Annotated in this window: 38 protein-coding genes, 3 rRNA genes and 5 pseudogenes (1 of these 46 running past the window's edge); 29 read left to right on the forward strand and 17 right to left on the reverse strand. The window is 69.4% G+C overall.

The window, feature by feature from the left end; all coding sequences use genetic code 11:
* The 3 genes in view from D1369_RS24675 to D1369_RS24685 are tightly spaced (at most 34 nt apart) and all read right to left on the reverse strand, a layout consistent with a single transcriptional unit that may run on beyond the window.
* A protein-coding gene (locus D1369_RS24675; RefSeq protein ID WP_007382480.1) for a coenzyme F420-0:L-glutamate ligase crosses the window boundary here: on the reverse strand, positions 1 to 91 show its start. 1226 nt of this gene lie to the left of the window's left edge; only the first 91 of its 1317 coding nucleotides appear in the window; the start codon lies at positions 89 to 91; the stop codon falls past the left edge of the window.
* A complete protein-coding gene (gene cofD, locus D1369_RS24680; protein WP_007382479.1) occupies positions 88 to 1047 on the reverse strand; it encodes a 2-phospho-L-lactate transferase in 960 nt (319 codons plus the stop codon). The genes D1369_RS24675 and cofD overlap by 4 nt, the downstream gene beginning before the upstream one ends.
* Before the next feature lie 34 nt (positions 1048 to 1081).
* A complete protein-coding gene (locus D1369_RS24685; protein WP_007382478.1) occupies positions 1082 to 1591 on the reverse strand; it encodes a cysteine dioxygenase family protein in 510 nt (169 codons plus the stop codon).
* Positions 1592 to 2292: 701 nt separating this feature from the next.
* Here D1369_RS24685 and D1369_RS24690 point away from each other — a divergent pair.
* The 3 genes from D1369_RS24690 (at position 2293) to D1369_RS24700 (ending at position 7910) form a co-directional block, all read left to right on the forward strand.
* The gene (locus D1369_RS24690) at positions 2293 to 2556 is read left to right on the forward strand and encodes a WhiB family transcriptional regulator (RefSeq protein ID WP_003990679.1); all 264 of its coding nucleotides are present in this window, start codon (positions 2293 to 2295) and stop codon (positions 2554 to 2556) included.
* A gap of 183 nt (positions 2557 to 2739) precedes the next feature.
* Positions 2740 to 6399, forward strand: coding sequence for a glycosyltransferase family 2 protein (locus D1369_RS24695; RefSeq protein ID WP_118082608.1), 3660 nt, complete (start codon positions 2740 to 2742; stop codon positions 6397 to 6399).
* The gene (locus tag D1369_RS24700) at positions 6396 to 7910 is read left to right on the forward strand and encodes a DUF5719 family protein (RefSeq protein WP_007382476.1); all 1515 of its coding nucleotides are present in this window, start codon (positions 6396 to 6398) and stop codon (positions 7908 to 7910) included. Before D1369_RS24695 ends, D1369_RS24700 begins: the two co-directional genes overlap by 4 nt.
* Before the next feature lie 22 nt (positions 7911 to 7932).
* Here the strand turns inward: D1369_RS24700 and D1369_RS24705 are convergent, their stop codons facing one another.
* The gene (locus D1369_RS24705; protein ID WP_086023204.1) at positions 7933 to 8376 is read right to left on the reverse strand and encodes a metallopeptidase family protein; all 444 of its coding nucleotides are present in this window, start codon (positions 8374 to 8376) and stop codon (positions 7933 to 7935) included.
* 356 nt (positions 8377 to 8732) lie between these two features.
* Here D1369_RS24705 and D1369_RS24710 point away from each other — a divergent pair, with 356 nt between their 5' ends.
* From D1369_RS24710 to D1369_RS24740, 7 genes and pseudogenes are all read left to right on the forward strand, one after another.
* On the forward strand, positions 8733 to 9104 hold the full coding sequence (locus tag D1369_RS24710) for a DUF3499 domain-containing protein (RefSeq protein ID WP_020120748.1): 372 nt from the start codon (positions 8733 to 8735) through the stop codon (positions 9102 to 9104).
* Between the two features lie 73 nt (positions 9105 to 9177).
* A pseudogene (locus D1369_RS24715) lies at positions 9178 to 10521 on the forward strand (L-lactate permease); the annotation flags it as partial.
* Between the two features lie 125 nt (positions 10522 to 10646).
* Entirely contained in the window at positions 10647 to 12014 is a 1368-nt protein-coding gene (locus D1369_RS24720; RefSeq protein ID WP_007382473.1) for a phosphomannomutase/phosphoglucomutase, read from the forward strand.
* A gap of 233 nt (positions 12015 to 12247) precedes the next feature.
* Entirely contained in the window at positions 12248 to 12418 is a 171-nt protein-coding gene (locus D1369_RS24725; RefSeq protein ID WP_007382472.1) for a Trm112 family protein, read from the forward strand.
* 191 nt (positions 12419 to 12609) lie between these two features.
* Entirely contained in the window at positions 12610 to 13737 is a 1128-nt protein-coding gene (locus D1369_RS24730) for an SIS domain-containing protein (RefSeq protein WP_118082609.1), read from the forward strand.
* A gap of 44 nt (positions 13738 to 13781) precedes the next feature.
* Positions 13782 to 14933, forward strand: a complete 1152-nt coding sequence (gene manA, locus D1369_RS24735) for a mannose-6-phosphate isomerase, class I (RefSeq protein WP_007382470.1) — start codon at positions 13782 to 13784, stop codon at positions 14931 to 14933.
* Positions 14934 to 15090: 157 nt separating this feature from the next.
* On the forward strand, positions 15091 to 16071 hold the full coding sequence (locus tag D1369_RS24740; protein ID WP_007382469.1) for a cation diffusion facilitator family transporter: 981 nt from the start codon (positions 15091 to 15093) through the stop codon (positions 16069 to 16071).
* 83 nt (positions 16072 to 16154) lie between these two features.
* Here the strand turns inward: D1369_RS24740 and D1369_RS43990 are convergent.
* Positions 16155 to 16451: pseudogene (locus D1369_RS43990) on the reverse strand (PTS fructose transporter subunit IIC); the annotation flags it as partial.
* A 381-nt stretch (positions 16452 to 16832) separates the two neighbouring features.
* Between D1369_RS43990 and ahcY the strand changes: the two are divergent.
* Both ahcY and D1369_RS24755 read left to right on the forward strand, forming a co-directional pair.
* Entirely contained in the window at positions 16833 to 18290 is a 1458-nt protein-coding gene (gene ahcY / locus D1369_RS24750; protein ID WP_007382467.1) for an adenosylhomocysteinase, read from the forward strand.
* A 149-nt stretch (positions 18291 to 18439) separates the two neighbouring features.
* Complete coding sequence (locus tag D1369_RS24755; protein ID WP_007382466.1) at positions 18440 to 19069, forward strand: hypothetical protein; 630 nt, start codon at positions 18440 to 18442, stop codon at positions 19067 to 19069.
* A 62-nt stretch (positions 19070 to 19131) separates the two neighbouring features.
* Here D1369_RS24755 and D1369_RS24760 read toward each other — a convergent pair whose 3' ends face one another.
* Complete coding sequence (locus tag D1369_RS24760) at positions 19132 to 20076, reverse strand: RDD family protein (RefSeq protein WP_007382465.1); 945 nt, start codon at positions 20074 to 20076, stop codon at positions 19132 to 19134.
* Between the two features lie 130 nt (positions 20077 to 20206).
* On the opposite strand from D1369_RS24760, the gene D1369_RS24765 reads away from it, so the two are divergent.
* The 4 genes from D1369_RS24765 to rrf all read left to right on the forward strand — a co-directional run bounded on the left by D1369_RS24765 (position 20207) and on the right by rrf (position 26912).
* Positions 20207 to 21214: a stage II sporulation protein M gene (locus D1369_RS24765; RefSeq protein WP_007382464.1), complete on the forward strand. Its 1008-nt coding sequence runs from the start codon at positions 20207 to 20209 to the stop codon at positions 21212 to 21214.
* Positions 21215 to 21770: 556 nt separating this feature from the next.
* Positions 21771 to 23298 (forward strand): 16S ribosomal RNA (locus tag D1369_RS24775).
* 307 nt (positions 23299 to 23605) lie between these two features.
* Positions 23606 to 26725, forward strand: a 23S ribosomal RNA gene (locus tag D1369_RS24780).
* A 70-nt stretch (positions 26726 to 26795) separates the two neighbouring features.
* Positions 26796 to 26912: ribosomal RNA gene (gene rrf / locus D1369_RS24785) — 5S ribosomal RNA — on the forward strand.
* Together the 16S, 23S and 5S rRNA genes form the textbook arrangement of a ribosomal RNA operon.
* A 96-nt stretch (positions 26913 to 27008) precedes the next feature.
* Here rrf and D1369_RS24790 read toward each other — a convergent pair.
* Genes D1369_RS24790 through D1369_RS24810 form a run of 5 tightly spaced genes read right to left on the reverse strand, consistent with a single transcriptional unit; the run spans position 27009 to position 32589 of the window.
* Positions 27009 to 28319 carry a DUF58 domain-containing protein gene (locus tag D1369_RS24790; protein WP_007382463.1) on the reverse strand — a complete coding sequence of 437 codons (1311 nt, stop codon included), beginning with the start codon at positions 28317 to 28319 and terminating at the stop codon, positions 27009 to 27011.
* Complete coding sequence (locus tag D1369_RS24795) at positions 28319 to 29308, reverse strand: MoxR family ATPase (RefSeq protein WP_007382462.1); 990 nt, start codon at positions 29306 to 29308, stop codon at positions 28319 to 28321. The genes D1369_RS24790 and D1369_RS24795 overlap by 1 nt, the downstream gene beginning before the upstream one ends.
* The gene (locus D1369_RS24800; protein ID WP_037900305.1) at positions 29308 to 30510 is read right to left on the reverse strand and encodes a DUF4350 domain-containing protein; all 1203 of its coding nucleotides are present in this window, start codon (positions 30508 to 30510) and stop codon (positions 29308 to 29310) included. Before D1369_RS24800 ends, D1369_RS24795 begins: the two co-directional genes overlap by 1 nt.
* The gene (locus D1369_RS24805; RefSeq protein WP_007382460.1) at positions 30507 to 31235 is read right to left on the reverse strand and encodes a DUF4129 domain-containing protein; all 729 of its coding nucleotides are present in this window, start codon (positions 31233 to 31235) and stop codon (positions 30507 to 30509) included. The genes D1369_RS24800 and D1369_RS24805 overlap by 4 nt, the downstream gene beginning before the upstream one ends.
* 31 nt (positions 31236 to 31266) lie before the next feature.
* Entirely contained in the window at positions 31267 to 32589 is a 1323-nt protein-coding gene (locus D1369_RS24810) for a glycerophosphoryl diester phosphodiesterase membrane domain-containing protein (RefSeq protein WP_007382459.1), read from the reverse strand.
* 140 nt (positions 32590 to 32729) lie between these two features.
* Between D1369_RS24810 and mtnA the strand changes: the two genes are divergently transcribed.
* The 9 genes and pseudogenes from mtnA (at position 32730) to D1369_RS24850 (ending at position 42471) form a co-directional block, all read left to right on the forward strand.
* On the forward strand, positions 32730 to 33878 hold the full coding sequence (gene mtnA / locus D1369_RS24815) for an S-methyl-5-thioribose-1-phosphate isomerase (RefSeq protein WP_118082610.1): 1149 nt from the start codon (positions 32730 to 32732) through the stop codon (positions 33876 to 33878).
* A 158-nt stretch (positions 33879 to 34036) separates the two neighbouring features.
* Positions 34037 to 34714 carry a two-component system response regulator MtrA gene (mtrA, locus tag D1369_RS24820; protein WP_005486885.1) on the forward strand — a complete coding sequence of 226 codons (678 nt, stop codon included), beginning with the start codon at positions 34037 to 34039 and terminating at the stop codon, positions 34712 to 34714.
* 1 nt (position 34715) lies between these two features.
* Entirely contained in the window at positions 34716 to 36785 is a 2070-nt protein-coding gene (gene mtrB / locus D1369_RS24825) for an MtrAB system histidine kinase MtrB (RefSeq protein ID WP_118082611.1), read from the forward strand.
* Positions 36775 to 38619, forward strand: a complete 1845-nt coding sequence (locus D1369_RS24830) for an LpqB family beta-propeller domain-containing protein (RefSeq protein WP_118082612.1) — start codon at positions 36775 to 36777, stop codon at positions 38617 to 38619. Before mtrB ends, D1369_RS24830 begins: the two co-directional genes overlap by 11 nt.
* 299 nt (positions 38620 to 38918) lie before the next feature.
* A pseudogene (locus D1369_RS43995) lies at positions 38919 to 39209 on the forward strand (ComF family protein); the annotation flags it as partial.
* Between the two features lie 378 nt (positions 39210 to 39587).
* Positions 39588 to 40028 (forward strand): annotated as a pseudogene (locus tag D1369_RS44000) (ComF family protein); the annotation flags it as partial.
* Positions 40029 to 40304: 276 nt separating this feature from the next.
* Positions 40305 to 40517, forward strand: a complete 213-nt coding sequence (locus tag D1369_RS43430) for a hypothetical protein (protein ID WP_205574488.1) — start codon at positions 40305 to 40307, stop codon at positions 40515 to 40517.
* A 312-nt stretch (positions 40518 to 40829) separates the two neighbouring features.
* Positions 40830 to 41522, forward strand: coding sequence for a ribosome-associated translation inhibitor RaiA (raiA, locus tag D1369_RS24845; protein ID WP_037900295.1), 693 nt, complete (start codon positions 40830 to 40832; stop codon positions 41520 to 41522).
* A gap of 202 nt (positions 41523 to 41724) precedes the next feature.
* Entirely contained in the window at positions 41725 to 42471 is a 747-nt protein-coding gene (locus tag D1369_RS24850; protein ID WP_037900293.1) for a response regulator transcription factor, read from the forward strand.
* Here the strand turns inward: D1369_RS24850 and D1369_RS24855 are convergent.
* Together D1369_RS24855 and D1369_RS24860 are read right to left on the reverse strand one after the other, a co-directional pair.
* A complete protein-coding gene (locus D1369_RS24855; RefSeq protein ID WP_007382451.1) occupies positions 42457 to 43650 on the reverse strand; it encodes a crosslink repair DNA glycosylase YcaQ family protein in 1194 nt (397 codons plus the stop codon). The genes D1369_RS24850 and D1369_RS24855 overlap by 15 nt on opposite strands.
* 50 nt (positions 43651 to 43700) lie before the next feature.
* Positions 43701 to 44273, reverse strand: coding sequence for a GNAT family N-acetyltransferase (locus tag D1369_RS24860; protein ID WP_007382450.1), 573 nt, complete (start codon positions 44271 to 44273; stop codon positions 43701 to 43703).
* Between the two features lie 270 nt (positions 44274 to 44543).
* Between D1369_RS24860 and secA the strand changes: the two genes are divergently transcribed.
* Positions 44544 to 47384, forward strand: a complete 2841-nt coding sequence (secA, locus tag D1369_RS24865; RefSeq protein WP_118082613.1) for a preprotein translocase subunit SecA — start codon at positions 44544 to 44546, stop codon at positions 47382 to 47384.
* Positions 47385 to 47518: 134 nt separating this feature from the next.
* On the opposite strand, the gene D1369_RS24870 is transcribed toward secA, so the two are convergent.
* Positions 47519 to 48316, reverse strand: a complete 798-nt coding sequence (locus D1369_RS24870) for an Rv3235 family protein (protein ID WP_037900291.1) — start codon at positions 48314 to 48316, stop codon at positions 47519 to 47521.
* A 308-nt stretch (positions 48317 to 48624) separates the two neighbouring features.
* Between D1369_RS24870 and D1369_RS24875 the strand changes: the two genes are divergently transcribed.
* Positions 48625 to 49140 carry a hypothetical protein gene (locus D1369_RS24875; protein WP_007382447.1) on the forward strand — a complete coding sequence of 172 codons (516 nt, stop codon included), beginning with the start codon at positions 48625 to 48627 and terminating at the stop codon, positions 49138 to 49140.
* Between the two features lie 88 nt (positions 49141 to 49228).
* Positions 49229 to 49894 (forward strand): HAD hydrolase-like protein, encoded by a 666-nt coding sequence (locus D1369_RS24880; RefSeq protein WP_007382446.1) that lies wholly within the window; start codon positions 49229 to 49231, stop codon positions 49892 to 49894.
* An 82-nt stretch (positions 49895 to 49976) separates the two neighbouring features.
* Here D1369_RS24880 and D1369_RS24885 read toward each other — a convergent pair.
* Positions 49977 to 50207: pseudogene (locus D1369_RS24885) on the reverse strand (peptidase); the annotation flags it as partial.
* Between the two features lie 441 nt (positions 50208 to 50648).
* Between D1369_RS24885 and D1369_RS24890 the strand changes: the two are divergent.
* Positions 50649 to 55601, forward strand: coding sequence for an NAD-glutamate dehydrogenase (locus D1369_RS24890; protein WP_007382444.1), 4953 nt, complete (start codon positions 50649 to 50651; stop codon positions 55599 to 55601).
* A 98-nt stretch (positions 55602 to 55699) separates the two neighbouring features.
* On the opposite strand, the gene D1369_RS24895 is transcribed toward D1369_RS24890, so the two are convergent.
* Both D1369_RS24895 and D1369_RS24900 read right to left on the reverse strand, forming a co-directional pair.
* Entirely contained in the window at positions 55700 to 56521 is an 822-nt protein-coding gene (locus D1369_RS24895; protein ID WP_007382443.1) for an ABC transporter ATP-binding protein, read from the reverse strand.
* Positions 56514 to 57431, reverse strand: a complete 918-nt coding sequence (locus tag D1369_RS24900) for an ABC transporter permease (RefSeq protein WP_007382442.1) — start codon at positions 57429 to 57431, stop codon at positions 56514 to 56516. Before D1369_RS24900 ends, D1369_RS24895 begins: the two co-directional genes overlap by 8 nt.
* Positions 57432 to 57671: the final 240 nt, after the last annotated feature.

Genomic DNA, 57671 nt, shown 5'->3' on the forward strand with positions numbered 1-57671 from the left:
TCTTGGCCAGGTCGTCCCCCCGCTGCACCTCGGGAAGACCGGGAACGGCCCAGACCCGGTAGCCGTCGGCTTCGGTAGCGCTTTCGCTCACGCTCCGCGCACCTCCTCCGCCAGCTCCAGCGCCTGACGGGCCATCCGCGCGGTCGCGTCCAGGTCGGTCATCATCAGCGGTACGGCCCGGCAGCGGATGCCGGCCGACTCGATCCGGTCGACCGCGCCCGCGTCCACGGTGTCGACGAGCCAGCCGTCAAGGAGTCCCGAGCCGTAGTGCTCGGCGACCGCCGCGGCCGTGGACTCGACGCCGACCGCCGCGAGGACCTTGTCGGCCATGCCGCGCACGGGCGCGTCCCCGACGATGGGGGACAGGCCCACGACCGGCACCCCGGCCTCGGCGATCGCCTCGCGGATCCCGGGCACGGCCAGGATGGTGCCGACGGACACGACGGGGTTGGACGGCGGGAACAGCACCACGTCCGCCTCCGCGATCGCCTCCAGGACCCCCGGCGCCGGCTTGGCCTGCTCAGCGCCCACCGGCACGACCGCGTGGGCCGGCACGGACGCCCGCAGCCGCACCCAGTACTCCTGGAAGTGGACGGCCTTGCGCTCCCCGTCGATCTCGACCGCGACATGCGTCTCGACCCGGTCGTCGGTCATCGGGATCAGCCGCACCCCCGGCTTCCACCGGTCGCACAGCGCCTCGGTCACCGCGCTCAGGGGGTATCCGGCACCGATCATCTGCGTCCGCACGATGTGCGTGGCGAAGTCCCGGTCCCCGAGCCCGAACCACTCCGGCCCGACGCCGTACGCGGCGAGCTCCTCCTTGAGGTGGAAGGTCTCGTCGGCCCGCCCCCAGCCCTGCTCCTCGTTGATGCCGCCGCCGAGCGTGTACATCACCGTGTCGAGGTCCGGGCAGACCTTCAGCCCGAAGAGGTGGATGTCGTCCCCGGTGTTGCCGATGACCGTCACGTCCGCGTCCGGCGCGGCCTGCTTCAGACCACGCAGGAAACGGGCACCGCCGATGCCGCCTGCCAGAACCACGATTCGCATGGGAGCCAGTCTTGCAGGCGAGTACGACAACCGGTCACGCGGTGACGACGTCCACCTCGTCGTAGGACTCCGGAGCAGTGCAGGCGGTGTACATGGGCATCTCGGTCAGGCCCGGGTAGTAGACGTGCAGGCTCACCGCCGGCTCCAGAGCGTCGTTGACGACCTCGTGGACGTACCCCGGCGCGAACACCCGCTGCGACCCCGCGCCCAGCGCGCGCGTGCTCCGCTCGGTCCGCTCGGTCAGCGTGCCCTCCAGGACGGTGAGGACCCCGGAGGAACGGCCGTGGTCGTGCAGCCCGCTGCCCTGGCCGGGGACCCAGGACAGCAGCCACACCTCGTAGCCGGGTCCGGTGCGCAGCCGGTGGTACCAGCGGCTGGTCGCGTCGTACTGGACGAGGTGCGCCCACTGCGAGCGGTCGGCGGCGACGGAGCGGGCCAGTCCGGCGAACTCGGCGACGGTGGCCGGGTGCTCGCGGGGGGCCTGGAGGAGGTGCGGGACCTCGAGGAGGTCGCCGGCGATCTGGAGGTCGTTGTCGCTGTTCATGGGGTGCGGTGGGTCCTCGGCGAAGAGTGGGGGCGGCTGGGTGTCGCGTACCGTCCGCCCGGATCACGGGAAGACAGGAAGGCCCGGGTGCGGGCGGGGCACAAGCAGCCGAGTCACGGTGGACTCAGGAGCAGCCGGAGCGCGTTGGGCTCAACAGCTGGAACAGCAACAACAGCTACAGCGAGCGCGGGCAGCACCATGGGACCCCGCCGTGCGGGTCGAGGTGAGTGCCAAGTTCGCGAGCATGCCCACAAGCACAGCGGCTGACACCTTCACTGTCAACTCGACACCCTGAAAGTGGGACAAGTTTCACCTCATCCGGTCCGTCTCCGAGGTGAAAGGTTTGTGCAGGCGGTGACCGGGACACAAGGTGCGCACAACCGGGCGCACGGGCCGCGCGACTTCGCACGACTTCCCCGCACGCGTACGGAACGAGTTCGAACTGACGGGCGTCCTTCCATGTACAGGCCGAAAAGCCTGGCGCGGCTCGGCAGCCCTCTCGGGCCTCATCTGCTTGTCAAGGTTTATGCCGATTTGAACACTTTCAGCAAGGCCTTGGTTCCGCAGAGTGAATAAGGGGCCCAATAGCAGATCTCGGCTTGACTCGCCCGGAGCAGCACACTTGTAATTTCACTCGTGTCGTTCAGCCGAAATCGGTAACGGCCGTCACACGGGGACGCGAAGACAGACGAGGGGCGCACATGACCGAGCTGGTGCAGCAACTGCTGGTCGACGACGCGGACGAGGAACTCGGCTGGCAGGAGCGCGCGCTGTGCGCCCAGACCGACCCCGAGTCCTTCTTTCCCGAGAAGGGCGGCTCCACCCGCGAGGCCAAGAAGGTCTGCCTGTCCTGCGAGGTCCGCTCCGAGTGCCTCGAGTACGCCCTCGCCAACGACGAGCGCTTCGGCATCTGGGGCGGCCTGTCGGAACGCGAACGCCGCAGGCTGAAGAAGGCCGCCGTCTGACCCGAGACACGCTCCACCACACTTTTCGTACGCAACCGAACGGCCCGTCGCACCTGGGTTATCCACAGGCGGCGGGCCGCCGTCTTGCCCAGCCGATAGTGTGGGCGCTCGTCCGAGACGCCTCGTCGCCCCCTCAGGGCACAGGCGTCCACCGCAGTCCACCGAACCGGGGCCCGTACCTCGATGTCCGTGCACAGCCACACGGCAGCCCAAGACCACGCTGCCACTCCTGAGTTCCCGCGTCATGTGGTGACCGCGGTGCTCGTCTCCCACGACGGCGCCCGCTGGCTGCCCGACGCGCTCGCCGGGCTGCTCGGCCAGGAGCGTCCCGTGCAGTTCGCCGTGGCCGCCGACACCGGCAGCGCGGACGACTCCGCCCAGCTGGTCACCGACGCCCTCGGCGCCGACCGGGTCCTGCACCTCGCCCGGCGCACCGGCTTCGGCCAGGCCGTCGAGGAGGCGAACCGCACCGCCCCCGTCCTCACCCCGGACGAGCTGCCGTACCTGAAGCGCCCCAGCGGCTGGGACCCGGTCACGCGCACCTGGCGCGACGACGCCTACGACCTGCCGGAACTGCCGCACGGCGAGCCGGTCCAGTGGCTGTGGCTGCTGCACGACGACTGCGCCCCCGAGCCCGACGCCCTGGCCCAGCTGCTGCGCGTCGTGGACAACGAACTGGAGCTCGGCCGCGACGACGTCGCCGTCGTGGGCCCCAAGCTCCGCGGCTGGTACGACAAGCGGCAGCTCCTGGAGGTCGGCGTCTCCATCGCCAACTCCGGCCGCCGCTGGACGGGCCTGGACCGCCGCGAACAGGACCAGGGCCAGCACGACCACGTCCGGTCCGTGCTGTCGGTGTCCACCGCCGGCATGCTGATCCGCCGCGACCTCTTCGAGCAGCTCGGCGGCTTCGACCGGCGCCTGCCCCTCATGCGCGACGACGTCGACCTGTGCTGGCGCGCCCAGGCCGCCGGCCACCGCGTCCTCATCGCCCCCGAGGCCGTCGTACGCCATGCCGAGGCGGCCTCCCGCGAGCGCCGTGCCGTCGACTGCGCGGGGCGCACCACCGCCTCCCCGCACAAGGTCGACAAGGCCGGCGCCGCCTACACCCTGCTCGTCAACGCCCGTACGGCCGCGCTGCCCTGGGTGCTGGTGCGCCTGGTCGTCGGCACCCTGCTGCGGACCGTCGCCTACCTCGTCGGCAAGGTCCCCGGACAGGCCCTCGACGAGATCCGCGGTCTCCTCGGCACCCTGCTGCGGCCCGAGCGGATCATCGCCGGGCGCAGCAAGCGCGGCGCGCCCGTCGTCGACAAGGCCGAGCTCAGACAGCTGTTCCCGCCGCCCGGCGCGACCGTGCGGGCCACCGTGGAGCAGGTCGCGGGCAACCTCTTCGGCGGCTCCGACGCCGAGACCTCCACGGCCGGACGCCATGGCGGTGGCATCGAGTCCGGGCCCGGCGGCGACGACGCGGAGTTCCTGGAGATCGAGCAGTTCGCCCGCCTCAAGCGCATTGCCCGCAAGCCGGGTCCTGTGCTCTTCCTCGCGCTGCTGCTGGTCGCCCTGGTCGCCTGCCGCAACCTGCTGGGCGGCGGCGCGCTCGCGGGCGGCGCCCTGCTGCCCGCCCCGGCCGACGCGAGCGAGCTGTGGGCGCGCTACGCGGACGCGTGGCACGCGGTCGGCGCCGGTGGCACCCCGTCGGCGCCGCCCTACCTGGCGATCATCGCCGCGCTGTCCTCCGTGCTGTTCGGCTCGACCGGTCTCGCCCTCACCGTCCTGCTGGTCTGCTCGGTGCCGCTGGCCGGATTCACGGCCTACTTCGCCTCCCGACCGCTCGTCGAGTCCCGCCTCCTGCGCGCGTGGGCGGCCGTCGTCTACGCCTTCCTGCCCGCCGCCACCGGCGCCCTCGCCGGCGGCCGGGTCGGCACCGCCGTCCTCGCCGTCCTGCTGCCGCTCCTCGCGCGCGCGGGCGTTGCGGCGGCCGGGCTGACGAACAGCACGGGCGCGCGTGGCAGTTGGCGCGCCACCTGGGCGTTCGCCCTCCTGCTCACGATCACCACCGCGTTCACGCCGATCATCTGGCCGATCACGCTGATCCTCGGCATCGCCCTGCTGGTCGTGCGCCGCACCGACATCACCGCCTACGGCCTGCGCTTCCTGGCCCAGTTCGGCGTCCCCCTGCTGGTCCTCGCACCCTGGTCGCTGACGCTGCTCCCGTTCGGCTTCTTCGAGCAGGCGGGTCTCGAGTACGGCTCTTCGAGCGCCTCTGCCCTCGACCTGCTCGGCGCGAGCCCCGGCGGACCCGGCACCGTCGACGGTCTGATGCTCATCGGAGTGGTGCTCGCCGCGCTGGCCGCCCTGCTGCGCACCGAGCGGCAGTTCGGCATCTGGACGGCCTGGGCGGTGGCCCTGGTCGGCCTCGTCTTCGCGGTCCTGTCCAACGACTCGACCTGGGCGGGCCCCGCCACCCTCGTCTACGGTCTCGCCCTGCTGGCCGCGGCCGTGCTCGGCGCCGACGGGGCACGCGCGCGGGTGGCCGAGCAGAGCTTCGGCTGGCGCCAGCCGGTCGCCGCGCTGATCGCCTTCGCCTCCGCCGCGGGCCCGCTGCTCGTCGCCGCGGGCTGGATGATCGGCGGCGCCGACGGACCGCTGGAGCGCCGAGACCCCGTACAGGTGCCCGCGTTCGTCGCCGAGGAGAGCGGCACCCGCGACCAGGCCCGCACCCTCGTCCTCGACAGCGACTCCACCGCCCACGTCGGCTACATGCTGGTGCGCGGCTCCGGCGCCCGCCTCGGCGACGCCGAACTCGCCGCGGCCGACGGTGAGAACGGCAAGCTGGACAAGGTCGTCGCCAACCTCGTCGCCGGCTCCGGCGCCGACCAGGCCAACCAGCTCGGCGGTTTCGCCGTGCGGTACGTCCTCGTCCACAAGGGCGCGCCCCGCGAGGTCACACGCGTGCTGGACGCCACTCCCGGCCTGACCCGGCTCAGCCAGCAGGACGGCAGCGGACTGTGGCGGGTCGACCAGGAGGTCGCTCGCGCGACGATCGTCACGAAGTCCGGTCCGGGCACCGCGCAGCCGGTGGCCGCGGGCCCCGTCGACCTCCACACCACGATCCCGTCCGGCGCCGACGGCCGCATCCTGCGCCTCGCCGACACCGCCGACGAGGGCTGGACGGCCACCCTGGACGGCAAGCCGCTGACTGCCACCACGGTCGACGGCTGGGCCCAGGGCTTCGAACTGCCCGCCTCCGGCGGCAAGCTGGACGTCACCTTCGACGATCCCTTCACCCACACCCTCTGGCTGTGGATCCAGGGCTTCCTCGCCGTCGTCCTCGTGGTGATGGCCCTGCCCGGCCGCCGCCGCGACGTCGACGACGACCTCCCCGAGGAGCCGGCGATCCCGGCCGAGCCCGTGGCCGGCGAGGGCCGCCGCGCCCGCCGGCTGCGCGCCCAGGCCGAGGCCGAGGAGACGCCCGCCCCCGAGGACTTCCCGGCTCCTCCGCAGGAGGCCCCCGCCGCGGTCCCGCAGCAGCAGTCCTACGGCGACTGGGACGCCCCGAACTACGCGAACGCCGAGTACGGCACGTACACCGGCGACCAGTACCAGAACGCCCAGCAGTACCCGGCGGGCGGTTACGACCAGCAGCCGTACCAGGCGGACCCGTACCAGGGCGGCCAGTACGACCCGTACGCCTACGGCGGGCAGAACCAGCAGACGTCGTACGACCAGACGTACGGCGGCCAGTACGAGCAGCAGTACGACCAGGGCTACGATCCCGCGTACGACCCGGCGCAGCAGCACCCGGACCCCACCGGCAGTGAGCGCCCCGACGGGAGTCAGCAGTGAACCGCACCACCGTGTCCCTCATCGCCGGCACCGCCGCGCTCGCCGCCGTCACCGGGTTCGCCACGCTCAGCTCACCGGAGGCCGCCCCCACTGCCAGGACGGCCGCCGAGCTGCCCGTGGAGCGCACCAGCCTGCTGTGCCCCTCGCCCAGCACCTCCGACATAGCGGAGACGTCGTACACGTCCTTCACGCCCGTCACCAAGGACGCGGGCAGCGGCGGCAAGGCCGAACTCCAGGCGGCCGCCGAGGAGTCGGACGGCAAGAGCAAGAGCAAGAGCAAGAGCAAGGGCAAGAGCCAGAGCAAGGGGAAGAAGGCCGACAAGCCGGTCCTCGAACCCCAGGAGCCCGGCAAGCCCGCCACCGGTGACACCTCCGGCGGTGACGCGCCGGCCCTCGTCGGCACCGCCGAGGGCAAGTTCGCGCCCGGCTGGACCGTCCAGGAGACCACCGAGGTCGCGGCGGGTTCCGGACGCGGGTTGCAGGGCGTCAACTGCTCCGCGCCCGACACGGAGTTCTGGTTCCCGGGCGCGAGCACGGCCGCCGACCGCACCGACTACGTCCACCTGACCAACCCCGACGACTCCGCCGCCGTCGTCGACATCGAGCTCTACGGCAAGGACGGCGCCCTGGACTCCACCCTGGGGGAGGGCATCACCGTCGCGCCGCACTCCAGCGACCCGATCCTGCTGTCCACGCTCACCGAGGAGAAGCAGGAGAACCTCACCGTCCATGTGAACGTCCGCAGCGGGCGCGTGGGCGCGGCCGTGCAGGCGCTGGACGACAAGCTCGGCGGTGACTGGCTGGCCGCGTCCACCGACCCGTCCGGCAGCCTGGTGCTGCCCGGCATCCCGAAGGACGCCACCGCCGTGCGCCTGGTCGCCTTCGCGCCCGGCGAGTCCGACGCCGACCTGAAGGTGCAGCTCGCGTCCCCGTCCGGTCTGATCACCCCGGCCGGCAACGAGACGCTGCACGTGAAGGCGGGCATGACGGCCTCCGCCGACCTCGGCGACGTCACGCGCGGGGAGGCCGGTTCGCTGGTCCTGACCCCCACCGACACCTCCGTGCCCGTGGTCGCCGCGCTGCGGGTCGTCCGCGGCAAGGGCGACGACCAGGAAACGGCCTTCATCCCGGCCACGCGTCCCGTAGGCACGCGCGCGACGGTCGCCGACAACAGCGCCAAGGGCACCACGCTCTCCCTGACCGCCCCCACGCGCGGGGCCACCGTCAAGGTCACGGCCTCGGCGGGCAGCGAGGGCGGCGAGGCCGTCTCGAAGACGTTCACCCTCAAGGCGGGCACCACGCAGAACGTGGAGGCCCCGACCCCGACCGGCCTCAAGGGCACGTACGCCCTCACGGTGGAGCACGTCTCGGGAGGCCCGGTCTACGGCGCCCGCACCCTGGCGGCGACGGAGGACGGCATCCCGGGCTTCACGATCCAGACCCTCCCGAACGACCGGGGCATGGTGGCCGTGCCGGACGCGGACGAGGACCTGTCGGTGCTCCAGAAGTAGTGCGGGGCGATCCGCGGGCGGCTCAGTCCTCGCCGTACCGGGGGTCGACGGTCTCGGGAGTGAGCCCCAGCACTTCGGCCACCTGCTCCACGACGACCTCGTGCACCAGCGCCGCCCGCTCGTCGCGCCCCTTGGTGCGGATCTCCACCGGACGCCGGTAGACGACCACGCGCGCGGGGCGCCCCTCACGTGCGGGGATCGTCCCGCCGAGCGGCACCGCCTCGTCGTTCCAGGACTGCCCGTCCAGCCGAGGCACCTCCAGGACCAGGAAATCGATGTCGGCGAGCTGCGGCCAGCGCCGCTCCAGGCGCTCCACCGAGTCCTGCACCAGGTCCGCGAACGCCTCGGCCCGGCTTGCGGCGAGCGGCACCTGCGGCGGGGCGATCGGGCCGCGCATGCCTCGTCCGTGGCGATCACGGCGGCGGGGCCCGGGGCCGGTGGCACGGGGCGGTACGGGGTTGTCCATCACTGGTGAAGGGTAATCCTCGCCGCACTCGCGCGCCCGGCCCCCACGCGGTACCCCGGAAGCGGTCCGAAACGACGTACGGCCGCCTCGTACGGCGTGTCGGCAGTTGACCATTCCAGCCAAGCTTGGGCTCGATTCCGTATCTCTCCGAGACCGGCGATCCCAAGGTGATTGACATGGTTTGTCCCGAGTGGTGAGCGGCCTCAGGTCTGTTCGACCCCTCGAAACCGGATGTCGGCGCAGGTCATGGCGGTGTGATCGGAGTGGCGTGTGGGGCGTTTCACAGCACGACACGGTGGAGTGACCTGGGGGAGAGTCGTCGCGGCCCGCTCAAGAGTGCGGTACCGTCCAACGTCGTGAGCCCTGTACGTCGCTGTTCGCGCACCGCTTGCGGCCGTCCCGCCGTCGCGACGCTGACGTACGTCTACGCCGACTCGACCGCGGTCCTCGGCCCGCTCGCCACCTACGCCGAACCCCACTGCTACGACCTGTGCGCCGAGCACTCCGAGCGCCTCACCGCCCCGCGCGGCTGGGAGGTCGTCCGGCTCCTCGACGGCTCGGCCCCGGCCCGGCCCAGCGGGGACGATCTGGAAGCGCTTGCCAACGCCGTGCGTGAGGCGGCCCGTCCGCAGGAGCGCGCCGCCGAGGCCGGCGGTGCCCGGCGGGCCGACCCGATGGAGGTCGCGCGCCGCGGTCATCTCCGGGTGCTGCGCTCTCCCGACAACTGACCTGATCGTCCAGTCGGTGGCGCCCGCCCGGTGACAGGGCCTGGGCGCGGACACGACCACTCCGCAAGGCGAACTGAGAAACCGCTTCCCGTGTGATCTCTCCCGGGTTGTCCGCCTCGTGGTCGCGGCCCTGCCTCTCGTGATCGTCCTCTTCCTTCTCGGCGGCGTGCGCGTGAGGGCGCACCTGGCGGGCCTCACAGGCCTTCTGGCGGCCCTCTGGTCGCTCGGCCCGCCCCCCTTTGGCCATTGCCGCGGCCAGACCCTCTCAGCGCCACCCAGGGGCAGTCTTCGGCTTTTTCCCCATCCGGTGGATCGTCGTCAACGCCCTGCGGGTGTACCGGATGACCGTCCGCTCCCGGCACTTCGACATCCTGCGCCGCTCTTTCGGGCGGCTCTCCGACGACCCGCGCGTCCAGGCCTCTCGTCCAGGCCCCTCGTCGTCGCCTTCTGCTTCGGCGCGCTCCTGGAGGCCCTCGCCGGGTTCGGCGCCCCGGTCGCCTTCGGCGCCATGGGCACACCGGTCGTGACGCTGGCTCAGGTCAACGGGCTGCCGCTGGGCCACGTGGCGTCCGTGGTGGGCCGTCAGACCCCCTTGCCGGCCCTCGTGGTGCCCCTGCCGGTGGTCTTCCTGGTCGACGGCAAACGGGGCCTGCGCGAGACCTGGGTGCCCGCCCTGGTCCGCGGAGTCGCCTTCGCCGTCGCCCAGTTCGCGGCCTCCCACCACGTCTCCGCCCAACTGGCCGACATCAGGGCCGCCCTGGCGGGCGCGGGGACCCTCGTCGCCGTCCCACGCGCACGCGCACCGGCCGACGAGTCCATACGCGCGCGTCCGTACTGACCGGCGCGCGCAGCGAGGACCTGGAGGACCTGGGTGAGACCGACCCCCGCGGTGAAGTCCCGCGCGCCTACTCGCCGTACGCGCTGATCGTCGTGATCTTCTCGATCGCGCAGATCCCGGCCTTCAAGGACTGGCTCGCGAAGGCGACCCGGATGTACGACCGGCCCATCCTCGACGTCGTGAACCCCGACGGGGACCCGGTCGGCGGCAACGTCTTCACCTGGCCGGTCGTCTCCACCGGTGGCACCCTCGTGCTGTTCGCGGGGATCCTCGCGGTGCTCGTGCTCGGCGTGCACGCGCGTGTGGCGGTCCGCGAATGGGCGGCGACCGTCCATGAGTTGAGGCTCGCGATCCTCACCGTGACCTCCGTGCCGGCGCTCGCGTACGTCATGAACCTGCGCCGGACTGGCCTTCCTGTCGCCGGTCCTGGGCTGGTTCGGGGTGGCCGTCTCCGGCTCGGACACCTCGGCCAACGCGCTGCTCGGGGCGTTGCAGGTGACCGCCGCGCGCGAGTCCGGGCTGTCGCCCGAGCTCCTGGCGGGCCGCGAGAGGGGCCTGCTGCGCAAGGTGCTGCCCTGGATGCTGCCCTGCCCCCTCGATGCCGTCTGACCTCAGATAACGGCTGGGCGTCCACTCGGCTCCCGCACCACGCGCTGTCAGTGCGCCCGGGTAGTTTGTGGTGACCGAATGGACTTTCAGAAGGGTTGGCCGTGGCTGATCTGTCACAGCTCGTGAAGGCGTACGACGTGCGCGGAGTCGTTCCCGACCAGTGGGACGAGACGCTGGCCGAGCTCTTCGGTGCCGCCTTCGTCCAGGTGACCGGGGCGAGCGCCATCGTGACGGGTCACGACATGCGGCCCACGTCCCCCGCCCTGTCGCGGGCCTTCGCCCGCGGCGCGGCCGCCCGCGGCGTGGACGTCACCGAGATCGGCCTGTGCTCGACGGACCAGCTGTACTACGCCTCCGGCGCGCTGAACCTGCCGGGCGCGATGTTCACGGCCTCCCACAACCCGGCCCAGTACAACGGCATCAAGATGTGCCGCGCGGGCGCGGCCCCGGTCGGCCAGGACACCGGCCTCACCGAGATCCGCGAACTGGTCGAGCGGTGGAGCGAGACGGGCGCCCCGGAGCCGACAGGCCCGACGGGGACGATCGTTCGGCGGGACACGCTGGAGGACTACGCGGCCCACCTGCTCTCCCTCGTCGACCTGACCTCCATCCGCCCCCTGAAGGTCGTCGTAGACGCGGGCAACGGCATGGGCGGCCACACCGTCCCGACCGTCTTCTCCGGACTGCCGCTGGACACCGTCCCGATGTACTTCGAGCTGGACGGCACCTTCCCGAACCACGAGGCCAACCCCCTCGACCCGGCCAACATCGTCGATCTCCAGAAGCGCGTCCGCGAGGAGGGGGCCGACCTCGGCATCGCCTTCGACGGCGACGCCGACCGCTGCTTCGTGGTCGACGAGCACGGCGACCCGGTCTCCCCGTCCGCCGTCACCGCCCTCGTGGCCGCCCGGGAGCTCGCCAGGCACGGCGGCAAGGGCACGGTCATCCACAACCTGATCACGTCCTGGTCGGTCCCGGAGGTCGTCGAGGAGAACGGCGGCACACCGGTACGCACACGCGTGGGTCACTCCTTCATCAAGGCCGAGATGGCGAGGACCGGCGCGATCTTCGGCGGCGAGCACTCCGCGCACTACTACTTCAAGGACTTCTGGAACGCCGACACGGGCATGCTGGCGGCCCTGCACGTCCTGGCCGCGTTGGGCGGCCAGGAAGGGCCGCTGTCGTCCCTTGTCGCCCAGTACGACCGTTACGCCGGCTCCGGCGAGATCAACTCCACGGTCGCCGACCAGGCGGACCGCCTCGCGGCCGTCAGGGCGGCCTACGAGGGCCAGGAGGGCGTACGCCTCGACGAACTCGACGGCCTCACCATCACCACCGCCGACTGGTGGTTCAACGTCCGCCCCTCCAACACCGAACCCCTCCTGCGCCTGAACGCGGAGGCGAGGGACGAGGCGACGATGGCGAAGATACGGGACGAGGTACTGGCGGTCATCAGAGCCTGACGAGATCCGCGGACGCGGCCTGTTCGTGCGTGACGCGGAGCGGCTGGGGCGTGGGGCGGCGCGGCCGGAGGAGCGGAAGCGCCCCGAGCCGGTACAGGCAGCGGCGGCGGGGGCGTAATCCCCGACCGCCTCCCGGCGCCGACCTCGCCCCAACACCCGCACCCGACTCTCCCCGGCGGTACCCTGACCAGGCACATCCGCGCAAGCTGCCGTACGCCCCGAAGGGAACCCCCATGCCGCTCGAAGCCGGCCTCCTGGAGATCCTCGCCTGCCCGGCCTGCCACGCCCCCCTCAAGGAGCAGGACACCGAGCTGATCTGCACCGGCCAGGACTGCGGCCTGGCATACCCCGTCCGCGACGGCATCCCCGTGCTCCTCGTCGACGAGGCCCGCCGCCCCGCCTGAGCCCCGCACCGCCGCAGGCGAGACGGCGCCCCAGCCGCCGTGAGCGACAACGACACAGCGACCCACAGCGACCACCGGTGTCCCGGACCCGCGCGACCGACGACCCGGCGAAGCGACCATCCGGCTCTCGACGACCCGGCGAAGCGACAATCCGGCGTCCCGGAGACCCGGCGATCGGAGGCTGCCGCCCCATGCTCGACGAATCGCTGCTAGACACCCCCGAGGCCCTCTCGGAGGCCGACCGCCGAGGCCTGCTCCGCGGTGCCGCGGAGGCCGGCGCCCGCGTCCGCACGGCAGCCCGGCACGCCGCCGAGGCCGGGGTGAACGACCTCAAGCCGGACGGCCGCCCGCGCGCGGTCCTCATCGCGGGCCCCGGCGCCGCCGCCACCCACGTGGCCGACCTCCTCGGCACACTCGCCGGCGCCGGCAGCCCCGTCACCCGCCTCGCCCCCACCGGCGTGGCCCCCGCCGCGGGCGCCCTGCGCTGGGAACTCCCGGGCTGGGCCGGCTCGGTCGACCTGCTCCTGATCGCCACCCCCGACGGCACCGAACCGGGCCTGTCCCTGCTCGCCGACCAGGCCTACCGCCGCGGCTGCACGGTCGTCGCCGTGGCTCCCGCCCGCACCCCGCTCTTCGAGGCGGTCGAGGGCGCGCACGGTCTGTTCGTGCCCATGGCGACGGCGCCGTACGAGCAGAACACGCCCCTCACCGCATCCGCCCCCGGCGTCCTGTGGGCCCTGCTCACCCCGCTCCTGGCGATCCTCGACCGCGCCAGCCTGCTCACCGCCCCGCCCGACACCCTCGAGAAGATCGCCGGCCGCCTTGACCACATCGCCGAGCGCTGCGGCCCCGCCATCGCGACCTACAGCAACCCGGCCAAGACCCTCGCCGCCGAACTCGCCGACGCGCTCCCGGTGATCTGGACCGAGGGCACCTCCGCGGGCCCCGCGGGCCGTCGTTTCGCCGCGGCTCTCGCCGAGCTCTCCGGCCGCCCGTCCGTGGTCTCCGAGCTGCCCGAGGCCCTCGCCGCGCACAGCACGCTGCTCTCCGGACCGCTGGCCGCAGGCGCCGACCCCGACGACTTCTTCCGCGACCGCGTCGAGGAACCCCCCGCGCTGCACGCACGCGTGGTGCTCCTTCGCGACCGTCCGATCGGTGGTCTCAGCGCCGCCCCGGCCGCCCGTGACCTGGCCCTGAGCCACGACACGCCGATCAGCGAGCTGGAACCGGAGTCCGGTGGCGAGATCGAGACCCTCGCGGAACTGATCGCCGTCACGGATTTCGCCGCCGTTTACCTGGCGCTCGCCTCGGGGGCCTGACATCGCTCAGGACGCCTGATCGCCGTATGTACAGAAAGAGCCTGATGGACCGCCTCGACAACACCGTCCGCCCCTACGCCTGGGGTTCCACCACCGCCATCCCCGAACTCCTCGGCGTCGAACCGACCGGTGAACCGCAGGCGGAGATGTGGATGGGCGCCCATCCGGGAGCGCCCTCCCGAACCGGTCGGGGCACACTCGTCGAGGTCATCGACGCGGACCCGGCGAAGGAGCTCGGCGCCGAGGCGGTCGCCAAGTTCGGTCCCCGCCTGCCCTTCCTGCTCAAGATCCTCGCCGCAGGCGCCCCGCTCTCCCTCCAGGTACACCCCGACCTCGCCCAGGCGAAGGAGGGTTACGACGACGAGGAGCGCCGCGGCATCCCCGTGGACGCGGGCCACCGCAACTACAAGGACGCCAACCACAAGCCCGAACTGATCTGCGCGCTCACCGAGTTCGACGGCCTGTGCGGCTTCCGTGAACCCACGCGCGCGGCCGAGCTGCTCGACGCGCTCAGCGTCGACTCCCTCAAGCCGTACGTCGACCTCCTGCACGCCCGCCCCGAGGAGGCGGCCCTGCGCGAGGTCCTGACGGCCGTCCTGACCGCCGACCGCGCGGAGATGGCCCACACGGTCACCGAGGCCGCGGCCGCCTGCGCTCGCCTCGGCGGTGAGCACGCCCCGTACGCCGACATCGCCCACCACTACCCGGGCGACCCGGGCGTCATCGCCGCGATGCTCCTCAACCACGTCCGCCTCCAGCCCGGCGAGGCCCTGTTCCTCGGCGCGGGCATCCCGCACGCGTACCTCAACGGCCTGGGCGTCGAGATCATGGCCAACTCCGACAACGTCCTGCGCTGCGGCCTCACCCCCAAGCACGTCGACGTCCCCGAACTCCTGCGCATCGTCCGCTTCGAGGCCGCCGACCCCGGCGTGCTCCGCCCCGAGGCGTCCCCCGACGGGGAGGAGGTCTACGAGACTCCCATCGACGAGTTCCGACTGTCCCGGTATGTCCTCCCCGAGGGTGCCGCCACCCATGACCTGACCCGCCCGACTCCGCAGATCCTGCTCTGCACGGCAGGTTCCGTGCGAGCCGGGGAACACGAACTGAGCCCCGGCCAGTCGGTGTTCGTACCGGCGGGCGAGAAGGCCGAGGTGTCCGGCACGGGCACGGTCTTCCGGGCGACCGTGATCGTGTGACCGAGGCGCGCGACGGAGACGTGTGATCGTATGACCGGTCCTGTGGACGGCTGAGACGCCCGTTCCGGGTGAGACTGCAAGAATGGCACCCCGGCAAAGGACGGGCAAAGGCCTGGACGGCGTAGAGGCACTTGAGGCGAAGGGACAACGCGACCAGATGAGCGCGTCAGGCGGAACCAGGGCGATCGTGGCGGCACTCGGCGCCAACCTCGCGATCGCGGCATCCAAGTTCGTGGCGTTCGCGTTCAGCGGCTCGTCGTCGATGCTCGCCGAGGGCGTGCACTCGCTCGCCGACTCCGGAAACCAGTTCCTGCTGCTCGTCGGCGGCAAGAAGTCCCAGCGCGAGGCCACCCCGCAACACCCCTTCGGCTATGGCCGCGAGCGCTACATCTACGCCTTCCTGGTCTCCATCGTCCTCTTCTCGGTCGGCGGCATGTTCGCCGTCTACGAGGGCTACGAGAAGATCAAGCACCCGCACGAGATCGAGCACTGGTACTGGCCGGTGGGCGTCCTCGTCTTCGCGATCATCGCCGAGGGCTTCTCCTTCCGGACTGCCATCAAGGAGTCCAACCCGCTGCGCGGCAGCCTCTCCTGGAAGGAGTTCGTGCGCCGGGCCAAGGCTCCCGAACTCCCGGTCGTGCTCCTGGAGGACTTCGGCGCCCTCGTCGGCCTGGTCCTCGCCCTGGGCGGCGTCGGCCTGGCCCTGCTCACCGGTGACGGCGTCTGGGACGGCATCGGCACCCTCTGCATCGGCATCCTGCTCATTCTGATCGCCCTCGTCCTGGCGGTGGAGACCAAGTCCCTGCTGCTTGGCGAGTCCGCCGGCGTCGAGGCGGTCCACAAGATCGAGGCCGCGATCGTCGACGGGGACACCGTCACCGGCATCATCCACATGCGCACGCTCCACCTCGGCCCCGAGGAACTGCTCGTCGCCGCCAAGATCGCCGTCCAGCACGACGACACGGCCGGCGAGGTCGCCTCCGCGATCAACGCCGCCGAGTCCCGCATCCGCGAGGCCGTCCCCATCGCCCGCGTCATCTACCTCGAACCGGACATCTACAGCGAGGCCGAGGCCCGCAAGGGCCCCGACCGCGAGGCGACCCCCGGGGGACCGGTGCAGCACCCCGCCGAGCACTGATCACCGGTCCCCAGCGGCTGTACGGGCCCGCGTCTCCGCACCGGGACGCGGGCCCTTCACTCACCTGATCTCACTCAGCACAACGGGATCACGTACGAGACGCCGTTCATCAGCGCGTAGACCGTGCTCCGCTGCTCGCCGTCGTCGCCCGACGCAGCCGCTGCCGGCCCACTACCGGCCCTCAGGGTGGTGGATCCCCTCCGCCACCCCGTCCGCAGTGCTGACATCGTTGTCGTCGAGGACATTTTCAGCCCCGATCGCTTCTCCGCAGCCATGTACGTGTGCGCGAAGCCGGTCGGGCACGCGGTCACCGCCAGCAGCCTCACCCGCTGCTGCTCGCTGCCGCCGCCCGTGGGGGGAGGTCCGGCCGGGCTGGTCACGTCCAGCAAAAGTCCCCGGATGACCTGGTCTGTTGCCACCCGTTCCGCAGTTCGTAGGCGTGGTGACACCGTCGTCGGGGCACCCTGTCAGGACGGTTGACGGCAACCTGCCGACATTCCGGACGGCCACCCATGATCGGCCTGATGTATGCGGATCCGGACTGGGGTGCCCTCGCCGACCGGTGTAGCTTGGGACGGAGCCAGACGTCGCTGCTGATGGCGGTCGGGCGGTCCCATCGCGGACCGACCGAGGGAGAGAGGGCCTCCGACGGACTGCGCTGCGCGCACCGGGCATGCCTGTGTCCTCTTCGGGCACCCCTGTGTCCGCCGCCGCGCAGACCAGCCGTACCCACCTCGCCCCAACCCCGAGGAGCAGCTCGAATGACGACTGTCGAAAACCGACAGGACTTCAAGGTCGCCGACCTCTCCCTGGCCGCCTTCGGCCGCAAGGAGATCACTCTCGCCGAGCACGAGATGCCCGGCCTGATGGCGATCCGCAAGGAGTACGCCGAGGCGCAGCCGCTCGCCGGCGCCCGCGTCACCGGTTCCCTGCACATGACCGTGCAGACCGCCGTCCTCATCGAGACCCTCGTCGCCCTGGGCGCCGAGGTCCGCTGGGCGTCCTGCAACATCTTCTCCACCCAGGACCACGCGGCCGCCGCCGTCGCCGTCGGCCCGAACGGCACCGTGGACAACCCCCAGGGCGTCCCGGTCTTCGCCTGGAAGGGCGAGACCCTGGAGGAGTACTGGTGGTGCACGGAGCAGGCTCTGACCTGGCCGAACACCCCCACCGGCGGCCCGAACATGATCCTGGATGACGGCGGCGACGCCACCCTCCTCGTCCACAAGGGCGTCGAGTACGAGAAGGCCGGCAAGGTCCCCTCGGTCGACACCGCCGAGAACGAGGAGCACCGGGTCGTCCTGGAGCTCCTGAACCGCACCATCACCGACGGCTCCCAGAAGTGGACCCAGCTCGCCTCGGAGATCCGCGGCGTGACCGAGGAGACCACGACCGGCGTCCACCGCCTGTACGAGATGCAGCGCGACGGCGTCCTCCTGTTCCCGGCGATCAACGTGAACGACGCCGTCACCAAGTCGAAGTTCGACAACAAGTACGGCTGCCGCCACTCCCTGATCGACGGCATCAACCGCGCCACCGACGTCCTCATCGGTGGCAAGACCGCGGTCGTCTGCGGCTACGGCGACGTGGGCAAGGGCTGCGCGGAGTCCCTGCGCGGCCAGGGCGCCCGCGTCATCGTCACCGAGATCGACCCGATCTGCGCCCTTCAGGCGGCTATGGACGGCTACCAGGTCACGACGCTGGACGAGGTCGTCGACAAGGCCGACATCTTCGTCACCACGACGGGCAACAAGGACATCATCATGGCCTCGGACATGGCCAAGATGAAGCACCAGGCGATCGTCGGCAACATCGGTCACTTCGACAACGAGATCGACATGGCCGGCCTCGCCCAGATCCCCGGCATCGTCAAGGACGAGGTCAAGCCGCAGGTCCACACCTGGACGTTCCCCGACGGCAAGGTGATCATCGTCCTGTCCGAGGGCCGCCTGCTGAACCTGGGCAACGCCACCGGCCACCCGTCGTTCGTGATGTCCAACTCCTTCGCGGACCAGACCCTGGCCCAGATCGAGCTGTTCACCAAGCCCGACGAGTACCCGACCGACGTCTACGTGCTGCCCAAGCACCTCGACGAGAAGGTCGCCCGCCTCCACCTGGACGCGCTGGGCGTCAAGCTGACCCAGCTGCGCCCCGAGCAGGCGGCGTACATCGGCGTCGAGGTCGACGGCCCGTACAAGTCGGACCACTACCGCTACTGAGCCGTACGGCACAGCAGTAGTCCCTCAGAGGCAGGCCCCCGCACCCCCGTGTCGGGGGCCTGCCCCTTCGGCCTGGTGACCCTTCTTCGGTCCAGCTCCCTCGCCGTGTGACCGTCAGGCCGGACAGCCCGTCAGAACCCAGGACTCCCATGCCCCGCGGCCGTTATTCGCTCCACGATCCGCACGATCACACCCCCCTCGCGGAAGAACACTTCCAGTGCGCCCCCGGCCCGTCCGGCTGGCGCTATGTGTCTCAACTGACCACCCCGGCGGGCGATCACAGCGGCTCGGTCGACCTCACCCTCGACGAACTCGGCCGCCCCATCCGCCTCGAACTGCACGCCGGGAGCTGGCAGGTACGAGGTGCCGCGCTCGACGGCGTCACCTGGGTCCGCACAGACCCCACCGGGACCCACGCCACGGAAGGCAATGTCCCCGCGCATGCCTTCACCGGCACATCCCCCGCGTTCCTCGTCGCCACCACCCGTCTCCTGCGCCTCACCCCCTCCGCATCAGCAACTCGCGTACGCCTCGTGGCCTTCACGGACCCCGTCCTCGCCCCGCGCACCGTGGACCAGTCCTGGACCTTGCTGAAAAGAGAAGCACACGCCACTGACAACGGCCCGCTGACCGTGGAGGAATACCAGGTCACAGCGCTGGACACGGGAGAGCAGCACACCGTGCACATCTCCGGGGACGTAGTCCTCGCGGCCCCCGGGATCGAGCTGGAGGACCTCGAATCACCGCCGTCGACGTTCCCCGAGACACCGCTCGACTGAACCGACTTCAGCGGATGCCCGCTCCGGCACCGACACCAGCGGGCCCGCGGGTCCCTGCGGGATCACGCCGGCGGAACGAACCCGGAGGCGGGCCTGCCCTCCGGCGGCACGCTGGGCCCGGGCCCGGCGGAGGACTCCTCGGACAGCGGGGGAGGAGAGGGCGGAGCAGTGGGTCGCGCTCCCGGGTACGCGTGACCGCCCTGTGTCCCTGCCCCACGGCCGGGCCCGACCGCAGGAGACGGCCCGGCCCCCGCCGTGGCGCTGCTGAAAGCCCGCCGGGACTCGCGGGCCTGCCGCTCCTGCACCACCGCCGCCAGATACGCGCCGGGCGGTGCATCACGCGGCGCCGGAGCGCCCGTACGCGTCGCGAGATCGGACGCCAGCCGCTCCGCCATGGCCCGGCCGACCTGCGGATCGAGTTGGTGCATCCGCGTCAGGTACTGACGGATGGCAAGCCACAGGCCGTCGGGAACCGCCGACAGATCGAGTTCGGAGAACCGGCCGGCCAGCCAGGGCGGAGGCGGCGGCACGAATCCGCTGGGCGCCACGGGAATCCGCTCCCGCACCACCAGCGTCCCCGCGAACACGTCCCCGAGCCGACGCCCGCGCGCCGAGACAAGCGAGGCGATACAGGCCACGATCCCGAACGTCAGCAGAATCTCGACCACACCGATCGCACCCCGCACCAGCGCATGGCGGAACCGGATGGGCCCGCCGTCGTCCCGCACCACCCGGAGTCCCACGGCGAGTTTCCCCAGCGACCTCCCATGGCTGAGTGTCTCCACCGCGATCGGGCCGCCCACCAGGACGAGCAGGAACACGGCGATCGACAGCGCCACCTGGGCCGCGTCGTCGAGCGATGCGGAAGCGGCCACCACCGCGATGGTCACGGCGATGTACACGACCATGACCACGGTCAGGTCGATCAGCACGGCCAACGCCCTGCTGGGCAGCCTCGCGGGGCGCAACTCGAGAGCCACCGCCTCGCCCGTCACCAGCTCACTCACGTCCGCCGTCCTTCCCCTGACCTGCCTCGTGAACAGCCAGTCTGCCAAGCTGAGGACGCATCGCGCCGCAGTACGACAAGCTGACATCCACGACGGACCGCAGACGCTCAGCCGAGGAGCAGGCAAACCGATGGACCTCGACGTCTTCGTCACCGCCCACCGAGCCGAGTGGGACCGCCTCGACGCCCTGCTCCGGCGCCAGCGCCGCCTCAACGGCGCCGAGACGGACGAACTCGTCGCCCTCTATCAGCGCACCGCCACTCATCTCTCCCTGATCCAGTCCAGCGCCCCCGACCCACAGCTCACCGGACGGCTCAGCCAGCTAGTGGCACGCGCGCGTAGTGCCGTCACAGGAACGCGCCGCGCTTCTTGGCGCGATGTCACCCGCTTCCTCGCACACGGCTTCCCCGCCGCCGTCTACCGATCGCGCCACTGGTGGGTGCCCACCGCACTGCTGTCGACCGTCGTCGCAGCCCTCCTGGGCTGGTGGATCGGCACCCACCCCGAGGTGCAGTCCTCCATCGCGGCCCCCGGCGAGCTGCGCGAGCTCACCCGACCCGGCGGCCAGTACGAGACGTATTACTCCAGCCACCCTGCGGCCTCCTTCGCCGCCCAGGTCTGGACGAACAACGCTCAGGCCGCCGCCATGTGCCTGGTCCTGGGAATCTTCCTTGGCCTCCCGGTCCTCTGGATCCTCTTCCAGAACATGCTCAACCTCGGCATCGGCGCCGGTCTGATGTCCTCCGTCGGCCGCCTCGACACCTTTCTCGGCCTCGTACTCCCGCACGGCCTTCTCGAACTGACCGCGGTCTTCGTCGCCGCCGGCACAGGTCTGCGTCTCGGCTGGACCCTGATCGATCCGGGCCCCCGTTCCCGACGCACCGCACTGGCGGAGGAGGGCCGAGCAGCAGTCGGCATGGCCATAGGGCTCGCCCTGGTCCTGTTCGTCTCCGGCGCCATAGAAGGCTTCGTCACGCCCTCGGGCCTGCCCACCTGGGCCCGTATAGCCATAGGGGTGGGCGCCGAGTCGGCCTTCCTCGCGTACGTCTTCGTCCTGGGCGGACGAGCGGCGCGGGCGGGCGACACGGGCGATGTCGCGGCGGCTGAACGCAGTGCCACCGTCCCGACCGCTGCCTGATGTGCGACGGACCGTACTGAGCTGCTACTGTCTCCTTCGCCCCACAGGAGCCGTTGACACGGACCGTGCGGGGAGGTAGATTCGAACAGTTGCCTGGAGCTGGGTTCAGCCCGCTCGGCAGCGGTGAGTGTCTGTCTGCTTCTGGAAATCTTGATTTCGAAGAAGCCTCTTCCCGATGAATCGGAAACAGATGGCCGGTCAATCCGGTCCGGAAGTTCTGATAATGTTGGGAGCGCCGGAAAGGGAAACGCGAGAGCGGGAACCTGGAAAGCACCGAGGAAATCGGAACCGGAAACGGTCTGATAGAGTCGGAAACGCAAGACCGAAGGGAAACTGCCCGGAGGAAAGCCCGAGAGGGTGAGTACAAAGGAAGCCTCCGTTCCTTGAGAACTCAACAGCGTGCCAAAAATCAACGCCAGATATGTTGATACCCCGTCTCCAGCATCTGCTGGGACGAGGTTCCTTTGAAATAAACACAGCGAGGACGCTGTGAACGACCGCCTTATTCCGGTGGTTGTTCCGCTCTCGTGTGTGTGCACCCGATTACGGGTAAACATTCACGGAGAGTTTGATCCTGGCTCAGGACGAACGCTGGCGGCGTGCTTAACACATGCAAGTCGAACGATGAACCACTTCGGTGGGGATTAGTGGCGAACGGGTGAGTAACACGTGGGCAATCTGCCCTTCACTCTGGGACAAGCCCTGGAAACGGGGTCTAATACCGGATACCACTCGCACGGGCATCTGTGCGGGTTGAAAGCTCCGGCGGTGAAGGATGAGCCCGCGGCCTATCAGCTTGTTGGTGAGGTAATGGCTCACCAAGGCGACGACGGGTAGCCGGCCTGAGAGGGCGACCGGCCACACTGGGACTGAGACACGGCCCAGACTCCTACGGGAGGCAGCAGTGGGGAATATTGCACAATGGGCGAAAGCCTGATGCAGCGACGCCGCGTGAGGGATGACGGCCTTCGGGTTGTAAACCTCTTTCAGCAGGGAAGAAGCGAAAGTGACGGTACCTGCAGAAGAAGCGCCGGCTAACTACGTGCCAGCAGCCGCGGTAATACGTAGGGCGCAAGCGTTGTCCGGAATTATTGGGCGTAAAGAGCTCGTAGGCGGCTTGTCACGTCGGGTGTGAAAGCCCGGGGCTTAACCCCGGGTCTGCATTCGATACGGGCTAGCTAGAGTGTGGTAGGGGAGATCGGAATTCCTGGTGTAGCGGTGAAATGCGCAGATATCAGGAGGAACACCGGTGGCGAAGGCGGATCTCTGGGCCATTACTGACGCTGAGGAGCGAAAGCGTGGGGAGCGAACAGGATTAGATACCCTGGTAGTCCACGCCGTAAACGGTGGGAACTAGGTGTTGGCGACATTCCACGTCGTCGGTGCCGCAGCTAACGCATTAAGTTCCCCGCCTGGGGAGTACGGCCGCAAGGCTAAAACTCAAAGGAATTGACGGGGGCCCGCACAAGCAGCGGAGCATGTGGCTTAATTCGACGCAACGCGAAGAACCTTACCAAGGCTTGACATACACCGGAAAGCATCAGAGATGGTGCCCCCCTTGTGGTCGGTGTACAGGTGGTGCATGGCTGTCGTCAGCTCGTGTCGTGAGATGTTGGGTTAAGTCCCGCAACGAGCGCAACCCTTGTCCTGTGTTGCCAGCATGCCCTTCGGGGTGATGGGGACTCACAGGAGACCGCCGGGGTCAACTCGGAGGAAGGTGGGGACGACGTCAAGTCATCATGCCCCTTATGTCTTGGGCTGCACACGTGCTACAATGGCAGGTACAATGAGCTGCGATACCGTGAGGTGGAGCGAATCTCAAAAAGCCTGTCTCAGTTCGGATTGGGGTCTGCAACTCGACCCCATGAAGTCGGAGTTGCTAGTAATCGCAGATCAGCATTGCTGCGGTGAATACGTTCCCGGGCCTTGTACACACCGCCCGTCACGTCACGAAAGTCGGTAACACCCGAAGCCGGTGGCCCAACCCCCTTGTGGGGAGGGAGCTGTCGAAGGTGGGACTGGCGATTGGGACGAAGTCGTAACAAGGTAGCCGTACCGGAAGGTGCGGCTGGATCACCTCCTTTCTAAGGAGCACTTCTTACCGATCCCTTCGGGGTGAGGTCAGAGGCCACTACGCAGGCAAACGTTCTGCGGTGGTTGCTCATGGGTGGAACGTTGATTATTCGGCACTTTCAGTCATCTCGGGCTGCCAGTACTGCTCTTCGGAGCGTGGAAAGCTGATCACGAGTGGCGAGGGTGTCGGGCACGCTGTTGGGTGTCTGAGGGAATGAACCCCCTCTGATACCGGCCCCAGTGAACTCGGAGTGAAGCTCCGGGGTGATGGGTGGCTGGTCGTTGTTTGAGAACTGCACAGTGGACGCGAGCATCTGTGGCCAAGTTTTTAAGGGCGCACGGTGGATGCCTTGGCACCAGGAACCGATGAAGGACGTGGGAGGCCACGATAGTCCCCGGGGAGTCGTCAACCAGGCTTTGATCCGGGGGTTTCCGAATGGGGAAACCCGGCAGTCGTCATGGGCTGTCACCCATACCTGAACACATAGGGTATGTGGAGGGAACGCGGGGAAGTGAAACATCTCAGTACCCGCAGGAAGAGAAAACAACCGTGATTCCGGGAGTAGTGGCGAGCGAAACCGGATGAGGCCAAACCGTATGCGTGTGAGACCCGGCAGGGGTTGCGCATGCGGGGTTGTGGGATCTCTCTTTCACAGTCTGCCGGCTGTGAGACGAGTCAGAAACCGTTGATGTAGGCGAAGGACATGCGAAAGGTCCGGCGTAGAGGGTAAGACCCCCGTAGTCGAAACATCAGCGGCTCGTTTGAGAGACACCCAAGTAGCACGGGGCCCGAGAAATCCCGTGTGAATCTGGCGGGACCACCCGCTAAGCCTAAATATTCCCTGGTGACCGATAGCGGATAGTACCGTGAGGGAATGGTGAAAAGTACCGCGGGAGCGGAGTGAAATAGTACCTGAAACCGTGTGCCTACAAGCCGTGGGAGCGTCGGGCAAGCACTTGTGCTTGCCTCGTGACTGCGTGCCTTTTGAAGAATGAGCCTGCGAGTTTGCGGTGTGTTGCGAGGTTAACCCGGGTGGGGTAGCCGTAGCGAAAGCGAGTCCTAATAGGGCGTTTGAGTAGCACGCTCAAGACCCGAAGCGGAGTGATCTAGCCATGGGCAGGTTGAAGCGGAGGTAAGACTTCGTGGAGGACCGAACCCACCAGGGTTGAAAACCTGGGGGATGACCTGTGGTTAGGGGTGAAAGGCCAATCAAACTCCGTGATAGCTGGTTCTCCCCGAAATGCATTTAGGTGCAGCGTCGTGTGTTTCTTGCCGGAGGTAGAGCACTGGATAGGCGATGGGCCCTACCGGGTTACTGACCTTAGCCAAACTCCGAATGCCGGTAAGTGAGAGCGCGGCAGTGAGACTGTGGGGGATAAGCTCCATGGTCGAGAGGGAAACAGCCCAGAGCATCGACTAAGGCCCCTAAGCGTACGCTAAGTGGGAAAGGATGTGGAGTCGCAGAGACAACCAGGAGGTTGGCTTAGAAGCAGCCACCCTTGAAAGAGTGCGTAATAGCTCACTGGTCTAGTGATTCCGCGCCGACAATGTAGCGGGGCTCAAGCGTACCGCCGAAGTCGTGTCATTGCAGCATGAGGGCCAACGCCCGCTGTGATGGGTAGGGGAGCGTCGTGTGCCGGGTGAAGCTGCAGCGGAAGCTAGTGGTGGACGGTTCACGAGTGAGAATGCAGGCATGAGTAGCGATACACACGTGGGAAACGTGTGCGCCGATTGACTAAGGGTTCCTGGGTCAAGCTGATCTGCCCAGGGTAAGTCGGGACCTAAGGCGAGGCCGACAGGCGTAGTCGATGGATAACCGGTTGATATTCCGGTACCCGCTGTGAAGCGTCAAACATCGAACCAGGCGATGCTAAGTCCGTGAAGCCGTTCCGGACCCTTCGGGGAAAGGAAAGTGGTGGAGCCGGCGAACCAGACTTGTAGTAGGTGAGTGATGGGGTGACGCAGGAAGGTAGTCCAGCCCGGGCGGTGGTTGTCCCGGGGTAAGGGTGTAGGCCGTGTGATAGGTAAATCCGTCGCACATAAGGCTGAGACCTGATGCCGAGCCGATTGTGGTGAAGTGGATGATCCTATGCTGTCGAGAAAAGCCTCTAGCGAGTTTCATGGCGGCCCGTACCCTAAACCGACTCAGGTGGTCAGGTAGAGAATACCGAGGCGTTCGGGTGAACTATGGTTAAGGAACTCGGCAAAATGCCCCCGTAACTTCGGGAGAAGGGGGGCCATCACTGGTGAGAGGACTTGCTCCTCGAGCTGGGGGTGGCCGCAGAGACCAGCGAGAAGCGACTGTTTACTAAAAACACAGGTCCGTGCGAAGCCGTAAGGCGATGTATACGGACTGACGCCTGCCCGGTGCTGGAACGTTAAGGGGACCGGTTAGTCACATTTCGGTGTGGCGAAGCTGAGAACTTAAGCGCCAGTAAACGGCGGTGGTAACTATAACCATCCTAAGGTAGCGAAATTCCTTGTCGGGTAAGTTCCGACCTGCACGAATGGCGTAACGACTTCTCGACTGTCTCAACCATAGGCCCGGTGAAATTGCACTACGAGTAAAGATGCTCGTTTCGCGCAGCAGGACGGAAAGACCCCGGGACCTTTACTACAGTTTGATATTGGTGTTCGGTTCGGCTTGTGTAGGATAGCTGGGAGACTGTGAAGCTTGGACGCCAGTTCAGGTGGAGTCGTCGTTGAAATACCAGTCTGGTCGTGCTGGATGTCTAACCTGGGTCCGTGATCCGGATCAGGGACAGTGTCTGATGGGTAGTTTAACTGGGGCGGTTGCCTCCTAAAGAGTAACGGAGGCGCCCAAAGGTTCCCTCAGCCTGGTTGGTAATCAGGTGTTGAGTGTAAGTGCACAAGGGAGCTTGACTGTGAGACCGACGGGTCGAGCAGGGACGAAAGTCGGGACTAGTGATCCGGCGGTGGCTTGTGGAAGCGCCGTCGCTCAACGGATAAAAGGTACCCCGGGGATAACAGGCTGATCTTCCCCAAGAGTCCATATCGACGGGATGGTTTGGCACCTCGATGTCGGCTCGTCGCATCCTGGGGCTGGAGTCGGTCCCAAGGGTTGGGCTGTTCGCCCATTAAAGCGGTACGCGAGCTGGGTTTAGAACGTCGTGAGACAGTTCGGTCCCTATCCGCTGTGCGCGTAGGAGTCTTGAGAAGGGCTGTCCCTAGTACGAGAGGACCGGGACGGACGAACCTCTGGTGTGCCAGTTGTCCTGCCAAGGGCATGGCTGGTTGGCTACGTTCGGGAGGGATAACCGCTGAAAGCATCTAAGCGGGAAGCCTGCTTCGAGATGAGGACTCCCACCCCCTTGAGGGGTTAAGGCTCCCAGTAGACGACTGGGTTGATAGGCCGGATCTGGAAGCCCAGTAATGGGTGGAGGTGACCGGTACTAATAGGCCGAGGGCTTGTCCTCAGTTGCTCGCGTCCACTGTGTTAGTTCTGAGGCAACGACTGTGTCTTTTTCCGGTCGAACTTCATAGTGTTTCGGTGGTCATAGCGTGAGGGAAACGCCCGGTTACATTCCGAACCCGGAAGCTAAGCCTTACAGCGCCGATGGTACTGCAGGGGGGACCCTGTGGGAGAGTAGGACACCGCCGAACTCCTTTTAGTGGAAAGGCCCACACCTTATGGTGTGGGCCTTTCTGCGTTTTGTGGTTTGTTTCTCCTCAGGGGGCGCTATGCGCCCCCTTTTTTGTTTACAGGCGCCCGGCTGCTTTCAATGCCAGGTAGGCGTCGGCCAGCGCTGGAGCCAGGTCGTCCGGTGTCGCGTCGACGACTGTCACTCCGTGGCGACGGAGTTGTTCCGCAGTGCGATGACGTTCCGTCTGGGCCTGGGCCGCGGCCGCGGCCTCGTAGATCGCTTCGGTGTTGCCGCGGGCCGTGGCCATGCGGGCGATGTGGGGATCCGCTACTGAAGCCAGAAGGACCGTGTGGCGTTGGGTGAGCTGAGGAAGTACGGGCAGCAGGCCTTCTTCGACGGGCGCGGCGTCGAGGCTGGTGAGCAGCACGATCAGGGAGCGGCGGGGGGCCGTACGCAGGGCTGTGGCTGTGAGGCCGCGAGCGTTCGTTTCGACGAGTTCGGGTTCGAGGGTGGCCATTGCGCCCACCAGCGAGGGGAGCAGGTCGTTGGCTGTTCGACCTTGGACCAGGGCGCGCACTCCGCGGTCATAGGCGAGGAGATCCACGCGGTCGCCGGCGCGGGAGGCGAGGGCGGCCAGCAGCAGGGCCGCGTCCATGGAGGCGTCGAGACGAGGGGCGTCGCCCACGCGTCCCGCGGAGGTGCGGCCGGTGTCGAGGACGACGAGGATGTGGCGGTCGCGTTCGGGGCGCCAGGTGCGTACGGCGACGGAGGTCTGGCGGGCGGTGGCTCGCCAATCGATGGAACGGGTGTCGTCGCCGGGAACGTATTCGCGCAGGCTGTCGAACTCCGTGCCTTCACCGCGAGTGAGGACGCTGGTGCGGCCGTCCAGCTCGCGCAGGCGGGCGAGTTTTGAGGGGAGGTGCTTGCGGCTGGTGAACGGGGGCAGGACGCGGACTGTCCAGGGGACCTTGTGGGTGCCCTGGCGGGTGAAGAGCCCGAGGGGGCCGTAGGAGCGGATCGTCACGCGGTCGGCCTGGCGGTCACCGCGGCGGGTGGGGCGTAGGCGAGTGGTGAGGCGTCGGCGTTCGCCGGCCGGGACCGTCAATCGGTGGCGGGAGGCTTCCATCTCCGTGCCGGGCTGCCAGCTGCTGGGGGGCCAGGCGTCCCGGATGTGGGCGCGGAGCGGGCGGCCGGACGGGTTGGTGACCGTGAGAGTGACGTCGGCCGGCTCGCCCAGTCGGGCGGAGGTGTCGCCGGAGCGGGTCAGGCCGAGCCGTCGTACGGGTGCAGCCAGGGCGAAGTCGCAGGCGCAGGCCACTGCCAGGGGGGCGTTGACCGCGAGAATGCCCGTCCAGCTGGGTTCCCAGATGCCGATGGGGAGGGAACCCAGGGCTGCGAGAAGTGCGGTGCGTCCGGTGAGAGCCATCAGCGGGGGACCGGGACGTGAGCGAGGATCGCGTTGATGACGGAGTCGGCCGTCACGCCCTCCATCTCGGCCTCCGGGCGCAGTTGTACGCGGTGGCGGAGGGTGGGAAGGGCCAGGGCCTTCACGTCGTCGGGGATGACGTAGTCGCGGCCGGTCAGCCATGCCCACGCGCGCGAGGTGGCCAGGAGGGCCGTGGCGCCGCGGGGGGAGACCCCGAGAGTGAGGGACGGGGACTCACGGGTGGCGCGGCAGATGTCGACGACGTAGGCGGTGATCTCGGGGGAGACCGTGGTCTTGGCGACTGCTGCGCGGGCCGCTTCGAGGTCGGCCGGGCCTGCTACGGGGCGTAGGCCTGCGGCCTTGAGGTCGCGGGGGTTGAAGCCCTCGGCATGGCGGGTCAGGACGTCGATCTCGTCCTGGCGGGAGGGGAGCGGGATCGTCAGCTTGAGGAGGAAACGGTCCAGCTGGGCTTCGGGGAGGGGGTAGGTGCCCTCGTACTCCACCGGGTTCTGGGTCGCGGCGACCAGGAACGGGTCGGGGAGCAGGCGCGGGGTGCCGTCGACCGTGACCTGCCGCTCCTCCATGGCCTCCAGGAGGGAGGACTGGGTCTTGGGCGGGGTGCGGTTGATCTCGTCCGCGAGGAGGAGGTTGGTGAAGACCGGGCCGGGCTGGAAGGAGAACTCGGCGCTGCGTGTGTCGTAGACGAGGGAGCCCGTCACATCGCTCGGCATGAGGTCGGGCGTGAACTGGACGCGCTTGGTGTCGAGTTCGAGTGCGGATGCGAGGGCGCGGACGAGCAACGTTTTGGCGACCCCAGGGACGCCTTCCAGGAGTACGTGTCCGCGGCAGAGGAGGGCGACGACAAGACCGGTCACGGCGGGGTCCTGGCCGACCACGGCTTTGGCGATCTCGGCGCGCAGGGCTTCCAGCGAGGCCCGGGCGGTGTCCGGGTCCCCGGTGGTCCCGGCGTTGTCAGTGGTCGGGTCCATCATGGACGGCGTACCTCTCTTTCGAGGGCGTCGAGTTGGTCGGCTAGGGAGATGAGGGCCGCGTCGTCGCGGGGCGGCGGGCCGAAGAGCAGGGAGTGCAGGGACTGTCCGTCTCCGTCGCTGCGGAGATGGGCGGACAGGGCGGGGAGCAGGGCTTCGGGCGCGTGCGCCTGGGCGACGGGGACGCCTACGAGGGGGGCGAGGCGGGTGCGGGTGGTGGAGCGAAGAGCGGTGGCCGCGCGGTCGCGGGCGCTCGCCTTGCGGTAGAGGCGGGCGCGGCCTTCGACGGTCTCGGAGGCGCGGATCGCCACGGGGAGTTTCTCGGGCACCAGGGGCCCGAGCCGGCGTGCCCTCCACAGGGCGGCGAGCGCTGCCGCGAAGAAGAGCTGAAGTGTGCCCCAGAGCCAGCCCGAGGGGAGCAGGTCGAGGAAGCCCTTCTCCTCGCCCGGGTCGGTGGCGGAGGAGTCGGAGAGCGAGGGGAGGTACCAGACCAGATGGGGGCGGGAGCCGAGGAGTTGGAGGGCGAGCGAGGCGTTGCCCCGCTTGTCGAGGGTGTCGTTGTAGAGGATGTCCGGCGCGCCGAGGACGACGGTGTCGCCGTCCCCGGAGGCCGCCGGGACGCGTACCAGGGTGGGCAGGCGCTCGCTGGGGTAACACTCGTCGTTGCCGGGGTGGGTGACGGTGTAGCGGATGCCGCCGGTGTCCGCGGTGCCCGCGCGCCGGGCCGCCGGCAGGCCGCAGTCGGGGGAGAGCGTCGAGTCGAGGCTGTTGGCGGGGTCCGCGACGACGCCGGGGGCCAGTCGCTCGAGGGACCAGCTGCCGGGGGCGACGAGGAGGGTGCGGCCGCCGGAGCCGGCGGTCGAGGCGCGCAGGCTGCTCTGCTGGCGGTGCGTCAGGAGGTCGGGTACGGCGACCAGGAGCGTGGTGTCGGGGCCGGCCGCGGCGCGTGCCTCGTCCAGGGTGGTGACCACGCGGGTGTCGATGCCTCGGTCGGCGAGGAGTTCGGCGACGGCGCGGCTGCCGTAGGGATCTGCGGAGCGCGGGTCGAGGCTGCCGTGGCGTTCGGTGGAGCGGATCGCCGCGATCGCCACGGCCGCGACGAGGAGCAGTACGAGTGCGAGTACGACGCCTCGCGCGCGGGTCCACACCTGGCGGGCGGTGGGCGAGGCCGAGGTGGGCGGGAGCGTGGCCTCGGTGGTCATTCGGCGGCTCCCCGGCGGGCGTTGTGGTCCGCGCCGTGGCTGCTGTTCGTGCCGCTCGTGCTGTTCGCGAGGACCGGCTTGGTGCGTTCCAGGGCGCGGTCGAGTTCGGCGATGCGGTCGTACGACTGCTCGGTCGCGGCCCGGCCGCCGTACGTGACGTCGTCGAAGTCCCGGGCCGCGGACCGCAGCCGGTCCGTGTGGGAAGGCAGGGCGCGGCCCGCTTCCGCGGCGGCCTCGTCCGCGGTGCGGCCGGGACGCACGTCGAGGAGGGCGCGCTCCTCCAGGGAACGGACGATCGCGCGCATGCGCTCCTGTAGGGCCTGGTTCCAGTGGCGCTGGGCTGCGTGTGCCTCCGCGGCCGCGCGGTGGTCGGCGGCGCTGCGGGGGCGGTCGTCGAACAGGGCGGCGGAGGAGGCCGGCTCGCGGCGCGGGGTGCCCAGGCGCCACCACAGCGCGCCCACCACCAGGGCGATCGCGGCGATGACGACGACCAGGCCGAGTGCTCCGCCCGGGGTCGCCGACGAGGCCGCGTCGAACAGCTTGCCGACCCAGTCCCAGAACGCGTTGAGTGCGCGCTGGAACCAACTGGGGTCGTTCTCGTGGTACATGCGCTTGAACAGCTCGCGGCGAGCCGCTTCCCGCGCGGGGTCGCGCGGGATCGTCAGCGGCGGTTCGTCGTCGGACCGTGCCAGTGACAGCACGGAGGTGTCGACGGCGCGCAGCATGGTGAGCACTCCCCCCGGCAGGTTCACCGCATCAGCTCCCGGGAGTGGGGCGGCTGCCGTAGTCCTGGACGCCGGCCGCGCGGGCCAGTTCGAGGTCGAGGGCTTCGCGGCGGATGCGCTGGTCGATGTAGAGGAGCACGGTGACGCCCGCCGTGATCGGGAAGGTGATCATGGAGCCGATCACCGAGCCGATGCCGCTGATGATGAGGAACGTCCAGCCGAGGTCGCCGGTGCCGTTGACGAAGCCGCCGACACCCTCGCCGCTGAGCGCCGCGGCGAGGAAGGTGAAGGGGAGGACGACGATCGCCGCGACGATGTTCGCGATGATCCCGGCCAGCAGCTGGATGCCGAGGACCCGCCACCAGGAGCCGCGGACCAGCTTCGTGGAGCGGCTCATCGACTTCACGATGCTCTGCTTCTCCAGCATCAGCGCGGGCGAGGCCAGGGAGAAGCGGATCATCAGCCACAGCGCGACGACTCCGGCGCCGAGGATGCCCAGGATCGCGAGGGCGAGGCCGCCGCCGTTCGAGCCCGCGGCGGCCACGAGGATGCCGGGCAGGGCCCCGACGGCGAGCACGCCGAAGGTGATGAGCAGCAGCAGGAAGATCAGGCCGAACAGCCTGGGCACCTGCGGGCGGGCGTCGCGCCATGCCTCACCGGTGGTGACGGGCCTGCCGAGTACGGCCCGGCTGGTGACGGTCGTCAGCAGCGCGGTCGCGGCGACCGTACCGATGAGGGAGATCAGGAAGACGACAGTGGTGCCGAGCATGGTCTCGCCCAGGGCGTGGGTCAGCTCGTCGGCGCTGGCGCTGGGGTCGTTGAGAGCCTCGGTCCCCGCGCTGTCGTTCAGGACGAAGCCCTGGAGCAGGATGACGAGGACCTCGGTCACGACGGCGACGGTCAGCGAGATGCCGAGGACGGTGCGCCAGTAGGTGCGCATGGTGGAGACGGCGCCGTCGAGGATCTCGCCCACGCCGAGGGGGCGCAGGGGGATCACGCCGGGCTTGGCCGCGGGCGGGGGGCCGCCCCAGCCGCCGTAACCGCCGCCCCAGCCCGGGGGAGGGCTGTAGCCTCCGGGCGGGCCGGCGGGGGGCTGCGTCCCCCAGCCCGGGCCGGGAGGCGGGGGCGGAGGGGTCTGGCCGGGAGCGGCGGCGCCTGTGGGGGCGGACCACTGACCGGGTGGCGGCTGTTCCTGCGACCACTTGGAGTCGGCGTCCTGCGGGTTGTTCTCCGGCTGCTGTGCGGGCTGTGCGGCGTCGGGCCGGGCGGTGGGCTCGGCGGGACCGGACGTGCCGGGCTCGTGCCCGTCGGACGGGGCGGATCCGGGCGAGGCCCAGCCCGGAGTGTCGTTCATCGTCGCTCCTTCACGGTGCCCGTCCGCGGGCGCGGCGGCAGGTTGGCAGCCATCGTGCCATGGGGTGGTCGGCGAGTGACCAGCCGCGGTATGGGCTGCATACCTTCAATACTCCGGCTGACAAGGGGCAGACTGATCGCATGGCTGATCAGTACGTGCAATCCGGCGAGGACAGCAAGCCCACCGAGATACCGGCGATCCGCTGGGAAGAGCCACCCGAAGGCCCCGTGCTGGTGCTCCTCGACCAGACGAGGCTGCCGGCCGAGGAGGTGGAACTGGTCTGTACGGATGCGTCCGCGCTGGTGGAGGCGATCCGGTCGTTGGCCGTGCGCGGGGCGCCGTTGCTCGGCATCGCGGGGGCCTACGGCGTCGCGCTCGCCGCCGCGCGCGGGTTCGACGTGGACGAGGCGGCGGCCGTGCTGGCGGGCGCGCGTCCGACCGCGGTGAACCTCGCTGTCGGGGTGCGCCGAGCCGAGGCCGCCTACCGGGCCGAGCTCGGCAAGAGCGGCGACCAGGAACGGGCGGCCGGGGCGGCGCTGGCGGCGGCCCGCAGGCTGCACCGGGAGGACGCGGCGGCCAGTGCGGCGATGGCCGAGCGGGGGCTGGCGCTGCTGGACGAGCTGCTGCCGGGCGGCGGGCACCGGATCCTGACGCACTGCAACACCGGTTCGCTGGTGTCGGGCGGTGAGGGGACGGCGTTCGCGGTGGCCCTCGCGGCTCACCGGGCGGGGCGGCTGCGGCGGCTGTGGGTGGACGAGACGCGCCCCCTGCTCCAGGGTGCCCGGCTGACGGCGTACGAGGCGGCGCGCAGCGGGATGGCGTACACCTTGCTGACCGACAACGCGGCGGGCTCGCTGTTCGCGGCCGGGGAGGTGGACGCGGTGCTGATCGGGGCCGACCGGATCGCGGCCGACGGCTCGGTGGCGAACAAGGTGGGGAGCTATCCGCTGGCGGTGCTCGCCCGGTATCACCATGTGCCGTTCATCGTGGTGGCGCCGGTGACCACGGTGGATCCGGACACCCCGGACGGGGCGTCGATCGAGGTGGAGCAGCGGGCCGGGCATGAGGTGACCGAGATCGCGGCGCCTCAGGCTCCGGTGGCGGGGGCCGAGGCGGGCGGCGGGATTCCGGTAGCGCCGCTGGGGACGCAGGCGTACAACCCGGCCTTCGATGTGACGCCGCCGGAGCTGGTGACGGCGATCGTCACGGAGGAGGGCGTGGTGTCGCCGGTGACGGCCGAGGCCGTTGCCGAGTTGTGTGCGAGGTCCCGGGAGGTGACGATCAGCTGAAGTGGATGCGGTGGCCACGTATTCCGCCTGACATCCGCGGCTGACCCCGCTGCGGTGGTCGAGGCAGACAGTGATGGTCCAGTACGACTAAGGTCACTGGTCGGTGAGCTGTCTCACCACTGCCTTCACCACTGTTATGAGAATGGGATGATGTCTTTATGAAGGGACGAGTCCTTGTCGTCGACGACGACACCGCACTTGCCGAGATGCTGGGCATTGTGCTGCGTGGTGAAGGTTTTGAGCCGTCTTTCGTAGCCGACGGTGACAAGGCGCTGGCCGCGTTCCGTGAGGCCAAACCGGATCTGGTGCTGCTGGATCTGATGCTGCCCGGGCGGGACGGTATCGAGGTGTGCCGTCTGATCAGGGCGGAGTCCGGGGTGCCGATCGTGATGCTGACGGCCAAGAGCGACACAGTGGATGTCGTCGTGGGGCTGGAGTCCGGCGCCGACGACTACATCGTGAAGCCGTTCAAGCCGAAGGAGCTCGTGGCCCGGATCCGGGCGCGGCTTCGGAGGTCGGAGGAGCCTGCTCCCGAGCAGCTCGCCATCGGCGACCTGGTCATCGACGTGGCGGGCCACTCCGTGAAGCGGGAAGGGCAGTCGATCGCGCTGACGCCCCTGGAGTTCGACCTGCTGGTCGCGCTCGCGCGCAAGCCGTGGCAGGTGTTCACGCGTGAGGTGCTCCTCGAGCAGGTGTGGGGCTATCGGCACGCCGCCGACACCCGGCTCGTCAACGTGCATGTACAGCGGCTGCGCTCCAAGGTCGAGAAGGACCCGGAGCGGCCCGAGATCGTGGTGACCGTCCGTGGTGTGGGGTACAAGGCAGGGCCCAGCTGACATGTCCGGAGACAGTGCCGCGTCGTCGCCCCGGCGGACCGGGGCGGACGCGGGGCGGCCTGTCGGGCGGAAGTCGGCGGGTTCCCGCTGGGGACGTTTCGTGGAGGGCGGCCTGCTCCAGGGCGGAGTCCAGGGAAGCCCGGTCCTGAGGCTCTTCATGCGCTGGGTGCGCCGGCCGCTGCTGCCCGTGATGCGGTTGTGGCGGCGCAACATCCAGCTCAAGGTCGTCGCCACAACCCTGCTGATGTCGCTCGGCGTGGTCCTCCTGCTGGGCTTCGTCGTCATCGGGCAGGTGCGCAACGGACTCCTAGACGCCAAGGTCAAGGCGTCGCAGAGCCAGGCCACCGGAGGGTTCGCGGTGGCCAAGCAGAAGGCGGAGGAGGCCGACGCCGGGACCGACGACACGGCCGCGTCGGACGGTCAGTCCGACCAGTTCGTCATCGAGTGGATGAGCAATCTCGTCTACTCCCTCTCCAGCGGAGGTCAGGGCGCCTTCGACGTGGTGACGCTGCCCGTGGGCGGCGACAGCGGGAGCGGGCGCGGGCCGCGCGCCTCGGGTGACGTCGACCCGACGGCCAGCGTCCCCGAGGCTCTGCGCGAGAAGATCGACGACAGCACGACGGCCGCCCAGAGCTACACCCGCATCGTCTACGACCCCTACCAGGAGCCCCAGCCGGCCCTGGTCATCGGCAAACAGGTCAACGACCCCAACGGCGACCCGTACCAGCTGTACTACCTCTTCCCGCTCACCCAGGAGGAGAAGTCGCTCAGCCTGGTCAAGGGCACCCTGGCGACCGCCGGGCTCTTCGTCGTCGTACTCCTCGGAGCGATCGCCTGGCTCGTGGTGCGGCAGGTCGTCACTCCGGTGCGGATGGCAGCCGGGATCGCCGAGCGGCTGTCCGCCGGGCGGCTCCAGGAGCGGATGAAGGTCACCGGCGAGGACGACATCGCGAGGCTCGGCGAGGCCTTCAACAAGATGGCGCAGAACCTTCAGCTGAAGATCCAGCAGCTGGAGGACCTGTCGCGGATGCAGCGGCGGTTCGTGTCGGACGTGTCGCACGAGCTTCGGACACCGCTGACGACCGTGCGGATGGCCGCCGACGTCATCCATGACGCGCGTGAGGACTTCGATCCGATGACCGCGCGGTCGGCCGAGTTGCTCGCCGACCAGCTGGACCGGTTCGAGACGCTGCTCGCGGACCTGCTGGAGATCAGCCGGTTCGACGCGGGCGCGGCCGCGCTGGAGGCCGAGCCGATAGACCTCAGGGACGTCGTACGGCGCGTGGTCGGCGGGGCCGCGCCGCTTGCCGAGCGCAAGGGCTCGACGGTCCGGATCGTGGGCGACCAGCAGCCTGTCATCGCCGAGGCCGACGCCCGGCGGGTGGAGCGGGTGCTGCGCAATCTCGTCGTCAACGCCGTGGAGCACGGCGAGGGCAAGGATGTCGTCGTCAAGCTGGCTTCGGCGGGCGGGGCGGTCGCGATCGCGGTGCGCGACTACGGTGTCGGGCTCAAGCCCGGCGAGGCCACGCGCGTGTTCAGCCGCTTCTGGCGGGCCGACCCGGCACGCGCGCGTACCACCGGCGGTACCGGGCTGGGGCTGTCCATCGCCCTGGAGGACGCGCGGCTGCACGGCGGCTGGCTGCAGGCATGGGGTGAGCCGGGTGGCGGTTCGCAGTTCCGGCTGACGTTGCCGAGGACGGCCGACGAGCCGCTGCGGGGCTCGCCGATACCGCTGGAGCCCAAGGACTCGCGCCGCCATCGCGGACTCGACGACGCCGGTCTGCCGCGTGGGGGCGGCGACAAGGCGGCCACCGTGCCGGCTCAGCCGACGGGCGACCAGGTGACCTCGCGGGACCCGATAGCGCCCAGGTCGGCCGCCGTGGCACCCACGGCAGATCCGACGGCGCTGCCGGGCAACGGCGCGCGCGTGGTGCCCCGGCCGTCGTCGAGTGCGCCACGGCCGGACAGCTCTTCGGGCGGGCGCACGCCCGGCGATGGGACCGCCGGCCGTCCGGACACCGGGGCGCAGGAGTCATACGAACAGCAGGGGGAGGCCTTCCGTGGACGCTGACCGCGAAGGGCGCGGCCGGCGCAGGCCGGTGCGGTCCGTGGCGTACGCCGCCTGTGGCGTCGTACTGCTGGCGGGGTGTGCCTCCATGCCGGACAGCGGGGATCTGCGCGGGGTCGACTCCACGGCGCGCCAGGACACGCCGGTGCGGGTCTTCGCGATGCCGCCGCAGGAGGACGCCGAGCCCACGGACATCGTGCAGGGCTTTCTCGAGGCGTTGACCAGCGACGATCCGAACTACGAGACGGCCCGCAAGTACCTGACCCCGAGTGCGGCGAAGCAGTGGCAGCCGAAGCTGTCCACCACGGTCCTCGACGACGGGCCCGGTGCCGACGTCGTGCCGCCGGTGGACCGGGGGCAGAGCGAAGACAAGTCGTTCACGCTGGTCGGCACCAAGGTGGCGGTGGTGGACGCGCAACAGTCGTACTCGCCGGCATCGGGCGAATACCGGGAGACCGTGCACCTCGTGCACGACAAGAAGACCAAGCAGTGGCGGATCGACAGTCCCCCGCGCGGTGTCGTCATGGGGAAGTCGGACTTCCAGCGGAACTACGTGTCCGTCAACAAGTACTACTTCGCGTCGAACACCAGGGCGGCGACGGCTCCGCAGACCGTGGCGGTCGCCGACCCCGTGTATGTGCGCGAGCGCGTGGACCCCATGACGCAGTTGGTGCGCTCCCTGCTCAGCGGGCCGACGACCTGGCTCGATCCCGTCGTCAGGACGAGTTTTCCCACCGGTACGGCCCTCAGGAGCGGTGTCTCCTCGCTGGCTCCCGACGACCGGAGCACGCTGACGGTGCCGCTCAACAACAAGGCCGAGAAAGCCGGTTCGGACCAGTGCAAGGCGATGGCGGCCCAGCTGCTGTTCACCCTGCAGGACCTCACCCCTGCCGTGGACGAGGTCCAGTTGCAGGCGGGCGGCAGGCAGTTGTGCTCCGCTGCCGAGGGCGACGCCAACGGGGACGCCACGCGCGGCTCCGTCGAGAATCCCGAGTTCCTGTACTTCGTCAACGGCGAGCACCGGCTGGTACGGGTCGCGGCGGAGCCGGACGGCAGTGGTGCGAAGGCCCAGCCGGTGGCGGTGCCCGGAGCGCTGGGCGAAGGCGACAAGGATCTGCGGTCGGTGGCCGTCTCGCGTGACGAGCACATGGCGGCCGGTGTCGGCCTCGACGGCAAGGCGCTGTACGTCGGGTCGCTGGTGTCGGGCGGGTCGCTCGGGGAGCCGGTCCTGGTGAGCAGCGGCAAGACGACCGAGGACCGGCTGACCACGCCGAGCTGGGACACCGAGGGTGATCTGTGGGTGGCCGACCGGAACCTCGCCGATCCGAGGCTGCTGCTGTTCAAGGAGGGCGCGGGCAAGCCGCTGGAGGTGGAGACTCCGGGGCTGGACGGTCGTATCAGGGACCTGCGGGTGGCCGCCGACGGGGTGCGGATCGCGCTCGTCGTGGAGAAGGGCGGCAAGCAGTCGCTGTTCGTCGGGCGGATCGAGCGGGAGGGCAAGACCGGGGACCCGCAGAGCGTCTCGGTGCGCGAACTGCGCTCCACGACACCGGACCTGGAGGAGGTCACGACCATGTCCTGGGCCGGCGACAGCAGGCTCCTGGTGGTCGGGCGTGAGCAGGGCGGCGTGCAGCAGACGCGCTACGTCCAGGTCGACGGCTCCACTCCGGAGGGGCCGCCGCCGACCGCGCTCACGGGGGTGAAGGAGATCGCGGCGTCCGAGGACGCCGACATGCCCCTGGTCGCCTACTCGGAGGACGGGATCGTACGGCTGCCGTCCGGGGCGCAGTGGCAGAAGGTGGACGCGGACGGGACGGCGCCGGTCTATCCGGGCTGAGGTGACGGGACCGCCCTGTCGGGAGCGGCCGCTTTTGCCGGGGTGAGGCCCCGGCGAGGGTGGCCGCTTTTGTCTTGGACGGGTGTGGATTCGTGGCTGGCGGCGGCTCGGATTCGCCGAGTGGGCCGGGCCGGAATCGTCGTACGGGGTTGATTTGCGGGCTGTGTGCGCGGTCGGCCGGTTAGCTGTATAGGGCCGGTAATTGTGAGGGGAACTGCTGTTCGTGCGCGGCGGAGTTTTCCACAGGGAGTTATCCACAGGGGTGGTCGGTCGGCTTCAGCGTTGGCACAGTGATGGGCATGCGGGGGTGGTGGCAGGACCTCACCGATCTGGTGCTGTCGGCCGAGTGCGGAGGCTGCGGGAAGCCTCGCGCGGTGCTCTGTCCGGAGTGCCGTGCCGCCTTGTACGGGGCCGTGCCGAGCCGGGTGCGACCGGTGCCGGAGCCGTCCGGGCTGCCGGTGGTGCACGCGGCGGCTCGGTATGCGGACTCGGTACGGGCGGTGTTGCTGGCCCACAAGGAGAGGGGGGCGCTGGGCCTGGCGGAGCCGCTCGGCACGGCTCTGGCGGGGGCTGTGTGGGCGAGCGTGCGGGAGGTGTGTGAGCCGGGGAGTGAGGGATCGGGGTCGGGATGGCCTCGGGGGGCCTGGGAACGGGGGTATGGGGCTTTGGCCGGGCGTGGTGGGGAGTTGGAGCGGGGTGGGCCTGCTGGGCGGGCTATGGGGGGCCTTGACGGGGTGGGGGCTGGTGAGGGGGGTGCGTGCATGACCTCTGCCGGCGGGGTTGGGCGGTCGTGGGCGGTAGGCGGGACAGGTGAAGCAGCTGTGGCCGGGGGCCGGGACGTGGCAGGTGCCGGGGCCTTACGCGGGGGCGGAGATGTGCCGGGTGCGGAGGCGGCCCGGGGCAGAGGGGGTGGTGCCTCAGGAGCGGAGGTCTGGGGCAGGCGCGGCGACGCCTCAGGTGTAGACGCTTTGGGGAGCGGGAGCGGGAGCGGGGGTGGCAGCGGGAGCGGGGTGCCGGGGGCTGAGGCCCTGGCTGTACCTGGTCCGTCGGGTGGAGGGTGGACGAGGGGCGGGATCGGTGGGCCCGTGTTGCTCGTTCCCGTGCCGTCCGCGCGGCGGGCGGTTCGGGCCAGGGGTCAGGATCCGGCGCGGCGGATCGCACTTGCTGCGGCGAGAGAGCTGCGGCGGGCGGGGATGCCGGCGCGGGTGGTGGCGGTCCTGCGGCAGCGGCGGGGGGTGGCCGACCAGTCGGGGCTCAACTCCCGGCAGCGGCTGGACAATCTCGCGGGGGCGCTGACCGTGGTTCCCGGTGGCGGACGGCTTCTGGCCGAGGGGTTGGTCGTGCTGGTGGACGACCTGATGACGACGGGCGCGTCCTTGATCGAGGCGGCGCGGGCCGTCCGGGAGGCGCGGGCTCGGGAGGTTCAGGCCGCGCGGGCTCGGGAGGACCGGGCGGTGGGCGCTCGGGAGGACATCGCTCACCGCGGTGAACGGACGACCGCCGGACACCGTGATCATCGGCAACGGGGACGAGGGGAGCGCGGCGGTCCTCGGTCGTGGGGAACGGAGTCGTGGCCTGGTGATCGACCGCCCGGGACTGCGGGACAGCGTGTCCGAGGGTGGCCGGGAACGGACGGATGCCATGGCGAACGGCGACAGGACGGGAGCGGGCGCCGTGGTGGACGGGTGGTGGCCGGATACGGCGATGATCCGACGGACCTCGTGTACACCGCGACAACCCGGGAAGGCATGGGGGAACGGATGGTCGCAGTGACGGAGGAGGACACGGACCGGGAGCGCTGGATGGCGACAACGGCGGGCGCCGGGGGCGTCCGTGACGTCATCTGTGCGGCCGTGGTCGCGGCGTCGCCGGTTTCCTTCGAAATAAACCGGAACTGACTGTGTAGTTGCATCGTTGCAGGTTACGAGAGGATCAATTCACCTGAACGGAGGTACGCAGCAGTAGAGGGTGACGACATCCGTCCAGGCGAGATATGTTCGGTTGTGAGAGAAAGGCGCAGGCCACACCTCGCAAATCCGAATGCCGTGCCCGCGGGATTTCCACCATCACCCGCGACGGTGGAATGGAGATCTTGCCCGCGGGGGAGGAGGTGGACGTCACCGAGTCCGAGGTTCCGGGGCTCACCGGAACCTGGTGCAAAAGGGAGATGCTCCGCATCGAGGCGGAGCGATCCGGGAACGGAGTTCTGCGTGGACATCGTCGTCAAGGGCCGCAAGACCGAGGTGCCCGAGCGGTTCCGCAAGCACGTGGCCGAGAAGCTGAAGCTGGAGAAGATCCAGAAGCTCGATGGCAAGGTGATCAGCCTCGACGTCGAGGTGTCCAAGGAGCCGAACCCCCGACAGGCCGACCGCTGTGACCGAGTGGAGATCACGCTCCGCTCTCGCGGTCCGGTGATCCGGGCGGAAGCGGCAGCCAGCGACCCGTACGCGGCACTCGACTTGGCGGCGGAGAAGCTGGACGCCCGGCTTCGCAAGGAGCACGACAAGCGCCACACGCGCAGGGGCGCACGGCGGCTCACGGCTGCTGAGGTCCCCGACCACGTTCCGGACGCGGCGACGCTCAACGGCCACGGCGACCCCGTCCACGAGGAAGACTCGGACGGCGTGCCCGTCAAGAAGATCGGCTCGCTGGAGATCAAGGGTGAAGGTCCCCTCGTAGTCCGTGAGAAGACCCACGTCGCCTCCCCGATGACCCTCGACCAGGCGCTCTACGAGATGGAGCTGGTCGGGCACGACTTCTATCTCTTCGTCGACTCCGAGACGAAGGAACCGAGTGTCGTCTACCGGCGGCACGCCTATGACTACGGCGTCATCCACCTGAGCACGGACCCGATGGTCGCCCGGGCGCACTCTCCCGCGGCCGGCGACACGACGGGCAGCTGACCCTCCCGGATGACAGTTGATCGGGTGCCCCTGGAGCGCGTGTGCGCCCCCAGGGGCACCCGCGTGCGACCACTTCGCGCCCCGCTCTGTCACCTCACTGTCGTCCGGGCATGAAATCATGGGCCCACCGGCCCAACCGGTGGGTCGTTGCCTTGGGTTGGCGATGGCACAGGATCAGCCACAGCCTTCAGGGGGAGGAACGATGGCGGACAGCTTCGGACCGCTGCACGGCGCGAACGCCGGCGACGGTGTCGTCGGCATGGGCGCGGACGCGGGCTCTCCACGCAAGGAGCCGATCCGGGTTCTCGTCGTGGACGACCACGCTCTCTTCCGGCGCGGACTGGAGATCGTGCTCGCGGCCGAGGAGGACATCCAGGTCGTAGGGGAGGCGGGCGACGGCGCCGAGGCCGTCGACAAGGCCGCCGACCTGCTGCCCGACATCGTTCTGATGGACGTCCGGATGCCCAAGCGGGGCGGGATCGAGGCCTGCACCTCGATCAAGGAAGTGGCACCCAGCGCCAAGATCATCATGTTGACGATCAGCGATGAGGAAGCCGACCTCTACGACGCGATCAAGGCGGGCGCGACCGGATATCTCCTCAAGGAGATCTCGACGGACGAGGTGGCCACCGCCATTCGCGCCGTGGCCGACGGCCAGTCGCAGATCAGCCCCTCCATGGCGTCGAAACTGCTCACCGAGTTCAAGTCGATGATCCAGCGGACGGACGAGCGCCGTCTCGTGCCGGCCCCGCGGCTGACCGACCGTGAGCTGGAAGTCCTCAAGCTCGTCGCCACCGGGATGAACAACCGCGACATCGCGAAGGAGTTGTTCATCTCCGAGAACACAGTGAAGAACCATGTGCGCAACATCCTGGAGAAGCTGCAGCTGCACTCCAGGATGGAGGCGGTGGTCTACGCGATGCGGGAGAAGATCCTAGAGATCCGCTAGCGCCTTCACGAGGGGCTCGCGCAGGTCCGGTGAGTCCACCCGCTCGACCCGGATGTCCGTGCAGTCCACCCAGCTCGCCGCCTCGACCAGGGCCTGGGCGACCGCCGGGACCGCCTTCGGGCCGTCCACGGTGACCTGCCTGGCGACCAGTGTGCCCCCCTCCCGGGCCGGGTCCACGCGGCCGACGAGACGGCCACCGGCCAGCACCGGCATCGCGAAATAGCCGTGGACCCGCTTGGGCTTGGGGACGTACGCCTCCAGGCGGTGGGTGAAGCCGAAGATCCGCTCCGTGCGCGCGCGTTCCCAGATCAGGGAGTCGAACGGGGACAGCAGAGTGGTGCGGTGGCGGCCGCGCGGTGCTGTCTCCAGAGCGGCGGGATCGGCCCAGGCAGGCTTGCCCCAGCCCTCGACCGTCACCGGCACCAGACCCGAGTCGGCGATCACCGCGTCGACCTGGTCGCCCTTGAGACGGTGGTAGTCGGCGATGTCCGCGCGGGTGCCGACGCCCAGGGCCTGGCCGGCGAGACGGACCAGGCGGCGCAGGCACTCGGCGTCGTCCAGCTCGTCGTGAAGCAGGTCGGCGGGCACGGCGCGCTCGGCGAGGTCGTACACGCGCTTCCAGCCGCGGCGCTCCACGCAGACCACCTCGCCGTACATCAGGGCGCGCTCGACGGCGACCTTGGTGCCCGACCAGTCCCACCACTCGCTGGTCTTCTTCGCACCGCCCAACTCTGTTGCGGTGAGGGGGCCTTCGGTGCGGAGCTGCTTGATGACCTGGTCGTAGGTGCCGTCCGGGAGCTGGTGGTTCCAGTGCGGGCGGCTGCGGTAGGCACGGCGGCGGAAGGCGAAGTGGGGCCACTCCTCGATGGGGAGGATGCACGCCGCGTGCGACCAGTACTCGAAAGCGTGGGGTCGGTCCGGAGACGCGCCGAGGGGAGAGGTCGTCCAGTAGGCGGCCTCCACGCTCTTGCGGCCCACCGCGCCGAGACGGGCGTACGGGATCAGCTCGTGGGAGCGGGCGAGGACCGAGATGGTGTCGAGCTGGACCGCGCCGAGGTGACGGAGGACGCCGCGGACTCCGGCCCGGCGGTCGGGGGTGCCGAGGAAACCCTGGGCGCGCAGCACGATGCGGCGGGCCTCGTCGGCCGAGAGGTCGGTGGTGGGAGGCGCAGTCGTCATGGGTCCGAACGATAGAGGCCGGCACTGACAATGAGAGGTGATCTGCGGATCTACGGAGCAGCGGGGAGGTACTGCAAGGTCGACGGCAGGCCCAGGTCCGAGGGCAGCAGCGCACCCACCCAGCAGTCCCGGCGCACGTCCTGGTGGGCGATGCCGGAGCGCAGGACGCCCTCGACGACGAAACCGGCGCGTTCCGCCACCGCGAGGGAGGGCTGGTTGCCCACTTCCGCCCGCCACTCCACGCGGTCGATCGACAGCTCCGTGAACGCCCAACGGGAGGCGGCGCGCACCGCTTCGGTGACGTAGCCGTTTCCGCGGTGTTCCTTGGTGGCCCAGTAGCCGATCTCGGCCGTGCCCGGCGAGCGCATGGTCAGGCCCAGCATGCCGACCAGGTCCTCCCCTTCGGGGAGGAAGAGGCCCCAGGTGAACATCGTGTCGTTCGCCCAGCCTGCCGGGGCCAGTTGCTCCGTGAAGCTCTGGGCGTGCTCCACCAGGTAGGGCGAGGGGATCGTGGTCCAGCGCAGGATGTCGGGGTCCTGCACGGCCGCGAGGACGGTCTCGGTGTCCCGTGGGGTGGGCGGGCGCAGCAGGAGACGGTCCGTGGTCAGCGTGACGGGTTCCATTGACCGATTCTGCTCAGGTGTCGGTGAAGGCGCCATCGTTTTTGCTGTGAGTGAGCGCGTGATCACAATTCGCGCAATTCGTGTGCCGGGCGCGGCACCATCGGCGTTCCCCCTCCGTTGTCCCCTTTGAAGCAGATTTGAAAGAGCTGACAGGCGGCGTACCCGGCAGGCCTCCCGACGTGGCGGGGTCCTCGCATACGATGGCCGTTGCTCAGTAAGTCAAATGGAAACCGACCGTCCTAGGCCCGACCGGCAAGGAGACCAACCCCCGTGTCCGTCCTCTCGAAGATCATGCGTGCAGGCGAAGGCAAGATCCTGCGCAAGCTGCACCGCATCGCGGACCAGGTCAACTCCATCGAAGAGGACTTCATCGACCTCTCCGACGCCGAGCTGCGGGCCCTGACCGCGGAGTACAAGCAGCGGTACACCGACGGTGAGAGCCTGGACGACCTGCTCCCCGAGGCGTTCGCCACCGTGCGCGAGGCCGCCAAGCGCGCGCTGGGCCAGCGCCACTATGACGTGCAGATCATGGGCGGTGCCGCCCTCCACCTCGGCTACGTGGCCGAGATGAAGACCGGTGAGGGCAAGACGCTCGTCGGCACGCTGCCCGCGTACCTGAACGCGCTGTCCGGCAAGGGCGTCCACCTCATCACGGTCAACGACTACCTGGCCGAGCGCGACTCCGAGATGATGGGCCGCGTCCACAAGTTCCTGGGCCTCGAGGTCGGTTGCATCCTCGCCAACATGACGCCGGCCCAGCGCCGCGCGCAGTACGCGTGCGACATCACGTACGGCACGAACAACGAGTTCGGGTTCGACTACCTGCGCGACAACATGGCGTGGTCCCAGGACGAACTCGTCCAGCGCGGCCACAACTTCGCCATCGTCGACGAGGTCGACTCCATCCTGGTCGACGAGGCCCGTACGCCGCTGATCATCTCCGGCCCGGCCGACCAGGCCACCAAGTGGTACGGCGACTTCGCCAAGCTGGTCACCCGCCTGAAGAAGGGCGAGGCCGGCAACCCCCTCAAGGGCATCGAGGAGACCGGCGACTACGAGGTCGACGAGAAGAAGCGCACGGTCGCCATCCACGAGTCCGGTGTCAGCAAGGTCGAGGACTGGCTGGGCATCGACAACCTCTACGAGTCGGTGAACACCCCTCTGGTGGGCTACCTGAACAACGCCATCAAGGCGAAGGAGCTCTTCAAGAAGGACAAGGACTACGTCGTCATGGACGGCGAAGTCATGATCGTCGACGAGCACACCGGCCGTATCCTCGCCGGCCGCCGTTACAACGAGGGCATGCACCAGGCGATCGAGGCGAAGGAAGGGGTGGACATCAAGGACGAGAACCAGACCCTCGCCACGATCACCCTCCAGAACTTCTTCCGCCTGTACAAGCGCCACGACCACAACGGCAAGGAACAGCCGGGCCTGTGCGGCATGACCGGTACGGCGATGACCGAGGCCGCCGAGTTCCACCAGATCTACAAGCTCGGCGTCGTCCCGATCCCGACCAACCGGCCCATGGTCCGCAAGGACCAGTCGGACCTGATCTACCGCACCGAGGTCGCGAAGTTCGAGGCGGTCGTCGACGACATCGTCGAGAAGCACGAGAAGGGTCAGCCGATCCTCGTCGGCACGACGTCGGTCGAGAAGTCCGAGTACCTCTCGCAGCAGCTCAGCAAGCGCGGCGTCCAGCACGAGGTGCTGAACGCCAAGCAGCACGACCGTGAGGCGACGATCGTCGCCCAGGCCGGCCGCAAGGGCGCCGTCACCGTCGCCACCAACATGGCCGGCCGTGGTACCGACATCAAGCTCGGCGGCAACCCCGAGGACCTCGCGGAGGCGGAGCTGCGCCAGCGCGGCCTCGACCCCGAGGAGCACATCGAGGAGTGGGCCGCGGCCCTGCCCGCCGCCCTGGAGAAGGCCGAGCAGGCGGTCAAGGCGGAGTTCGAGGAGGTCAAGGAGCTCGGCGGGCTCTACGTCCTCGGTACCGAGCGGCACGAGTCGCGCCGTATCGACAACCAGCTGCGCGGTCGTTCCGGCCGACAGGGCGACCCCGGCGAGTCCCGGTTCTACCTCTCCCTGGGCGACGACCTGATGCGGCTGTTCAAGGCCCAGATGGTCGAGCGCGTGATGTCGATGGCGAACGTCCCGGACGACGTCCCGATCGAGAACAAGATGGTCACGCGCGCGATCGCGTCCGCGCAGTCGCAGGTCGAGCAGCAGAACTTCGAGACCCGTAAGAACGTCCTGAAGTACGACGAGGTCCTCAACCGGCAGCGCGAGGTCATCTACGGCGAGCGGCGCCGCGTCCTGGAGGGCGAGGACCTGCAGGAGCAGGTCGTGCACTTCATGGACGACACGATCGACGCGTACATCGCGGCGGAGACCGCCGAGGGCTTCGCGGAGGACTGGGACCTCGACCGGCTGTGGGGCGCGTTCAAGCAGCTCTACCCGGTGAAGATCACCGTCGAGGAGCTGGAGGAGGCGGCGGGCGACCGCGCGGGCCTGACCGCCGAGTACATCTCCGAGTCGATCAAGGACGACATCCACGAGCAGTACGAGGCGCGTGAGGCGCAGCTCGGCTCCGAGATCATGCGTGAGCTGGAGCGCCGGGTCGTGCTGTCGGTCCTGGACCGCAAGTGGCGCGAGCACCTCTACGAGATGGACTACCTCCAGGAGGGCATCGGCCTGCGGGCGATGGCCCAGAAGGACCCGCTGGTCGAGTACCAGCGCGAGGGCTTCGACATGTTCACCGCCATGATGGAGGGCATCAAGGAGGAGTCCGTCGGCTACCTGTTCAACCTGGAGGTCCAGGTCGAGCAGCAGGTCGAGGAGGTTCCGGTCGAGGACGAGAAGCCGTCCCTCGCCAAGCAGGACTCCGTTCCGGCGCAGGCCGGTTCGCGTCCCGAGATCCGCGCGAAGGGACTCGACGCCCCGCAGCGCCGGGACCTGCACTTCTCCGCGCCGACCGTTGACGGCGAGGGCGGTGTCATCGAGGGCGAGTTCGCCGACGACGACGAGCCGGTGCGCTCCGAGGCGGACGGCCTCACGCGCGCGGAGCGGCGCAAGCAGTCCCGTGGTCGGGGCCGGCGCAAGAAGTAGTGCCTACGGCGTGACGAGCGCCGTGGCGGATCGACGTGTCGGTGCCGGTGGCGCCGTGGCGTAAGAAGGGCCGGTCACCTCGGGGTGGCCGGCCCTTCGGCGTGGGAGGGGACTCGCGGGCTTCTCCGGGGCTGTCAGTCCTCGTCCGGACGGGGAGCCCGGGAGCCGCCCAGTTCGACCGCGGTGCAGCGCCAGCGCAGGTCCTGGCCCTGTTCCAGCCGGAAGGCCATGGCGCGCAGCTGATCGCCGGCACCGATGCGGGCGAAGGCCTCCACGGCGCCCTGGCGGGGGACGTAGTAGCCGATGTCCCGAACGACGGGCCGGGCGCCTCGGGTACGCAGGGGGCCGCGTTCGGCGAGCCGGGCCAGCTCGTCGTAGGCGCGGCCCGCGGTGTGCCGGAGCATCGAGTGGACGGGGCGCTGGCCGCTCAGAACGGCCAGGAGAAGGTCGGCGAAGAGGTCGGTGGGGCGGGGCTGGGGGACCACGGGGCGCCGCGGGGTCTGCGGCGGGACGACCGCCGGGGTGGTTGTGCCGCGGGTCGCGGTGTGCGTTGCGGGGGCGGTACTGCCCGGGCCGGCGGTGGTGCTGACCGCGGCCGGGGTGGTGCTGCGCGCGCCGGTGGCCGTAGCGCCGGCCGGGGTGGCGCGCGGGGCGGCTTCCGTGCTCGTGGCGCCGGCTGTGGTGCCGCGTCGGGCGGCTCCCGTGGTCGTGGCGTTCAGCCCCGGGATGTTCTGTGGACGGCTGTCCGTGGGGCCCGTACGGGTGCGGGGGCCGCTGCCGGGGGAGCCCGGTGGGCGGCCGTCGCCGGGGGCCGTGCGGGGGGTGCTGCCCCCGGGTGTGCGGGGCGGCGTGCCGCCCGGGCGGCGGGAGTCGCGGCGGGCCGGGGGGCGGGTGCCGGAAAGGTGCTGTGCCCTGGTCATGACCTTGTTCATGGGATCCCCGTTCAGCGGGCCCGGAAAGTACCGGGCGGTAACTTCTGGTTGGGGATCTTGTACGGGGCGGCGGACCGCGGCGGCAAGCGCGAGGGGGGCCGGGTCGGGCGGCCGGAAATGTTCACCTATCAGGGTGATCGCAGGGCGCGGAAGCCCGTGAATCCGGGGGCGGGGCGGGTGAATTCCGGGCCCGGGGTGGACGCCTGCCGAGGTCTGGGCAGGGACTCGAAAGGGGACGCCCGCACGTATCCTGAAGGCCTTCGCGGAGCCCCTCCGAAGATGTTCTCCGACCACGAAAGCGGCCAGTCATGCGCGTCTACGTCCCCCTGACCCTCTCCGGTCTCGCCGAGGCGTACAAGACGGGTGAGCTGGGGGCCGGACCGCTCCTCGCCTACGCCGTCACACCCGCCCTGCGCGAGTGGTACCTCTCCGACGACATCGAGGAACTGGAGTACGCGGCGCTGAACCGGGCCGCGCTCGCCTCGCTGCGGCTGCTCGCCGCGGACGCCGGGGCCGTACGGCGCCGGGTCGTGGTGGCCGTCGACGTGGCCGACGGGGCGGCGGTCGCCGATCCCGACCGGGCGCTGGATCCCGCGGCGCTCGGGGAGGTGCGGGTCGCCGGGGCCGTGAAGCTGGCCAAGGCCGCCGCGGTGCACGTCGACTCGGAGGACGCGGTGGAGGACGTCACCGCTGCCGCGGACGCGCTGGCGGCGGCGGACGCCGGGGACGACGACGCGCAGTTCGTCGTGGACGGAGCCGAGGACCACGAGCTGCTGTGGTTCGCGACGCAGGAGATCCCGAACCTCGTGGGGCTGGGCGGCTGAACCCGCCTCCCGCCGTGCCGGGTCGCGGCTTTACCCGCCTTGACCTGCTGGTCTCTTCATTGTCAGTGGGGGCGGGTACGTTTTTGACATGGGGAAGCTGACAGGGGCGCACATCGTCTGGGACTGGAACGGCACGCTGTTCCACGACAACGACGCGATCATCGGGGCGACGAACGCGGCGTTCGGCGAGTTGGGGCTCGCGCCGATCACGATGGAGCAGTACCGGGCGCTGTACTGCGTGCCGGTGCCGAAGTTCTACGAGCGGTTGCTCGGCCGGCTGCCCACCGACGCGGAGTGGGAGCTCATGGACGAGACCTTCCACCGGTACTACGCCGAGCACCGGGTGGGGTGCGGGCTCACCGAGGGCGCGGTGGAGCTGCTCATGGGGTGGCGGTCGGCCGGGCGCAGCCAGTCGATCCTCAGCATGTACGTGCACGACGAGCTGGTGCCGTTGGTGCGCGGGTTCGGGATCGAGGCGCACTTCCTGCGAGTGGACGGGCGGACGGGGCCGTCCGGGGGGAGCAAGGCGGAGCACATGGAGCGGCATCTCGCCGCGCTGGAGGGTGTGGAGGCGGCCCGGACCGTGGTGATCGGGGACGCGGCGGACGACGCGGTGGCCGCGATGCGGGTGGGGGCGCGGGCCGTGCTGTACACCGGGGGGTCGCACAGCCGGGCCAGCCTGGAAGGGGTGGGCGTGCCAGTGGTGGACACCTTGGCGGAGGCGGTCGCGGAGGCCGAGCGAATAGCGGCGTGACCGGTTCACGTCGGTCCCGAGACCGAGACCGAGACCGAGACCGAGACGGCATGCGGCACCCGTCGGCTAGGTCACCGGTCACCTAGGTCACCGGTGCCTTCGCCCTGAGCACCTTCAGGAACTCCCAAATCCAGCCCTCGGCGTCCTGGAAGGCCGCTCCGGCCGGCTGCATGCAGATCCGGGCGACCGGCTTGTCGGCGTCGAAGAAGGACTTGAGGATCTCGGGGTCGTTGTACTCACCGGCGTCGACCCAGGCGAAGGCCAGGTCGGCGGGCCAGGTACAGCCGGGCTTGCCGGTGCAGGTATGGCCTGGATGCGAGGCGGACACTGTGCAGAGTGTCAAAGTTCCACCCCCGGTTTTGTACACATACGGCTCATGACGGCCCCCCTGTAAGGAGCGATAGCCTTGGTGGCGTGATCAGCGCGATAGTTCGCGGGGGCGCTGTGGCCCCCGCCCCGCGCCCGGTGCGCACGGAACACCTCCGTGGCCGGGCGGCGGCCGCTGGTCCTCGCGGGCGGGACGGGGCCGTAGGGGCCCTCATGACGCCGAATACGCCCTCGTCACCGGCGCGGCAGAGAGCAGCGTCACACCTGGCGGGCGTGTCGAGAATGGCTGATATACCCCCGCTCATCTCACCTTGCGGCATAGCGTCGGAGCAGACCGGAGACCCCGGGCCGTGGCGTCGAGCCGCAGGGGAAGAGACCGTACTTCCTTCTACGTCACGCAACGGCGCGCGACAGGAGCCAGAGGACAATGCAGACCAAGCTGGACGAAGCCAAGGCCGAGCTGCTCGAGAGGGCTGCACGGGTAGCTGAGAACAGCCCGGTCGGGGGGCACCTACCGACTGGGACGACGGACGACGAGACCCCCCGCACCCCGGACACCCCGGACAACGAGACCGTGCTCGCGTTCCTCCAGCGCTACTACCTGCACACGGCACCGGAAGACCTCGCCGACCGCGACCCGGTCGACATCTACGGAGCCGCTCTCTCCCACTTCCGGCTGGGCGAGACGCGCCCGCAGGGCACGGCCAACGTGCGGGTGCACACGCCCACGGTGGAGGAGAACGGCTGGACCTGCACCCACTCGGTCGTCGAGGTCGTCACCGACGACATGCCCTTCCTCGTCGACTCCGTCACCAATGAGCTGACCCGGCAGGGGCGCGGCATCCATGTCGTCATCCACCCCCAGGTCGTCGTCCGCCGCGATGTCACCGGCAGGCTGATCGAGGTCCTCACCGCCCCGCCCTCCGCTGCTGACCTCCCGCACGACGCGCACACCGAGTCCTGGATCCACGTCGAGATCGACCGCGAGACCGACCGCAGTGACCTGAAGCAGATCACCGCCGACCTGCTGCGCGTCCTGTCCGACGTCCGGGAGACCGTAGAGGACTGGGAGAAGATGCGGGACGCGGCTCTGCGGATGGCCGACGAACTGCCTGCCGAGCCCGTCGCCCCCGAACTGCGTGACATGGACATCGAGGAGGCCCGCGAGCTGCTGCGCTGGCTGGCCGCCGACCACTTCACCTTCCTCGGCTACCGGGAGTACCAACTCAGGCCGGACGACTCCCTCGCGGCCGTGCCCGGCACCGGCCTCGGCATACTGCGCTCCGACCCGCACCACGCCGGCGAGGAGGGCCACCCCGTCAGCCCGTCCTTCGAGCGGCTGCCCGCCGACGCCCGCGCGAAGGCGCGCGAGCACAAGCTCCTCGTGCTGACCAAGGCGAACAGCCGGGCGACAGTGCACAGGCCGTCGTACCTCGACTACATCGGGGTCAAGAAGTTCGACGCGGACGGCAATGTCATCGGCGAGCGGCGCTTCCTCGGGCTGTTCTCCTCCGCCGCCTACACCGAGTCGGTGCGCCGCGTCCCGGTCATTCGGCGCAAGGTGGACGAGGTGCTCGAAAGGGCCGGTTTCTCGCCCAACAGCCACGACGGCCGCGACCTGCTCCAGATCCTGGAGACCTACCCGCGCGACGAGCTCTTCCAGACCCCGGCCGACGAGCTGGAGTCCATCGCCACCTCCGTCCTGTACCTCCAGGAGCGGCGGCGGCTGCGCCTCTACCTGCGCCAGGACGAGTACGGCCGCTACTACTCGGCCCTCGTCTACCTGCCCCGCGACCGCTACACCACCGGCGTCCGCCTCCGGATCATCGACATCCTGAAGGAGGAACTCGGCGGCATCAGCGTCGACTTCACCGCCTGGAACACCGAGTCGATCCTGTCCCGGCTGCACTTCGTGATCCGCGTCCCCCAGGGCACCGAACTGCCGCAGCTCAGCGACAGCGACAAGGAGCGCATCGAGGCCCGCCTGGTCGAGGCCGCCCGCTCCTGGGCCGACGGTTTCGCCGAGGCGCTCAACGCCGAGCTCGGCGAGGAGCGCGCCGCCGAACTGACCCGCCGCTACGGCAACGCCTTCCCCGAGGGCTACAAGGCCGACCACACCCCGCGCTCCGCGGTCGCCGACCTCGTCCACCTGGAGCGGCTCGGCGAGGAGAACGACTTCGCGCTCAGCCTGTACGAGCCGGTGGGTGCCGCCCCCGAGGAGCGCCGCTTCAAGATCTACCGCAAGGGTGACGCCATCTCCCTGTCCGCCGTGCTGCCGGTCCTCAGCCGGCTCGGCGTCGAGGTGACGGACGAGCGGCCCTACGAACTGCGCTGCTCCGACCGCAGCGTCGCCTGGATCTACGACTTCGGCCTGCGCATGCCCAAGTCGCAGAACGGCGGCGGTGACTACCTCGGCGACGACGGCCGCGGGCGTTTCCAGGAGGCCTTCGCCGCCACCTGGACCGGCAAGGCGGAGAACGACGGCTTCAACGCCCTGGTGCTGAGCGCCGGACTGGGCTGGCGCCAGGCGATGGTGCTGCGGGCGTACGCCAAGTACCTGCGCCAGGCGGGCTCGACGTTCAGCCAGGACTACATGGAGGACACCCTCCGCCACAACGTCCACACCACCCGGCTGCTCGTCTCCCTGTTCGAGGCGCGGATGTCGCCGGACCGCCAGCGCGCAGGCCACGAACTCGTGGACGCCCTCCTGGAGGAGCTCGACGCGGCGCTCGACCAGGTGGCCTCGCTGGACGAGGACAGGATCCTGCGCTCCTTCCTGACCGTCATCAAGGCGACCCTGCGCACCAACTTCTTCCAGGAGGCCGCGGGCGGCAAGCCGCACGACTACGTCTCCATGAAGTTCGACCCGCAGGCCATCCCCGACCTGCCGGCCCCGCGCCCGGCGTTCGAGATCTGGGTCTACTCGCCGCGCGTCGAAGGCGTGCACCTGCGCTTCGGCAAGGTCGCGCGTGGCGGTCTGCGCTGGTCCGACCGGCGCGAGGACTTCCGCACCGAGATCCTCGGCCTGGTCAAGGCGCAGATGGTGAAGAACACCGTCATCGTGCCGGTCGGCGCCAAGGGCGGCTTCGTCGCCAAGCAGCTGCCCGACCCCTCCGTCGACCGGGACGCGTGGCTGGCCGAGGGCATCGCCAGCTACAAGATGTTCATCTCGGCCCTGCTCGACATCACCGACAACATGGTCGCCGGTGAAGTCGTCCCGCCCGCCGACGTCGTACGCCACGACGAGGACGACACCTACCTCGTCGTCGCCGCCGACAAGGGCACCGCGACCTTCTCCGACATCGCCAACGGGGTCGCGGAGTCGTACAACTTCTGGCTCGGCGACGCCTTCGCCTCCGGCGGCTCGGCCGGTTACGACCACAAGGGCATGGGCATCACCGCCCGCGGCGCCTGGGAGTCCGTCAAGCGGCACTTCCGCGAACTGGACCTCGACACCCAGTCCGAGGACTTCACCGTCGTCGGCATCGGCGACATGTCCGGTGACGTGTTCGGCAACGGCATGCTGCTCAGTGAGCACATCCGCCTGGTCGCCGCCTTCGATCACCGGCACATCTTCATCGACCCGAAGCCCGACGCGGCCACCTCCTACGCCGAGCGCCGCCGCATCTTCGACCTCCCGCGCTCCAGCTGGGCCGACTACGACACCGAGCTGATCTCCGCGGGCGGCGGCGTCTTCCCCCGTACCGCCAAGTCCATCCCGGTCAACGCCCATGTCCGCGAGGCCCTCGGCATCGAGGACAAGGTCACCAAGATGACCCCGGCCGACCTGATGAAGGCGATCCTCAAGGCGCCGGTGGACCTGCTGTGGAACGGCGGCATCGGCACCTACGTGAAGGCGTCCACGGAGACCCACGCGGACGTCGGCGACAAGGCCAACGACCCGATCCGCGTCGACGGCGCCGACCTGCGCGTGCGGGTCGTCGGCGAGGGCGGCAACCTGGGCCTGACGCAGCTCGGCCGGATCGAGTTCGCGTTGCACGGCGGCAAGATCAACACCGATGCCATCGACAACAGCGCGGGCGTGGACACCTCCGACCACGAGGTGAACATCAAGATCCTGCTCAACGGCCTGGTCACCGAGGGCGACATGACGGTCAAGCAGCGCAACAAGCTGCTCGCCGAGATGACCGACGAGGTCGGCCGCCTGGTCCTGCGCAACAACTACGCGCAGAACACCGCCATCGCCAACGCGCTCGCCCAGTCCAAGGACATGCTCCACGCCCAGCAGCGCTTCATGCGCCACCTGGTGCGCGAGGGCCACCTCGACCGGGCCCTGGAGTTCCTGCCCACCGACCGCCAGATCCGTGAACGCCTCGGCGCCGCACAGGGCCTGACCAGCCCGGAGACGGCCGTTCTGCTGGCGTACACGAAGATCACGGTCGCCGAGGAGCTGCTGCACACCTCGCTCCCGGACGACCCGTATCTGCACGGTCTGCTGCACACGTACTTCCCGAAGGCCCTGCGGGAGCAGTTCCCGGAGCACATCGACAACCACCCGCTGCACCGCGAGATCACCACGACCGTCCTGGTCAATGACACGGTCAACACGGGCGGTACGACCTATCTGCATCGTCTGCGCGAGGAGACCGGCGCGTCGCTGGAGGAGATCGTCCGGGCGCAGACCGCGGCCCGCGCGATCTTCCGCTCCGGTGTGGTGTGGGACGGGGTCGAGGCGCTCGACAACCAGGTCGAGGCCGCCGTACAGACCCGCATCCGCCTGCACTCGCGCCGGCTCGTCGAGCGCGGTACGCGCTGGCTGCTCAACAACCGGCCGCAGCCGCTCCAGCTCGCCGAGACCGTCGATTTCTTCGGCGAGCGCGTCGAACAGGTGTGGTCGCAGCTGCCCAAGCTGCTGCGGGGCGCCGACCTGGAGTGGTACCAGAAGATCTACGACGAGCTGAGCGGCGCCGGAGTCCCCGACGAACTCGCCACGCGGGTGGCCGGGTTCTCCTCGGCCTTCCCGACGCTGGACATCGTCTCGGTGGCCGACCGCATGGGCCGCGACCCGATGGACGTCGCCGAGGTGTACTACGACCTCGCCGACCGTCTCCACATCACCCAGCTCATGGACCGCATCATCGAGCTGCCCCGCGCCGACCGCTGGCAGTCCATGGCCCGCGCCTCCATCCGCGAGGACCTGTACGCGGCCCACTCGGCGCTCACCGCCGACGTACTGGCGGTGGGCAACGGCACGTCCACTCCCGAGCAGCGCTTCAAGGCCTGGGAGGAGAAGAACGCCCCGATCCTCAGCCGGGCGCGCACCACCCTGGAGGAGATCCAGGGCTCGGACGCGTTCGACCTGGCCAACCTGTCGGTGGCGATGCGCACCATGAGGACGCTGCTGCGGCAGCATTCGTAAGCGTTCGTGAGCGATACGACGACGAGGGCGCCCCGGGCCATGTGGCTCGGGGCGCCCTCGCTCATCCGGTCGTCCGGTCGTCCGTCCTGTGCGGACTCTCAGGCGGCGGCCTTCGGCTGCGGCTTCGCCTTGTCCGGGCCGCCCGTGAAGTCCTCGTAGGCTGCCAGGACCTCGTCGGTGGGGCCGTCCATGCGCAGTTCGCCGCGCTCCAGCCACAGCACCCGGTCACAGGTGTCGCGGATCGACTTGTTGCTGTGGCTCACCAGGAACACCGTGCCCGCGTGCTTGCGGAGCTCGCGGATGCGCTGCTCGGAGCGCTTCTGGAAGGAGCGGTCGCCGGTGGCGAGGGCCTCGTCGATGAGGAGGACGTCGTGGTCCTTGGCGGCGGCGATGGAGAAGCGCAGGCGGGCCGCCATGCCGGAGGAGTAGGTGCGCATCGGGAGGGTGATGAAGTCGCCCTTCTCGTTGATGCCGGAGAAGTCGACGATCTCCTGATAGCGGTCCCTGACCTGCTCGCGGGACATGCCCATGGCGAGGCCGCCGAGGTGGACGTTGCGCTCGCCGGTGAGGTCGTTCATCAGGGCCGCGTTGACGCCGAGGAGGGAGGGCTGGCCGTCGGTGTAGATCCGGCCGTTCTCCACCGGGAGCAGACCGGCGACCGCCTTGAGCAGGGTCGACTTGCCGGAGCCGTTGGTGCCGATGAGGCCGATCGCCTCGCCCTTGTAGGCGACGAACGACACGTTCTTGACGGCGTGCACCTTGCGTACGCCCGCCGCCTTCTCGACCTGCCCCCGGCGCAGCATGCGGTTGAGGGCGGCGGTGGCGGAGCCCTTGCCGGCGCCGGTGCCGTTGACGCGGTAGACGATGTCGACGCCGTCCACGACGACGGTGGGGATCTGGTCGTTCTCGATGTCAGCCACGGCCGTACGTCTCCTCAGCCTTCCAGAAGTAGATGAAGCCGCCGACGCCGGCGACCAGCGCCCAGCCCACCGCGATCGCCCACACGTGGTGCGGCAGCTGACTGGCGTGGAAGCTGTCGATCAGGGAGTAGCGCATCAGGTCGATGTAGATGGCGGCCGGGTTGGCCTGGAGGACGGGCACCACCCAGGACGGCCAGTCGTGGTGGCCCTTGGCCAGCTTGTCGATGCTCCACATCACGCCGGAGACGTACATCCAGGTGCGCAGGACGAACGGCATCAGCTGCGCGATGTCCGGCGTCTTGGCACCCATCCGCGCCATGATCATCGAGACGCCCGCGTTGAAGACCGACTGCAGGACCAGTGCCGGGACCGCCAGCAGCCAGGAACTGGCGATCGGGACACCGAAGCAGAGCAGGATGACGACCAGGGCGGCCATCGAGAACAGCAGCTGCTGGAGCTGCTGGAGGGCGAACGAGATCGGCAGCGCGGCCCGCGGGAAGTGCAGGGCGCGCACGAGGCCCAGGTTGCCGGAGATCGCCCGGGTGCCCGCCATGATCGAGCTCTGCGTGAACGTCCAGATGAACACGCCCGTGACCAGGAACGGGACGTAGTCCGGCACATTCCTCTTCGTGCCCAGCAGGACGCCGAAGATGAAGTAGTAGACCGCCGCGTTCAGCAACGGGGTCATCACCTGCCAGACCTGACCCAGCTTCGCCTGGCTGTACTGCGCGGTGAGCTTGGCGGTCGAGAACGCGGTGATGAAGTGGCGCCGTGCCCACAGCTGACGGACGTAGTCGGGCAGGGAGGGGCGGGCGCCGCTGACCGTCAGGCCGTGCCGGGCGGCCAGGGCCGAGAGGTCGTCGTCGGCCGGGGACGCTGTCGGGGGCGGTGTGTCGAGGACCTGGCTCACATCCGCTGCTTTCGCTCGGGGGGTGGGGGTGGTGCGCGTGCGGCTGGCGCGCCCGTCGTCCGGCGTTTCCTTACGTGACTCTTTACGTTCTCTTACGTCGGGACGGGACCGTATCGTCGCAACGTGAGAGTAGGACGATTCAGCGTCGGAACGCAACCGTTTCGTCGTGACGAGCGACGTTGGAACGTAACCGTTTCGTCGTGACCTGTCACGTTGGAACGTAACCGTAGCGTCGTGGCG

Origin of the sequence: Streptomyces sp. CC0208, from assembly GCF_003443735.1 — a bacterium.
In the GTDB taxonomy this organism is placed as follows: Bacteria; Actinomycetota; Actinomycetes; order Streptomycetales; family Streptomycetaceae; genus Streptomyces; species Streptomyces sviceus.

Bases quoted from the DNA above. Each gene is read 5' to 3' on its own strand.
- cofD (WP_007382479.1), bottom strand. From the start codon at position 1,047: ATGCGAATCGTGGTTCTGGCAGGCGGCATCGGCGGTGCCCGTTTCCTG.
- D1369_RS24685 (WP_007382478.1), bottom strand. From the start codon at position 1,591: ATGAACAGCGACAACGACCTCCAGATCGCCGGCGACCTCCTCGAGGTC.
- D1369_RS24690 (WP_003990679.1), top strand. From the start codon at position 2,293: ATGACCGAGCTGGTGCAGCAACTGCTGGTCGACGACGCGGACGAGGAA.
- D1369_RS24695 (WP_118082608.1), top strand. From the start codon at position 2,740: ATGTCCGTGCACAGCCACACGGCAGCCCAAGACCACGCTGCCACTCCT.
- D1369_RS24705 (WP_086023204.1), bottom strand. From the start codon at position 8,376: ATGGACAACCCCGTACCGCCCCGTGCCACCGGCCCCGGGCCCCGCCGC.
- D1369_RS24725 (WP_007382472.1), top strand. From the start codon at position 12,248: ATGCCGCTCGAAGCCGGCCTCCTGGAGATCCTCGCCTGCCCGGCCTGC.
- D1369_RS24730 (WP_118082609.1), top strand. From the start codon at position 12,610: ATGCTCGACGAATCGCTGCTAGACACCCCCGAGGCCCTCTCGGAGGCC.
- manA (WP_007382470.1), top strand. From the start codon at position 13,782: ATGGACCGCCTCGACAACACCGTCCGCCCCTACGCCTGGGGTTCCACC.
- D1369_RS24740 (WP_007382469.1), top strand. From the start codon at position 15,091: ATGAGCGCGTCAGGCGGAACCAGGGCGATCGTGGCGGCACTCGGCGCC.
- ahcY (WP_007382467.1), top strand. From the start codon at position 16,833: ATGACGACTGTCGAAAACCGACAGGACTTCAAGGTCGCCGACCTCTCC.
- D1369_RS24755 (WP_007382466.1), top strand. From the start codon at position 18,440: ATGCCCCGCGGCCGTTATTCGCTCCACGATCCGCACGATCACACCCCC.
- D1369_RS24765 (WP_007382464.1), top strand. From the start codon at position 20,207: ATGGACCTCGACGTCTTCGTCACCGCCCACCGAGCCGAGTGGGACCGC.
- D1369_RS24790 (WP_007382463.1), bottom strand. From the start codon at position 28,319: ATGGCTCTCACCGGACGCACCGCACTTCTCGCAGCCCTGGGTTCCCTC.
- D1369_RS24795 (WP_007382462.1), bottom strand. From the start codon at position 29,308: ATGGACCCGACCACTGACAACGCCGGGACCACCGGGGACCCGGACACC.
- D1369_RS24800 (WP_037900305.1), bottom strand. From the start codon at position 30,510: ATGACCACCGAGGCCACGCTCCCGCCCACCTCGGCCTCGCCCACCGCC.
- D1369_RS24805 (WP_007382460.1), bottom strand. From the start codon at position 31,235: ATGCTGCGCGCCGTCGACACCTCCGTGCTGTCACTGGCACGGTCCGAC.
- D1369_RS24810 (WP_007382459.1), bottom strand. From the start codon at position 32,589: ATGAACGACACTCCGGGCTGGGCCTCGCCCGGATCCGCCCCGTCCGAC.
- mtnA (WP_118082610.1), top strand. From the start codon at position 32,730: ATGGCTGATCAGTACGTGCAATCCGGCGAGGACAGCAAGCCCACCGAG.
- mtrA (WP_005486885.1), top strand. From the start codon at position 34,037: ATGAAGGGACGAGTCCTTGTCGTCGACGACGACACCGCACTTGCCGAG.
- mtrB (WP_118082611.1), top strand. From the start codon at position 34,716: ATGTCCGGAGACAGTGCCGCGTCGTCGCCCCGGCGGACCGGGGCGGAC.
- D1369_RS24850 (WP_037900293.1), top strand. From the start codon at position 41,725: ATGGCGGACAGCTTCGGACCGCTGCACGGCGCGAACGCCGGCGACGGT.
- D1369_RS24855 (WP_007382451.1), bottom strand. From the start codon at position 43,650: ATGACGACTGCGCCTCCCACCACCGACCTCTCGGCCGACGAGGCCCGC.
- D1369_RS24860 (WP_007382450.1), bottom strand. From the start codon at position 44,273: ATGGAACCCGTCACGCTGACCACGGACCGTCTCCTGCTGCGCCCGCCC.
- D1369_RS24870 (WP_037900291.1), bottom strand. From the start codon at position 48,316: ATGAACAAGGTCATGACCAGGGCACAGCACCTTTCCGGCACCCGCCCC.
- D1369_RS24875 (WP_007382447.1), top strand. From the start codon at position 48,625: ATGCGCGTCTACGTCCCCCTGACCCTCTCCGGTCTCGCCGAGGCGTAC.
- D1369_RS24880 (WP_007382446.1), top strand. From the start codon at position 49,229: ATGGGGAAGCTGACAGGGGCGCACATCGTCTGGGACTGGAACGGCACG.
- D1369_RS24890 (WP_007382444.1), top strand. From the start codon at position 50,649: ATGCAGACCAAGCTGGACGAAGCCAAGGCCGAGCTGCTCGAGAGGGCT.